The 53,057-nt window shown below is 61.5% G+C and carries 66 protein-coding genes (2 of these 66 running past the window's edge); 31 read left to right on the forward strand and 35 right to left on the reverse strand.

The features are described 5' to 3' along the window. The 10 genes from urtD to ABXS05_RS25770 form a co-directional block, all read left to right on the forward strand. A protein-coding gene (gene urtD / locus ABXS05_RS25725; protein ID WP_367625820.1) for an urea ABC transporter ATP-binding protein UrtD crosses the window boundary here: on the forward strand, window positions 1-240 show its final stretch. The gene continues 558 nt to the left of window position 1, outside the view; the window shows 240 of its 798 coding nt (coding positions 559-798); the start codon falls outside the window, past its left edge; its stop codon occupies window positions 238-240. Continuing rightward, window positions 233-928 carry an urea ABC transporter ATP-binding subunit UrtE gene (gene urtE, locus ABXS05_RS25730; protein ID WP_367625821.1) on the forward strand — a complete coding sequence of 232 codons (696 nt, stop codon included), beginning with the start codon at window positions 233-235 and terminating at the stop codon, window positions 926-928. Before urtD ends, urtE begins: the two co-directional genes overlap by 8 nt. Before the next feature lie 48 nt (window positions 929-976). Then, the gene (gene ureE / locus ABXS05_RS25735; RefSeq protein ID WP_367625822.1) at window positions 977-1,429 is read left to right on the forward strand and encodes an urease accessory protein UreE; all 453 of its coding nucleotides are present in this window, start codon (window positions 977-979) and stop codon (window positions 1,427-1,429) included. Continuing rightward, window positions 1,426-2,112, forward strand: a complete 687-nt coding sequence (locus tag ABXS05_RS25740) for an urease accessory protein UreF (protein WP_367625823.1) — start codon at window positions 1,426-1,428, stop codon at window positions 2,110-2,112. The genes ureE and ABXS05_RS25740 overlap by 4 nt, the downstream gene beginning before the upstream one ends. A 25-nt stretch (window positions 2,113-2,137) precedes the next feature. Further along, window positions 2,138-2,833, forward strand: a complete 696-nt coding sequence (locus tag ABXS05_RS25745) for an urease subunit gamma (RefSeq protein WP_367625824.1) — start codon at window positions 2,138-2,140, stop codon at window positions 2,831-2,833. A gap of 13 nt (window positions 2,834-2,846) precedes the next feature. Next, a complete protein-coding gene (ureC, locus tag ABXS05_RS25750; RefSeq protein WP_367625825.1) occupies window positions 2,847-4,559 on the forward strand; it encodes an urease subunit alpha in 1,713 nt (570 codons plus the stop codon). Window positions 4,560-4,563: 4 nt separating this feature from the next. Then, entirely contained in the window at window positions 4,564-5,211 is a 648-nt protein-coding gene (gene ureG, locus ABXS05_RS25755; RefSeq protein WP_367625826.1) for an urease accessory protein UreG, read from the forward strand. Beyond that, entirely contained in the window at window positions 5,208-6,083 is an 876-nt protein-coding gene (locus ABXS05_RS25760; protein ID WP_367625827.1) for an urease accessory protein UreD, read from the forward strand. The genes ureG and ABXS05_RS25760 overlap by 4 nt, the downstream gene beginning before the upstream one ends. 41 nt (window positions 6,084-6,124) lie before the next feature. Next, window positions 6,125-6,727 carry a HupE/UreJ family protein gene (locus ABXS05_RS25765; RefSeq protein WP_367625828.1) on the forward strand — a complete coding sequence of 201 codons (603 nt, stop codon included), beginning with the start codon at window positions 6,125-6,127 and terminating at the stop codon, window positions 6,725-6,727. Between the two features lie 212 nt (window positions 6,728-6,939). Continuing rightward, window positions 6,940-7,530 carry a helix-turn-helix domain-containing protein gene (locus ABXS05_RS25770; RefSeq protein ID WP_367625829.1) on the forward strand — a complete coding sequence of 197 codons (591 nt, stop codon included), beginning with the start codon at window positions 6,940-6,942 and terminating at the stop codon, window positions 7,528-7,530. Here ABXS05_RS25770 and ABXS05_RS25775 read toward each other — a convergent pair whose 3' ends face one another. Further along, window positions 7,531-7,908 carry an SDR family oxidoreductase gene (locus ABXS05_RS25775; RefSeq protein WP_367625830.1) on the reverse strand — a complete coding sequence of 126 codons (378 nt, stop codon included), beginning with the start codon at window positions 7,906-7,908 and terminating at the stop codon, window positions 7,531-7,533. A gap of 700 nt (window positions 7,909-8,608) precedes the next feature. Between ABXS05_RS25775 and ABXS05_RS25780 the strand changes: the two genes are divergently transcribed. Beyond that, a complete protein-coding gene (locus ABXS05_RS25780; protein WP_367625831.1) occupies window positions 8,609-8,959 on the forward strand; it encodes a YidB family protein in 351 nt (116 codons plus the stop codon). A gap of 502 nt (window positions 8,960-9,461) precedes the next feature. On the opposite strand, the gene ABXS05_RS25785 is transcribed toward ABXS05_RS25780, so the two are convergent. After that, window positions 9,462-10,778, reverse strand: a complete 1,317-nt coding sequence (locus ABXS05_RS25785; RefSeq protein ID WP_367625883.1) for an Nramp family divalent metal transporter — start codon at window positions 10,776-10,778, stop codon at window positions 9,462-9,464. A 265-nt stretch (window positions 10,779-11,043) separates the two neighbouring features. Here ABXS05_RS25785 and ABXS05_RS25790 point away from each other — a divergent pair, with 265 nt between their 5' ends. Continuing rightward, window positions 11,044-11,475: a DUF6841 family protein gene (locus ABXS05_RS25790; RefSeq protein WP_367625884.1), complete on the forward strand. Its 432-nt coding sequence runs from the start codon at window positions 11,044-11,046 to the stop codon at window positions 11,473-11,475. A gap of 1,087 nt (window positions 11,476-12,562) precedes the next feature. Here ABXS05_RS25790 and ABXS05_RS25795 read toward each other — a convergent pair. The 5 genes from ABXS05_RS25795 to treY form a co-directional block, all read right to left on the reverse strand. Next, window positions 12,563-12,823, reverse strand: a complete 261-nt coding sequence (locus ABXS05_RS25795; protein ID WP_367625832.1) for a hypothetical protein — start codon at window positions 12,821-12,823, stop codon at window positions 12,563-12,565. Between the two features lie 196 nt (window positions 12,824-13,019). Then, window positions 13,020-13,238 carry a hypothetical protein gene (locus ABXS05_RS25800; protein WP_311939580.1) on the reverse strand — a complete coding sequence of 73 codons (219 nt, stop codon included), beginning with the start codon at window positions 13,236-13,238 and terminating at the stop codon, window positions 13,020-13,022. 379 nt (window positions 13,239-13,617) lie between these two features. Beyond that, window positions 13,618-13,851, reverse strand: a complete 234-nt coding sequence (locus ABXS05_RS25805; protein WP_367625833.1) for a hypothetical protein — start codon at window positions 13,849-13,851, stop codon at window positions 13,618-13,620. 155 nt (window positions 13,852-14,006) lie between these two features. Next, window positions 14,007-15,815 carry a malto-oligosyltrehalose trehalohydrolase gene (gene treZ / locus ABXS05_RS25810; RefSeq protein ID WP_367625834.1) on the reverse strand — a complete coding sequence of 603 codons (1,809 nt, stop codon included), beginning with the start codon at window positions 15,813-15,815 and terminating at the stop codon, window positions 14,007-14,009. Next, entirely contained in the window at window positions 15,812-18,523 is a 2,712-nt protein-coding gene (treY, locus tag ABXS05_RS25815; RefSeq protein WP_367625835.1) for a malto-oligosyltrehalose synthase, read from the reverse strand. Before treY ends, treZ begins: the two co-directional genes overlap by 4 nt. Here treY and ABXS05_RS25820 point away from each other — a divergent pair. After that, window positions 18,522-18,878: a hypothetical protein gene (locus ABXS05_RS25820; protein WP_367625836.1), complete on the forward strand. Its 357-nt coding sequence runs from the start codon at window positions 18,522-18,524 to the stop codon at window positions 18,876-18,878. The two genes, treY and ABXS05_RS25820, sit on opposite strands and share 2 nt — an antisense overlap. 77 nt (window positions 18,879-18,955) lie before the next feature. Further along, window positions 18,956-19,243: a hypothetical protein gene (locus ABXS05_RS25825; RefSeq protein ID WP_311939570.1), complete on the forward strand. Its 288-nt coding sequence runs from the start codon at window positions 18,956-18,958 to the stop codon at window positions 19,241-19,243. Window positions 19,244-20,040: 797 nt separating this feature from the next. Here the strand turns inward: ABXS05_RS25825 and ABXS05_RS25830 are convergent. Further along, on the reverse strand, window positions 20,041-20,286 hold the full coding sequence (locus ABXS05_RS25830) for a DUF982 domain-containing protein (RefSeq protein ID WP_311939568.1): 246 nt from the start codon (window positions 20,284-20,286) through the stop codon (window positions 20,041-20,043). A gap of 188 nt (window positions 20,287-20,474) precedes the next feature. On the opposite strand from ABXS05_RS25830, the gene ABXS05_RS25835 reads away from it, so the two are divergent. Beyond that, window positions 20,475-20,744: a hypothetical protein gene (locus tag ABXS05_RS25835; protein WP_367625837.1), complete on the forward strand. Its 270-nt coding sequence runs from the start codon at window positions 20,475-20,477 to the stop codon at window positions 20,742-20,744. Here the strand turns inward: ABXS05_RS25835 and ABXS05_RS25840 are convergent. The 5 genes from ABXS05_RS25840 to ABXS05_RS25860 all read right to left on the reverse strand — a co-directional run bounded on the left by ABXS05_RS25840 (window position 20,734) and on the right by ABXS05_RS25860 (window position 23,266). After that, window positions 20,734-20,979: a DUF982 domain-containing protein gene (locus tag ABXS05_RS25840; RefSeq protein ID WP_367625838.1), complete on the reverse strand. Its 246-nt coding sequence runs from the start codon at window positions 20,977-20,979 to the stop codon at window positions 20,734-20,736. The two genes, ABXS05_RS25835 and ABXS05_RS25840, sit on opposite strands and share 11 nt — an antisense overlap. Window positions 20,980-21,055: 76 nt before the next feature. Next, window positions 21,056-21,298, reverse strand: a complete 243-nt coding sequence (locus ABXS05_RS25845; RefSeq protein ID WP_311939562.1) for a DUF982 domain-containing protein — start codon at window positions 21,296-21,298, stop codon at window positions 21,056-21,058. 60 nt (window positions 21,299-21,358) lie between these two features. Continuing rightward, a complete protein-coding gene (locus ABXS05_RS25850) occupies window positions 21,359-21,586 on the reverse strand; it encodes a DUF982 domain-containing protein (RefSeq protein ID WP_311939560.1) in 228 nt (75 codons plus the stop codon). 108 nt (window positions 21,587-21,694) lie between these two features. Beyond that, entirely contained in the window at window positions 21,695-22,882 is a 1,188-nt protein-coding gene (locus ABXS05_RS25855) for an ABC transporter transmembrane domain-containing protein (RefSeq protein WP_367625839.1), read from the reverse strand. Window positions 22,883-22,963: 81 nt separating this feature from the next. Beyond that, a complete protein-coding gene (locus ABXS05_RS25860) occupies window positions 22,964-23,266 on the reverse strand; it encodes a YMGG-like glycine zipper-containing protein (RefSeq protein WP_311939556.1) in 303 nt (100 codons plus the stop codon). A gap of 310 nt (window positions 23,267-23,576) precedes the next feature. Here ABXS05_RS25860 and ABXS05_RS25865 point away from each other — a divergent pair, with 310 nt between their 5' ends. Next, window positions 23,577-23,738 carry a DUF1328 domain-containing protein gene (locus ABXS05_RS25865; protein ID WP_311939554.1) on the forward strand — a complete coding sequence of 54 codons (162 nt, stop codon included), beginning with the start codon at window positions 23,577-23,579 and terminating at the stop codon, window positions 23,736-23,738. A gap of 746 nt (window positions 23,739-24,484) precedes the next feature. Beyond that, on the forward strand, window positions 24,485-24,718 hold the full coding sequence (locus tag ABXS05_RS25870; RefSeq protein WP_367625840.1) for a cold-shock protein: 234 nt from the start codon (window positions 24,485-24,487) through the stop codon (window positions 24,716-24,718). A 33-nt stretch (window positions 24,719-24,751) separates the two neighbouring features. On the opposite strand, the gene ABXS05_RS25875 is transcribed toward ABXS05_RS25870, so the two are convergent. The 9 genes from ABXS05_RS25875 to ABXS05_RS25915 form a co-directional block, all read right to left on the reverse strand. Continuing rightward, on the reverse strand, window positions 24,752-25,114 hold the full coding sequence (locus ABXS05_RS25875) for a hypothetical protein (RefSeq protein WP_367625841.1): 363 nt from the start codon (window positions 25,112-25,114) through the stop codon (window positions 24,752-24,754). Between the two features lie 117 nt (window positions 25,115-25,231). Beyond that, window positions 25,232-26,551 (reverse strand): S41 family peptidase, encoded by a 1,320-nt coding sequence (locus tag ABXS05_RS25880; protein WP_367625842.1) that lies wholly within the window; start codon window positions 26,549-26,551, stop codon window positions 25,232-25,234. Between the two features lie 149 nt (window positions 26,552-26,700). Next, window positions 26,701-27,000, reverse strand: coding sequence for a hypothetical protein (locus tag ABXS05_RS25885; RefSeq protein ID WP_311939546.1), 300 nt, complete (start codon window positions 26,998-27,000; stop codon window positions 26,701-26,703). A gap of 289 nt (window positions 27,001-27,289) precedes the next feature. Continuing rightward, window positions 27,290-27,445 carry a hypothetical protein gene (locus tag ABXS05_RS25890; RefSeq protein WP_367625843.1) on the reverse strand — a complete coding sequence of 52 codons (156 nt, stop codon included), beginning with the start codon at window positions 27,443-27,445 and terminating at the stop codon, window positions 27,290-27,292. Window positions 27,446-27,731: 286 nt separating this feature from the next. Then, on the reverse strand, window positions 27,732-27,878 hold the full coding sequence (locus tag ABXS05_RS25895; RefSeq protein WP_311939540.1) for a hypothetical protein: 147 nt from the start codon (window positions 27,876-27,878) through the stop codon (window positions 27,732-27,734). A gap of 120 nt (window positions 27,879-27,998) precedes the next feature. Continuing rightward, window positions 27,999-28,601, reverse strand: coding sequence for a response regulator (locus ABXS05_RS25900; protein ID WP_367625844.1), 603 nt, complete (start codon window positions 28,599-28,601; stop codon window positions 27,999-28,001). Window positions 28,602-28,797: 196 nt separating this feature from the next. Beyond that, window positions 28,798-29,187 (reverse strand): response regulator, encoded by a 390-nt coding sequence (locus tag ABXS05_RS25905; protein WP_311939534.1) that lies wholly within the window; start codon window positions 29,185-29,187, stop codon window positions 28,798-28,800. Between the two features lie 165 nt (window positions 29,188-29,352). After that, complete coding sequence (locus ABXS05_RS25910) at window positions 29,353-29,790, reverse strand: CBS domain-containing protein (protein ID WP_367625845.1); 438 nt, start codon at window positions 29,788-29,790, stop codon at window positions 29,353-29,355. Window positions 29,791-29,825: 35 nt separating this feature from the next. Then, window positions 29,826-30,092, reverse strand: coding sequence for a hypothetical protein (locus ABXS05_RS25915; protein ID WP_367625846.1), 267 nt, complete (start codon window positions 30,090-30,092; stop codon window positions 29,826-29,828). Between the two features lie 257 nt (window positions 30,093-30,349). On the opposite strand from ABXS05_RS25915, the gene ABXS05_RS25920 reads away from it, so the two are divergent. From ABXS05_RS25920 to ABXS05_RS25935, 4 genes are all read left to right on the forward strand, one after another. Further along, entirely contained in the window at window positions 30,350-31,429 is a 1,080-nt protein-coding gene (locus tag ABXS05_RS25920) for an ROK family protein (RefSeq protein ID WP_311939526.1), read from the forward strand. A 498-nt stretch (window positions 31,430-31,927) separates the two neighbouring features. Next, window positions 31,928-33,475 carry a PAS domain S-box protein gene (locus ABXS05_RS25925; protein ID WP_367625847.1) on the forward strand — a complete coding sequence of 516 codons (1,548 nt, stop codon included), beginning with the start codon at window positions 31,928-31,930 and terminating at the stop codon, window positions 33,473-33,475. A gap of 78 nt (window positions 33,476-33,553) precedes the next feature. After that, entirely contained in the window at window positions 33,554-33,814 is a 261-nt protein-coding gene (locus tag ABXS05_RS25930) for a PepSY domain-containing protein (protein ID WP_068290161.1), read from the forward strand. Between the two features lie 129 nt (window positions 33,815-33,943). Then, complete coding sequence (locus ABXS05_RS25935) at window positions 33,944-34,801, forward strand: alpha/beta fold hydrolase (protein ID WP_367625848.1); 858 nt, start codon at window positions 33,944-33,946, stop codon at window positions 34,799-34,801. On the opposite strand, the gene ABXS05_RS25940 is transcribed toward ABXS05_RS25935, so the two are convergent. The 5 genes from ABXS05_RS25940 to ABXS05_RS25960 all read right to left on the reverse strand — a co-directional run bounded on the left by ABXS05_RS25940 (window position 34,783) and on the right by ABXS05_RS25960 (window position 37,506). Beyond that, on the reverse strand, window positions 34,783-35,748 hold the full coding sequence (locus tag ABXS05_RS25940) for a DUF6328 family protein (RefSeq protein WP_367625849.1): 966 nt from the start codon (window positions 35,746-35,748) through the stop codon (window positions 34,783-34,785). The two genes, ABXS05_RS25935 and ABXS05_RS25940, sit on opposite strands and share 19 nt — an antisense overlap. Window positions 35,749-35,776: 28 nt before the next feature. Continuing rightward, window positions 35,777-36,055, reverse strand: a complete 279-nt coding sequence (locus ABXS05_RS25945) for a hypothetical protein (protein WP_367625850.1) — start codon at window positions 36,053-36,055, stop codon at window positions 35,777-35,779. A 240-nt stretch (window positions 36,056-36,295) separates the two neighbouring features. Then, window positions 36,296-36,967, reverse strand: coding sequence for a UdgX family uracil-DNA binding protein (locus ABXS05_RS25950; RefSeq protein WP_367625851.1), 672 nt, complete (start codon window positions 36,965-36,967; stop codon window positions 36,296-36,298). Next, window positions 36,964-37,161, reverse strand: coding sequence for a hypothetical protein (locus ABXS05_RS25955; protein WP_367625852.1), 198 nt, complete (start codon window positions 37,159-37,161; stop codon window positions 36,964-36,966). The genes ABXS05_RS25950 and ABXS05_RS25955 overlap by 4 nt, the downstream gene beginning before the upstream one ends. A 30-nt stretch (window positions 37,162-37,191) precedes the next feature. Continuing rightward, window positions 37,192-37,506 (reverse strand): plasmid stabilization protein, encoded by a 315-nt coding sequence (locus ABXS05_RS25960; protein ID WP_367625853.1) that lies wholly within the window; start codon window positions 37,504-37,506, stop codon window positions 37,192-37,194. Between the two features lie 171 nt (window positions 37,507-37,677). Here ABXS05_RS25960 and ABXS05_RS25965 point away from each other — a divergent pair, with 171 nt between their 5' ends. Continuing rightward, the gene (locus ABXS05_RS25965) at window positions 37,678-38,241 is read left to right on the forward strand and encodes a type 1 glutamine amidotransferase domain-containing protein (protein ID WP_367625854.1); all 564 of its coding nucleotides are present in this window, start codon (window positions 37,678-37,680) and stop codon (window positions 38,239-38,241) included. On the opposite strand, the gene ABXS05_RS25970 is transcribed toward ABXS05_RS25965, so the two are convergent. Both ABXS05_RS25970 and ABXS05_RS25975 read right to left on the reverse strand, forming a co-directional pair. After that, window positions 38,242-39,243 carry a DNA topoisomerase IB gene (locus ABXS05_RS25970; RefSeq protein ID WP_367625855.1) on the reverse strand — a complete coding sequence of 334 codons (1,002 nt, stop codon included), beginning with the start codon at window positions 39,241-39,243 and terminating at the stop codon, window positions 38,242-38,244. It lies immediately after the preceding gene. Window positions 39,244-39,652: 409 nt separating this feature from the next. Further along, window positions 39,653-39,808: a DUF3309 family protein gene (locus tag ABXS05_RS25975; protein ID WP_367625856.1), complete on the reverse strand. Its 156-nt coding sequence runs from the start codon at window positions 39,806-39,808 to the stop codon at window positions 39,653-39,655. 242 nt (window positions 39,809-40,050) lie between these two features. On the opposite strand from ABXS05_RS25975, the gene ABXS05_RS25980 reads away from it, so the two are divergent. Together ABXS05_RS25980 and ABXS05_RS25985 are read left to right on the forward strand one after the other, a co-directional pair. Continuing rightward, window positions 40,051-40,326, forward strand: a complete 276-nt coding sequence (locus tag ABXS05_RS25980) for a hypothetical protein (RefSeq protein ID WP_367625857.1) — start codon at window positions 40,051-40,053, stop codon at window positions 40,324-40,326. A gap of 63 nt (window positions 40,327-40,389) precedes the next feature. Continuing rightward, window positions 40,390-40,596: a CsbD family protein gene (locus ABXS05_RS25985; RefSeq protein WP_311939491.1), complete on the forward strand. Its 207-nt coding sequence runs from the start codon at window positions 40,390-40,392 to the stop codon at window positions 40,594-40,596. 89 nt (window positions 40,597-40,685) lie between these two features. Here the strand turns inward: ABXS05_RS25985 and ABXS05_RS25990 are convergent, their stop codons facing one another. Further along, window positions 40,686-40,892, reverse strand: a complete 207-nt coding sequence (locus tag ABXS05_RS25990; protein ID WP_367625858.1) for a hypothetical protein — start codon at window positions 40,890-40,892, stop codon at window positions 40,686-40,688. A gap of 40 nt (window positions 40,893-40,932) precedes the next feature. After that, window positions 40,933-41,829, reverse strand: a complete 897-nt coding sequence (locus ABXS05_RS25995; RefSeq protein ID WP_367625859.1) for a DUF72 domain-containing protein — start codon at window positions 41,827-41,829, stop codon at window positions 40,933-40,935. Between the two features lie 199 nt (window positions 41,830-42,028). Here ABXS05_RS25995 and ABXS05_RS26000 point away from each other — a divergent pair, with 199 nt between their 5' ends. Further along, window positions 42,029-42,532, forward strand: coding sequence for a sigma-70 family RNA polymerase sigma factor (locus ABXS05_RS26000; protein WP_311939484.1), 504 nt, complete (start codon window positions 42,029-42,031; stop codon window positions 42,530-42,532). 81 nt (window positions 42,533-42,613) lie between these two features. On the opposite strand, the gene ABXS05_RS26005 is transcribed toward ABXS05_RS26000, so the two are convergent. Next, window positions 42,614-42,859, reverse strand: coding sequence for a DUF982 domain-containing protein (locus ABXS05_RS26005; RefSeq protein WP_367625860.1), 246 nt, complete (start codon window positions 42,857-42,859; stop codon window positions 42,614-42,616). Window positions 42,860-42,977: 118 nt separating this feature from the next. Here ABXS05_RS26005 and ABXS05_RS26010 point away from each other — a divergent pair, with 118 nt between their 5' ends. The 3 genes from ABXS05_RS26010 to ligD all read left to right on the forward strand — a co-directional run bounded on the left by ABXS05_RS26010 (window position 42,978) and on the right by ligD (window position 46,750). Further along, complete coding sequence (locus tag ABXS05_RS26010; protein ID WP_311939479.1) at window positions 42,978-43,169, forward strand: hypothetical protein; 192 nt, start codon at window positions 42,978-42,980, stop codon at window positions 43,167-43,169. A gap of 157 nt (window positions 43,170-43,326) precedes the next feature. Then, window positions 43,327-44,211 (forward strand): non-homologous end joining protein Ku, encoded by an 885-nt coding sequence (ku, locus tag ABXS05_RS26015; RefSeq protein WP_367625861.1) that lies wholly within the window; start codon window positions 43,327-43,329, stop codon window positions 44,209-44,211. A 1-nt stretch (window position 44,212) separates the two neighbouring features. Further along, on the forward strand, window positions 44,213-46,750 hold the full coding sequence (gene ligD, locus ABXS05_RS26020) for a DNA ligase D (protein WP_367625862.1): 2,538 nt from the start codon (window positions 44,213-44,215) through the stop codon (window positions 46,748-46,750). A gap of 26 nt (window positions 46,751-46,776) precedes the next feature. Here ligD and ku (ABXS05_RS26025) read toward each other — a convergent pair whose 3' ends face one another. Together ku (ABXS05_RS26025) and ABXS05_RS26030 are read right to left on the reverse strand one after the other, a co-directional pair. After that, window positions 46,777-47,568: a non-homologous end joining protein Ku gene (ku, locus tag ABXS05_RS26025; protein ID WP_367625863.1), complete on the reverse strand. Its 792-nt coding sequence runs from the start codon at window positions 47,566-47,568 to the stop codon at window positions 46,777-46,779. Window positions 47,569-47,649: 81 nt separating this feature from the next. Beyond that, window positions 47,650-48,021: an avidin/streptavidin family protein gene (locus tag ABXS05_RS26030; RefSeq protein WP_367625864.1), complete on the reverse strand. Its 372-nt coding sequence runs from the start codon at window positions 48,019-48,021 to the stop codon at window positions 47,650-47,652. A 131-nt stretch (window positions 48,022-48,152) separates the two neighbouring features. Here ABXS05_RS26030 and ABXS05_RS26035 point away from each other — a divergent pair, with 131 nt between their 5' ends. The 3 genes from ABXS05_RS26035 (at window position 48,153) to ABXS05_RS26045 (ending at window position 52,355) form a co-directional block, all read left to right on the forward strand. Then, on the forward strand, window positions 48,153-48,521 hold the full coding sequence (locus ABXS05_RS26035; protein ID WP_367625865.1) for a DUF2171 domain-containing protein: 369 nt from the start codon (window positions 48,153-48,155) through the stop codon (window positions 48,519-48,521). A 267-nt stretch (window positions 48,522-48,788) separates the two neighbouring features. After that, complete coding sequence (locus ABXS05_RS26040) at window positions 48,789-49,451, forward strand: hypothetical protein (protein WP_367625866.1); 663 nt, start codon at window positions 48,789-48,791, stop codon at window positions 49,449-49,451. A gap of 618 nt (window positions 49,452-50,069) precedes the next feature. Then, on the forward strand, window positions 50,070-52,355 hold the full coding sequence (locus ABXS05_RS26045) for a hypothetical protein (RefSeq protein WP_367625867.1): 2,286 nt from the start codon (window positions 50,070-50,072) through the stop codon (window positions 52,353-52,355). Window positions 52,356-52,479: 124 nt separating this feature from the next. Here ABXS05_RS26045 and ABXS05_RS26050 read toward each other — a convergent pair whose 3' ends face one another. Next, window positions 52,480-53,057 carry the 3' portion of an SDR family oxidoreductase gene (locus ABXS05_RS26050; protein ID WP_068290123.1) on the reverse strand. 151 nt of this gene lie beyond the right edge of the window, so the window shows 578 of its 729 coding nt (coding positions 152-729); the start codon falls outside the window, past its right edge — the gene reads right to left on this strand; it ends in the stop codon at window positions 52,480-52,482.

The following is a 53,057-nucleotide window of genomic DNA, read 5'->3' on the forward strand; positions in this document are numbered from 1 at the left end:
CCAGCCGCCGGAATGACGGCTGCCGAAACCGACAAGACCGCCGAGCTCCTGCTGGCGCTGGCCGGTGAACACACCGTGCTCGTCATCGAGCATGACATGGCGTTCGTGCGCAGGATCTGCCGCACCATAACCGTTCTCCACCAAGGTTCGGTCCTGGCGGAGGGAACGGCGGATGACATCGAGAAGAACCCCGCTGTCATCGAAGCCTATCTCGGTTCTGCGACGCTCAGCCATGCTTAAGATCAGCCATGTCAATGCCTTCTATGGTACCAGCCATATCATCCACGACCTCGATCTGGAGATACGCAAGGGCGAGACGTTCTGCGTCCTGGGACGCAATGGCGTGGGCAAGACCACATTGCTGCGCAGCCTTCTCGGCATCGGGGTGCGCACCACGGGGAGCATCGAATTCCAGGGCCACGAGATCGACAGGGCCCTGACCCATGATCGCGCCCGGCGTGGCATCGGCTATGTGCCCCAGGGGCGGGAAATCGTTCCGGGCATGAGCGTGCTCGACAACATCCTGCTTGGCTGCAATGCGCGCACCGATCGCAAGACCGACGTGCCACCGCTTGTCTGGAGCCTCTTTCCATTCCTGAAGGACCACCTTGGACGGCGGGGAACGAACCTCTCGGGCGGCCAGCAGCAGCAATTGGCCATCGCCCGCGCTCTCGCCACCGATCCAAGCCTCCTCATCCTGGATGAGCCCACCGAAGGCATCCAGCCCAACATCGTCGAGGATATCGAGCGGGCAATCATCGCGCTCAACCGTGATCACGGCCTCACGATCATCCTGGTCGAACAGAAGATCCGCTTTGCTCGAACAGCGGCACACCGCTTCGCCATTCTCGAAAAGGGGCGCGTCGCGGCGGCCGGACCGACCAGCGAACTCACTCACGAACTCGTCCACCGGCATATGAGCCTGTAGCGCGCTGCGAGGACAGGCGCCGCAACCAGACAATGGGAGGAACCCAGCATGCTTCGCATCGAGAGCCTTGTCGGGGCCAGCACCGATCCCGGCCTGCATGAGCATCTTCACCATCTCGAACATCACGGTGATCTGGAGGTGGTCAAGATCGCTGTCGGGGATCTCGATCGTCGCCGCCTGCTCGCCCGGACCGAACGTGGCGAAGAGCTCGCCATCACGCTTCCGCGCAACCAGAAGCTGTTCGACGGGGCGGTGCTGCTCATGGAGGCCAGCAGGGCCATCGTCGTCAAAGCCGGCGAACAGCGCTGGCTCAGGCTTTCACCGCGTGGGGCCGAGGAAGCGCTGGAGCTGGGCTATCATGCCGGCAATCTGCATTGGCGCGTGCGTTTCGAGGGCAAGGACCTGCTGGTCTCGCTGGATGGCCCGGCCGCCGACTATATTGCGCGCATAGACCCGCTGGTCAGGAGCGGAGCTGTTCTGGCGGCCGAAGAGCACCAATGAGCACGCTCGATCCGAGCCCTTTGCTGGTGGCGCTGCAGCATGCCGACAGCCAGTTTCCATCCGGAGGCTTTGCGTTCTCCCAGGGGCTGGAAGCGTCAGCGCTCCTGAAGGAGACGCTGGGTGGCTGGGACCTTGCCGATTTCATCCTCACGCAGCTCGGCCATCGCTGGGCCGGGGCCGATCGCGTCGCCTTGATCAGGGCTCATCGCTGCGGAAGCGAACTGGCAGGGGTGGCGGAGCTGGACCGCGAGGTCGAAGCGTCGACCTTCGTGGATGGTCTCAGGGCCGGCTCGCGCCGGAACGGCATGGCGCTGCTGACGACCCACGCCCGCATCGGTACGCCCAAAGCGTCGGATTACCGGGCATTGGTGCGTGAGGGCTCCGCCTGCGGACATCTGGCCGTCATGCAGGGCCTGCTTTGGCGGTCGGTCGGGCTCGATGAAACCGCGGCTGCCTCGATCGGCGGCTATCAGGCCGCCGCATCGCTGGCTACCGCCGCGATCAGACTGGGTCTGATCGGTGCCATCGAAGCGCAGGCCATCCTCACCGTGGCCCTGCCGGTCATTGCCGGAATTTGTCGCGAGCCGGTGGCCGACGACGAACCGATCCGCTCGTTCAATCCGCTGACTGAAATCGCCGTCTCTTTTCATCGCGGCGGCGGTCAGCGGCTGTTTTCCAATTAGCCCGGTCAAAGAGGGAAGCACATTCATGCTGCTGACGCCCACTGAATTGGAACGCCTGACCATCTTCACTGCAGCCGAGCTGGCCCGCAAAAGACGTGCCAAGGGCCTGAAGCTCAATTACCCCGAAGCCGTGGCACTGATTTCCGACGAGATCCTCGAAGGGGCACGCGAGGGACGCTCCGTGGCGGAAATGATGGCGTTGGGATCGCAGATTCTCACGCAGGACGACGTCATGTCCGGTGTCGCCGCCATGCTTCCCATGTTGCAGGTGGAGGCGACATTCAAGGACGGCACCAAGCTGGTCACGGTTCACGATCCCTTGCGTCCTGCCCCCGACGGCCCTCACGACAGTTTCGAGCCGGGAGAGATCGTCAGCGAGGAAGGCGAAATCGAACTCAATGCCGGCAGGGAGAAACGGGCTGTTCGGGTGGTCAATACCGGCGACCGTCCCGTGCAGATCGGCTCCCACTACCATTTCTTCGAGGTCAACCGGGCTCTGGAGTTCGACCGCGCCGCCGCCTTCGGCATGCGCCTCGATATCGCCGCCGGTACGGCGGTGCGGTTCGAGCCGGGGCAGGAGAGAGAAGTGGAGCTCACCACATTCGGCGGGCAGCAGATGCTTTCGGGACTGAATGCGTTGTCGGACGGCTCGGCCCGGGATCCCAACGCCAAGGCAGCGGCCCTCGAGCGTGCTCGTGCCGCCGGTTTTCGTGGCGCTTGAAAGGAGAAGACAGATGGCATCGCTCTCCCGGCGCGACTATGCCGCGATGTATGGACCAACCACGGGTGACGGCTTCCGGCTCGGCGACACCTCGCTCATCGCGGTGGTCGAGAAGGACTACGCGACCTATGGCGACGAATGTCTTCACGGCGGCGGAAAGACACTGCGTGATGGCGCGGGCCTAGCCGCGGGCGTGACCAGCGCCGAAGGGGCACTGGACTTTCTCTTGTGCAACGTCACGGTGATCGATGCCGTGCTCGGGATCGTCAAGGGCGATCTTGGCATCAAGGACGGGCGTATTGTCGGCATTGGCAAGGCCGGCAATCCAGCGATCATGGACAATGTCGACCCTCGCCTGATCGTCTCGGCGGCGACGACGGTGCGTGATTGCGAGGGCCTCATTGCCACTGCCGGTGCGTTGGATGTCCATGTCCACTTCGACAGCGCCCAGCTTTGCGAGCACGCGATCGCCTCGGGCATCACCACGATGCTGGGCGGTTCGCTTGGGCCCATCACCGTCGGCATCGATTGCGGCGGCGCTTTCAATGTCGGCAAGATGCTGCAGGCCGCCGAGCAATGGCCGATCAATTTCGGTTTCCTCGGGCGAGGCAACTCGCACAAGCCAGCCTCGCTGGTCGAACAGATCGAAACGGGCTGCCTCGGCCTCAAATTGCATGAGGACTGGGGCACGATGCCCGCTTCCATCGACACCTGCCTGTCGGTTGCCGACGATATGGACTTTCCAGTCCAGATTCACACCGACACGCTGAACGAGTCCGGTTTCCTGGAAGATACGCTGGCGGCCATCAAGGAACGCACCATCCACATGTACCACACCGAAGGTGCGGGAGGCGGTCATGCGCCCGACATCATCCGTGTTGCCGGCGTGCCATGGTGCCTGCCGTCCTCCACCAATCCCACCAATCCCTATACCATCAATACCTTCGACGAACATCTCGATATGACGATGGTGTGCCATCACCTCAACCCCTCCATACCCGAAGACGTGGCCTTTGCCGAAAGCCGCATCCGGGCGCAGACCATCGCCGCCGAAGACGTCCTGCACGATATCGGCGCGATCTCGATGCTGGGGTCGGACAGCCAGGGCATGGGCCGCATCAACGAGGTCATCTGCAGGACCTGGCAGCTCGCCGACAAGATGAAGCAGCAAAGAGGGCGCCTGCCTGAGGAGAAGACGCGTCTTGGCGACAATGAGCGGATCAAACGCTATGTCGCGAAATACACCATCAATGCGGCACGCACCTTCGGCATTGCCGACCATGTCGGCTCGCTCGAGGACGGCAAGATCGCGGATATCGTGATTTGGCGCCCGGCCTTCTTTGGCATCAAGCCCGAACTGGTCATCAAGGGCGGTTTCATAGCCTGGGGCGCGATGGGGGACAGCGCAGCCTCGCTGATGACCTGCGAACCCCTCTTGTTGCGTCCGCAATGGGGAGCGTTCGGGCGGGCCAGGCAGGCGCTGTCGGCCTGCTTCGTCAATCCGGCCGCCATCGACCGAGGGCTGGCCTCCACGCTCGATTTGAAGAAGGCGCTGCTGCCCTCCCGGGGATCGAGGGGGCTATCCAAGAAGGACATGCTCCATAACGACGTCTGCCCCCAGATACGCGTCGATCCCCAGACCTTCGACGTCTTTGTCGATGGCGAGCTTGCCACATGTGAGCCGGCGCGGGAGCTGCCGCTGGCACAACGCTATATGCTGAGGTGACGCCATGGACGCGACGTATCTGTTGAAGGATCGGCCATCGACCCGCGTGGGCGCTGCCAGGGTTGGCATTGGCGGGCCGGTCGGTTCGGGCAAGACGGCGCTCATCGAACGACTGATCCCGGCTTTTGCGGCACGAGGTGTCTCGCTGGCGGTCGTCACCAACGATCTCGTGACGGCGGAAGATGCCGAGCGTCTGCGGCGTTCCGGCCTGATCGATCCGGCGAGGGTTGCGGCTGTCGAGGCTGGCGCCTGTCCCCATACCGTCATTCGGGAAGATCCCACCCTCAACATCGCCGCTGCCGACGAGTTGGAGCAGCGTTTTCCCGATGCCGAACTGATCCTGATCGAGAGCGGCGGCGACAATCTGGCCTCCACCTTCTCGCTCGACCTCGTCGATTGGTGGATGTTCGTCATCGATGTGGCAGGAGGCGACGACATTCCCCGCAAGAATGGCCCGGGCGTGCTCAAATGCGATCTACTTGTCATCAACAAGAGCGATCTGGCGCCCCATGTCGGCGTCGATCTCGACCGCATGACAAGCGAGGCCGGCGCGGCCCGCCACGGTCGTCCGCTGGTGCTGACCAATTGCCGCAAGGCCGAGGGCATCGGCGCAATCGTGGACCGCATCCTGGCTGACGTGTTGTTCCGATGACGCAGCATTGGCAGCCACCATCGTCACCTGGTGATCCGGCCGTGCACATCATGGCCGAACATCGGGGCCGTTTCGAATTGGACTTCATCCGGCATGGTGCGCGAACGACGCTCGCGCGCCAGTTCGTCTCCTACCCGTTTCATCTGACGCGGCCTTTCCGGCTGGATCCGGCCATTCCTTCCTTGCTTACGCTCTATCAGCAATCGTCATCCGGAGGTCTCTATCGAGGGGAACGGCTCTCATGCCGATTTCGAGTGGGGGCGGGCGCTGCCGCCCACATAACGACCCAGGCCGCCACGATCGTTCATGATTGCCAGGGCCGGCCCGCTCAACAGAGGACTGTCATCGAGGTCGAGGGCGGGGCTTTTCTGGCCTATGCGCCCGACCCGCTCGTGCTCTTTCCAGGTGCGTCCTTTGCTGCCAGCCTGGAGGCGCGCCTGGCGGATGACGCGGTCATGTTCCTTTGCGATGCATTCACCACGCATGATCCCCGGGCTGAAGGACGCCGCTTCGACCAGCTCAGTTCGGATGTCGTGATCCGCAATTCGAGCGGGAGGCTGGTCGTCCGCGATAGTTTCCGGCTCGGCGGCGATGCGCTGTGCAGCCAAACTTCACCGATGGGGCGCTGGCAGGTCATGGCGAGCTATCTCGTCCTCGCTCCTCCTGCCCGTCTTCCTTCCCAGGCTGACCTGCAGTGCTCGCAGGTCGAGGGCCGTTCCATCATTGGTGTGAGCGTCCTCCCCAACGCGGTCGGCTTGGGCATTCGCTGTCTTGCTGCAGATGCGATCGCGGCTCGCAAAGCCACCGATCGGCTGTTCTCGCTGTGTTGCCAAGCCGCGTTCGGCCATTCGCCCATGCCCCGGAGAAAATGAGATCTCGGGGGCCTCTGACTGATTTCGAAAGGAGATAGCCCATGAAATCCCGCTGCACCGTTCCATTGCTTGCTGCGATCCTTGTCGGCGCCATGACAGCCGCTGCCAATGCTCATACGGGCATCGGCGATACCAGCGGGCTCGCGCATGGTTTCCTTCACCCCGTCGGTGGACCGGACCATATCCTTGCCATGGTCGCCGTCGGATTGTTTGCTGCCCAGTTGGGCGGGCGGGCGATCTGGCTCGTCCCGTTGAGCTTTGTGGTCGTCATGGCTTTCGGCGGCGTACTGGGACTGGCCGGCGTAACGCTGCCGTTTGTCGAACTGGGCATCGGCCTTTCCGTGCTCGTGCTGGGCGCCGCCGTTGCCTTTCGGTTGCGCGCGGCCGTACCTGTGGCAATGGCTCTCGTCGGGTTTTTCGCGATCTTCCATGGCTATGCGCATGGCGCCGAGATGCCAGAGAATATCGGCGGCTTCACCTATGGCGTGGGCTTCATGCTCGGAACCGCCATGCTGCATGCCATCGGCGTGGGAGCCGGCCTGGCAATCGGCAGATCGCGAAACGGCCGCGGAGAACTTCTCGTCCGTTCGGCCGGAGCCGTTATTGCGATTACCGGTGCGGCTTTCCTCGGGGGGCTTGCCTGAAAGGCCGGCGCGGACATCCTGCTCCAACGGCAGGGCAAAGGCATGCGCTCGTGGCGATCTTTCCGCGAGGGCACAAGCGGGCATCATCGATGGAGAGCAGGTCAGCCGGACTACGTCGGCGTTCGAGCCGGCGTCTCCTTCCCTGCTGGAGCGCATGCATCGGCTTAAGGCGGCACAATGCCATTGAGCAATTTGGCGGTGGGAGGGCGCGATTGTCGGTAAGAAGAAAGAAGGAACGCCTTCCGGTCGCGATCGGTCGAGAGCTACGGGTCTGCAGGGAGCGTGAAGGGATCTCTGCCGTCGATCTTGCACGCGCGGCTCAAATTTCAGGTGGTACCCTGTCGAAGATTGAACGAGGCACCATCACCGCCTCCCTGACGATCATACAGTCCTTGGCAAGAATTCTGGGCGTTTCATTGTCTACGCTGATAAAACGAACAGAGAGGCGTCGTAAAGTTATCTTTGTCAGGCAAGCCGATGTGATTGGATCGAGTGTATTCCCTGTCCAGAGAGGTGTCTATAACTTAGATCTTGGCTCTGTCGATTCTTATAACGATCTTCTTAACACCAACCCCTCTTTGGTGGTGATTTATGATAATGAATATTCGAACATATCATCCCAAGGAAAGGGGTATGTTTTGATTTTCATGCTGGAAGGTGAGATGATATATCGCCATGGCTTGAATAGTCATAAATTGGAAACAGGAGATAGCCTGTTTTTTGATGCTGAGAATTGGCATGGGCTTGCCAAAGCTGTCAAAACACCTCTCAAGTTTCTACAGTTTAATGCCTGCTTCAAATAATTAGTATTGTATAAGGGGTTGGTTCATCCGACTGTCGTTGTCACTCGTGCCCACTGCACTATTGCTACACCACGCTGAATTTCGCCGTGAAACGGAAGTTGGGTGCCCTCCAGGCGAGCCCGTCTGATGCGGCAGCTTCTTGGTGCGGCCTCCGTCCATCACAAAAACATGCCCGGTCGCAAATCGCCTCTCATTGGAGGCAAGCGATACCGCGAGATTGCCGATGTCGCGCGGCTCTCCCAGCCGGCCTGCCGGATACATGACCAGGAGTTCGCGTCGGATTCGCGACCTGCCGGCTATGCTTTCCAGATAGATCTCGCTGGGCCCCGAATTGTTCCAGTCCGTTGGGATTGCATTGCAACGGATACCGTTCCGCAACGTTCCGGTCTTGGCGCCAAGCTGGAACCAGGCATGTTCGGGCCGGCTGTCGCCGCCTATGGGGGATGATTTACGAATTCTCGTTCAAGCAATGACTTGGCGGGGTTTGCTTTTGGCGCTTCATTCTCGTGTGAATAGAAGCAGGCGTTTGCGATCGCAGGTTCAAATCAAAGGTGCCATAGCCCGCAACCAGTTACGATGTCTTTTGAGCCAGAAATACCCGGTCGCCTCATCGCGAGACTGACGTGATCTTGGGCTTGAACTGCCTGGAGCAGTCCATCCCGCCCTGGGATAGCTTCCCTCGCCAGCGCATCAGGGCTATCTCGACCCCGGGTCGACTGTCCGGTGAAACGGGGGAGGGCACACGGAGGGCTTCGGCCCGGTTTGGGGTGGCCCGGCCGCGAGGATCAGTCGGCGGCATGCGGCCGGGCCTGCCGGCCATGTCGTTGCGGGACAGCCGGCGGCTCCCCCGAGTGGTCAGGAGCGCTTGAAGGCTAAATCGGCAGCGTCCCGGAACGAAGCGGGATGTTGTTAAGAGTTGTTTCCGGCGTCCGCGGCCAACGGAGCCTGGCCGATCGTTCAATGAAAGGGCGACCGGGCCTTGCATCATAATGTTACCTAGCGTTACCCTGTGGGGCGGGGGCTGTTTACGAGTTGCTAGCCTATGCAGGCAAGCCAGCTATCATTTCTGGAGGATGTCATGGGATTGCTCGACAACATTCTTGGTGCATTGCAAGGGCAGACTGGAAGCTCGATTTCCGATTTGGTGTCACAGCACTTGCCCGATCTCCTCGGGCAACACGGTATTGATGGCCTGCAGGGGCTGACGACCCAGTTGTCGCAAAGCGGACTGGGCGAAGCAGTTTCGTCGTGGATCGGCAACGGAGAAAATCAGGCGGTCACGGCCGACCAGATTTCCCAGGCCCTGGGTTCGCCTATGGTCACCTCGCTGGCGGAGAAGTTCGGCGTTGATCCGGCCCAGGCGAGCCAGTTCCTCGCCGACCATCTGCCGCAGATCATCTCGACATTCCACGGCAATCAAACGGCCTGAAGGAGCCCGGCCGCTCGATCGAATGGAGAGGCGGCCGGGCCTCGCCAACAGACTGTGAATACTGCTGGCGATTGCTTCCGCCGGGCGCGATGGAAGCAAGGAAGAGGGTAGGTCGGCCGGGTCACGGGATGAAGCTTGATCTTGTTAAATGTTGTTTCGTCAACCTGGCGATCGAGGCGAAGTAGGATAGGGGCATGGCGCCCCGCGTGTCCTCCTCCTGCTTGAGCGCCCGGCCGATTTCGCAACTACGGGTCCCGTTGCCGGTGTCGATCGGGGGCGGGCCTTACTGCGATCTTCGCCGGGACATGTTGCCTCGCTGTTGTCGGTGTTTTGATCGGCCGGAACTCAGCGCCCGGTGTGGGGCAGGTGCTGCCTGTTGGATTGCCGCGGCGTTTGTCGATGCAACGATGGCCGCCGATGCTACGAACGGGGCCGTTGTCGGTGCGGGAGATGGAAGTGCAATAGGCTCCCTGGCCGAGGCAGCGGCTTTTCGTCGATACGGCTAGTTCAAGACGGCAGACGCGCCCATCCCTACGGCGCATAGCGCCATGACACCCGTGGAGAGCCAGCCCAGGCCAAGCAGCCAGCCGCCGATCACCTGCTCGCCCATGATTCTTTTGTCGGTCGACATCAGCATCATGATGACCATGATCGGCACAGCGACGACGCCATTCACCACAGCGCTCCAGAAAAGGGCCTGGATCGGATTGACGGGGGCGAAATTCAAGGCCACGCCGAGCATGGTTGCGATCGCTATCGTGGCATAGAAGGCCTTGGCGTCCTTGGGCTTGCGGGCCAGTCCGGTGGGCCAGCGCAGCGCTTCTCCGAGCCCGTAAGCGGCCGATCCGGCCAGCACCGGCACGGCCAGGAGCCCTGTTCCCACGATGCCGATGACAAACAAAAGCTCGGCAAATTTGCCTGCAACGGGCTCCAGCGCTTCAGCCGCCTGCGCTGAACTGCCAATGTCGGTGATGTGGTGCACATTGAGCGTCGCGGCCGCCGTGACCATGATGGACAGCGCAATGAAGTTGGAAATGCCCATGCCGGCGAGCGTATCCAGTTCAATCCTTTGATCGGCCTCCTTGGCTTGTTCCGGACTATCCTTCAAAGGGTGGCGCTTGGGCTTTTCCTTGAGGTCCTCCACTTCCTGCGAGGCCTGCCAAAAGAAGAGATACGGGCTGATGGTGGTGCCAAAGATTGCGACAATTGCCATGAGATAGTCGGAGGAAAACTCGATATGCGGCGTAAAGAATCCCGTCGCCAGAGCCGCCCAGTCGATCTTTACGATGAAAAGCGTCGCGACATAGCTCAGCAAGGCCAGGCTGAGCCATTTGAGAATGCGAACGTATTTCTTGTATTGCAGGAATACCTGTGCGATTGCGCATCCGGCTCCGAAAAGCACGACATAGACCAGGGCCGGGCCGCCGATGATGAGTTTGACGGCGTCGCCCATTGCGCCGATATCGGCCCCGATATTGATGATGTTGGCGATCACCAGCAGGCAGACGCCCGTATAGACCAGCCAATTGGGATAATATCTGCGCAGGTTGCCGGCTATGCCTCGTCCCGTGGTTCGTCCGAGACGGGCGCTGATCATCTGGATGGCGCTCATGAGGGGGTAGGAAAACAACAGGGTCCAGCTCGCGCCATAGGCATATTGCGCACCCACCTGGGAATAAGTCGCAATTCCGCTGGGATCGTCGTCCGAAGCGCCGGTGATTAAGCCCGGGCCGAGAACTTTGAGTATACGTGGCTTGCTTGGCTCGACAGCCGGGCTGCGCTCCGTTCTTGGATCGAGGTCCCCCTCAGTCCCGCTCATTGTTCCGCCTTGCTGCAAGATGTTCTTGTTGTTGCTCTGGCGCCGACATCGAAAGCTGCAAATCAATCTGTGCGCAGGATCGATGTGGCGCCCTCTCGTCTGCTATGCGAGCTTACGAACTCGCTCGGTGGCATTCGGTTCCCGAGGAATGCTCGAACCGCCCGGCGGAATGGCGATAGCGTACGGTGGCGGAATTGTGCTTGGAACGGATGGGAAGCACCGCAGTTCTGGCTGTCCAGTACCGAGTTTCCAGGAGAACGCTATGATGGAGGCGGCTGTAAGGAAGCTATTCGAGCGATACGAGAACTTCTGCAATCAGTCTCTCGGTGGCCATGCGGACATGGACGAGGTCGCCTCACTGTACGCGCCCGAATTTATCGGCGCCGCACCCGCCGGCGTCATGACTGGAAAGAACGACGATCAGTTCAAACAGGCGATCGTGCAGGGATATGCACATTATCGGGCAATCGGGACGACAGAGATGCGCATACGCAATGTCCGCCTTTCCTCCATAGACGAATGTCATTGCCTAGCCCATGTCGCTTGGACCGCCACCTATGCCCAGAAGGGTCGAGGGCACAAAGTGATCGATTTTGATGTCCACTATTTCGTTCAGATACTGGATTCCGAGGCGAAGATATTTGGTTGGGTATCAGGCGACGAGCAGGCACTTCTAAAAGAGCATGGCATCATCTGACGCCAGCCGTGCCTGCAAATGCACGCTTCTCCGATCCGTGTGGCTCCTTCCTGTCCGACTTAGAATATGCCGGCCTCTGAGACAGGGGGCGAACCGAGATCGACAATTAGATCGCCGGGCGCCTTCTCGGCGCCGTCACAAAGGTCGCCAATGCTTATCCTGGTGGCCGTATCAGTTAATTCAGGCGTCGAGGGCATGAAAAAGCATGAGACGACGTAATTTTATATAAAAACTAAGATTATAATAATAAATATTTTGAATTTATAGATAAATTTAGGCTCGTAAACTATAATAATACGAAATTAAATTTAAAAACACATTATAACCTCCACTAAAATAAGAATTTATATGAAGATAATTATTCGAATTATTGTAGTTGGCGCGTGTATGTAGTTCGGATAAATTTAAACTTGCATTCAGATCCCCTTCGTCGTTGATTAGTCGAAGTTTCAGGGAAAGGTATGCAAGTCATGAGGCAGGTCTATATCTTATTGCCGTTAGGGGTAGCATGTGTCTTGGGAGCTTGTGCCGACAATAAACCACTCGAGAAGGGGTTGAGGGTTGGCCCATCCGTTACTCGCCATACGAAAAAAGATCAGTCCGTCACGGTGTACAGCGCGTATCAGGTCGCCAACGATTGCGTCATGTATGACCTGCCACCTTCCGTCAAGATTATCACGCCTCCGCGCAATGGCATTGCCACGGTTGTTCACGTGAAAGACCATCCCGCCTACCCGACGACAAGCCATCTCTACAAATGCAATGCCAGGATGATACCGATGACTGCAGTCACGTATCGGCCGAATCCGGGCTTTACGGGTACCGATAGCCTCGCATTACAGACCAATTTCACCGGATCTCTCAATCCTCCTGACCGGACTGCAGTTGCCGTTGAGGTAGCACCGTAGACCCGGTCACCGGCATTCGCGCCCCCACTCGAGCCCTGCGGTGCTCTTAGCGTGGGGTCGATGATGAACCATATGGCGGGCTGATCGAGCCCGTGGCGCAAGCCGAGATGGCCCGGCAACGCTGCTTTTCGCCGAGCGCAGGGCTTCGCAGCCGGACCGCTTGTTGCGCGGGAGCGGGGCTATCGGAGCAGGATCTGCGACTGCCAAACCCGGGTTTCGATCCGTGCCCGGATCTGCTCGGCCTTGCCATGAACGACCACGAAGTGCTCCCTGTCGAAATACAGGGTCGAGCTGTCGGGCTCATTGCCCTCGATATAGCAGATGCGAGTCACGTTCACTTCGATCGGATGTCGGTCGAAACTCCGTTCGAATGTGCAGAATATCGGGATTTTGGTCTCTGTCTCTTCAGAACGACCCGTCGTCTCCTGCGCTTCGTCCATTCCTACCATCCCACACAAACGCGAGCGCAATGATGGCTCTTCCAGTGCGGAAATCTAGCAATGGCGTTTTCGGGATCAAGACCGCCTGAAATCCCATGGTTAAAAAAATTGCCCGCCGCGCTTGGGGGCAGCGAGCGGGCAAGCAGGGGAAGGGAGCAATGCGGGTTTCCTGCCGGCGGCAATTTGCTCCTTGTTTTCAGGCTGCGACGTCCGCTGGCGGGGTCATCGACGTGCAGGTTTCGATATGCCTGCGGGTGTCCGCGAGGGTGCCCCTGACGACCACGAATTCGTCTCTCCTGAAATACATGGTCGTCGTGCCGTCGTCATTGCCCTCCAGATAGAGGATGAGATTCACGTTCACCTCGATCGGATGGCGGTCGAAGCTGCGTTCGAAAATACAGAAAATCGGTTTCACCGGTCCTGCTCCTTTGGGGTTAGCAGGCCCTGTACTAGGACCGTGGGCATGATGCCCACTGCGTGTCGCTTCTCGCGTTCGCGAGCGCCCTCTACGCCTTCTCCTCTTGGAAAAGAACAGCCCGCTGGCCTGTCAGGCAGCGGGCGAGTTGGGCTGTCTAAAGTCGACAAGGACTCAACCGATGAGCGGCGCGATAGTTCCTCACGTCCGTCTCACCGGTCGTCGCCCTGGCTCGGGCATGCCTGCTGCATCCCCCAAAAGTCCTGCTGCCTTCTGGAGCAGATTTTTAGGCTTTGGTTCCGTTATTGGTCATGCCCTAAAATGGCCGGCGTTGACGGTCGAAGGCGATCCGGGGGACCGATCGGGCCTGCCTGTTGCGCTACTTCTCTGCCTGCAGCGCGGTTCTGCCAGCCTCTGTAATTTCCCAGTAATTGGCCGATGGCCGGGGCTTGATGGCAACGAAGCCCAGGATACGCAGACGCCAAAAGGTCCGATGTGATCGAACGCCGTCGGGCATGTGCCCGATCGGCACGCCACCGGGCGTCATCCTGACTTCGACGCCCGCCTCGAGCGCGGTCAATGCACGGATCTGGGCAGGGGATAGCTTTGCCATCTAAGCAGTGCCGTCCTGGCATATGAGCGCCGATTCAAGCCCTCGGGACGCAGCCTCGCTATGTCTGAGACACGCATTCTACATGAGATCGGGACGATGCGGGAGAAATTGCCTCCTGGCTGCGCTGGTGGGGCTGCCGGCGTCGTCGAGACACATTACGCCGGCGGCCTCTCCGGTGTTTCAAGCGTCCAAATTGCGGTCCAGGCGCCGAGCGTTGCGCCCTCCCGTTGACCTTCTGTCCAGATGGGCTGGCCCTGGATGGCCGTCTCCATCGGTTTCGGCGTGTCGCTGAGATTGAGAACGAGGCGGAGCACCGTTTCGCTGGTGCTGCGCCAATCGACGCAGACGACCCCGTTCTCGTCGACTGTGTACATACCGGCCTGCAGGAAGGTCGGTATGAGCGGTACGATCTTCGTGGCTCGAACCGACAGGATGCGCCGGTACCAATTCAGCATGTCCGCATGCAGGGGCCTCTCCCGTTCCGGCCACAGCAATTTGGCTGAGCGGAAGGTCTGTTCGCTGACGGGATCGGGAATGGCTTCGCGCGCTTGCGGATCGGCATAGTCGGGAAAGCGCGAAAACTCGTTGCGCCGCCCCTCGCGCACCGCATCGGCCAGTTCACCCTCGACGTCGCAGAAGAACGTGAAAGGCGTAGAGGCGGCCCACTCCTCGCCTTGAAACAGCATGGGGATCTGCGGTGCCAGGAGACAGGCCGCCGCGGCGGCCTTCACGGCTCGGAGCGGATGATGGTGGTGGATGCGGTCGCCAAAGGCGCGATTGCCGATCTGGTCGTGATTCTGCAGGAAGGCGACGAAGGCATCCGGCGGCAGATGGGCCGAGGGTTGCCCGCGACGACTGCCGCGATAGGCCATCGTTTCGCCCTGGAAGGCAAAGCCCTGTGCCAAGGCGCGGCCGAGCAATTCGGGCCGATGGGCATAGTCCCCGTAATAGCCTGCGTTTTCGCCGGTCACGGCCACATGCAGGGCGTGATGGACGTCGTCATTCCATTGCGCGGTGAAGGCCGGTGTTCCTTCCGATTGCCGGGCGAGCCATTCGGCGTTGTTTTCCTCATTCTCCAGCACGAGATGGACAGGACGATTGCCGATGAGGGCGCCGACCGCGGCGCGGATCTCGGCAAGGAGATGACGGTCCCCGGCATCGCGTATCTCGTGCACGGCATCGAAACGCAATCCGTCGAGGCGGAACTCTTCCAGCCAATAGAGCACGTTTTCGATGGTGAAGGCCCGGATCTCGGCAGACCCTTCGTCGTCATAGTTGACGGCGGGGCCCCAAGGGGTCTGGTGGCGTTCGGTGAAGACGGGAGCATAGAGCGGCAGATAGTTCCCCTCGGCTCCGTAGTGATTGTAGACGACGTCGAGCAGCACCGAGAGGCCGAGGCCATGCGCTTCGTCGATGAAGGCTTTCAGTTGCTCCGGCCGGCCATAGGCTGCGTCCGGCGCGAAGGGAAGGACGCCGTCATAGCCCCAGTTGCGTTTCCCCGGAAAATCGGCCACCGGCATGAGCTGGATGGTGGTCACCCCCAGTTCACTGAGAGAGTCGAGCCGTTGCGCCGCGCTGGCGAAAGTCCCTTCCGGCGTGAAAGTTCCGATATGAAGCTCGTAAAGCACCGTTTCGTGCCAGGCGCGTCCCTGCCAGTCCGTATTGCGCCAGCGATAGGCCGCCGGGTCGACCAGCTCGCTCGGACCATGGACGTCCTCGGGCTGGAAGCGGCTGGCCGGATCCGGCACGGTCATGCCGTCTTCCAACACGAAGCGATATCGGGCACCAAAGTCGGCGGCCACCGGCAGGCAATGCCAGCCGCCATGGTTGTGCATCGGATATGTCGTCTGTCCCAATTGCAGGCCGACCCGGCATTGCCTGGGCGCCCAAAGGCGAAACAGAACCTTGCCGTCGCGCAGGACGGGGCCGAAGCGCGGTTCGTAGTGGCCTGGCGGCATGATCATGGCTGCGAGTGCCGGATTGCCGGCGGTGTCTGCGGCACCAGCACGGCGGCGGGCAGCTCTGCCAGCAGCATAGCAAGATCGATGCCTTCCTTGCCGGGGGTGATCTGGCGTCCAGAGAGGAGATCGCCATAGACGGGGCAATGATGGGCGAGGGGCAGAAAGCCGTCGATGGCGCCACGACCGGGGAACCGCGCGGCCACGACGACGAGGGCGCAGTCGCCATGCTGTCGCGAGAAGGCGATGACGCGATCGCCTGCCATCTCGATGGGCCGATAGTCTCCTGCGGCAAACAAGGCTTCATGCCGGCGGCGCAACTCGAGCAGCTTGGCGATGGTGGCCAATTTGGCGCTTCCGTCGAGAAGGTTGTCTCGCGCGACCGGCCGAATGTTTCCCAGGCTCTCTCGGCGCCAGACCCAGTCGACCGGGCGGCGATTGTCCGGATCGACCAGGCTGAAATCGTAGGCCTCCGCCCCCTGATAGATATCGGGAACGCCGGGCACGGTGAACTTCAACACGGTCTGCGTGAGACTATTGGCAGCACCGAGTTCGATGACGCGTTTTTCGAAGCCGATGAAATCGGCAAGAAAATCCTGGTTCGCGAAAGCGGCCGCAACATAGTCGTGCAGGGACTTTTCATAAATCTCGTCGGGCGCTGCCCAGTTGGTGTGAACCTTGGCCTCGCGCGCCGATTTGAGCATGGCCAGCTGCAGGCGCTCCTGGAACCGCTCCAACGCCCCGATATCGGTGGAGACGAGCTCCACGGGCCAGGCACCCACGAGCAACTGAAAGAGCAGGAAGATGTCGTTGCCATCAGGCCTGGTCTCGTTCCCGTCGAGCATGGACCGCCAGCGGGCGGTGGCTTCGGTAAAATCCACCGGGATCTCGCTGAGAACGGCAAGGCGTGCCCGGCAGTCCTCGCCACGTTTGGTGTCATGCGTCGACGTCGCGAGCATGGCGCCCGCATGGCGGGCGAGATTGGCGGTATGGAAAGTCTCGACGCTGGCGCCGAGATGGCCGGGGTGGCCGCCAACCTCATTGGCGGCAATGAAGCGGTTGTAGCGGTAGAAGGCGGTATCCTCGACCCCCTTGGCCATGATCGGCCCGGTATATTGCTGGAACCGCATGGCAAAACGCATGACGTCCTGCCGGCTGAAACCGCTGCCGGGCTTTGCAACGGCCTCGCCGCCGAGTAGTGAGAACAGGAAGTCGAACACCGAATGGTCTATGCCACGCCCCGAGCGCCGCGCCTGGGTGAAGGCACTTTCGAGTTCCTGAAGGTCGGCAGCGCTGGCACCCTCCGCATCGACATAGGTCCGATAGACACGAAACCCGGCGACGATTTCCCTGAGTGCACGCTGCAGGACATTGCGGGTAAAATCGGCAGTGCGCGGATTGGAACGCGCGATGCGGGCAGCCTCGCGAGCCAGCCCGTCGAGTTCGCCGGCCATTTCGTCTGCCATGATGGCCAGCTTGCCCTCGCGGCTGATGGCCTTGAAGCTGCGCCGCTCGCCGGTGAAGCGGCGATAAAGCTCATCGAGCTGTGCCTGGCCGCTCGGGTCGATCAGCAGATTGGTAAGGAGGTTGGCGAATTCGTAGCCGGTCGTGCCGTCGGCATGCCAATCCTCCCGCAGTTCCTCGTTTTCTCCGAGGATCTTCTCGACGACCAGGTAGATTGGCCGCGGCGCTTTCTCGCGCAAGCGGCGGCAGTATGTCTTGGGATCCAGCAGGCCATCGATATGGTCGATGCGCAACCCGTCCAGCACACCCTCGGCGATCAACTCGAAGACAAAGCGATGGGCGTGGTCGAACAACTCCTCATGTTCGATGCGCAAGCCGGCAAGATCGCTGATATTGAAGAAGCGGCGGTAGTTGATATCGTCGGCGGCCACACGGAAATGAGCCACGCGCCAATGCTGGTCGGCGATCAGCCGGTCGAGCCGTTTCCAGCTCTCCAGCTCGCCGGCCATGCCGGCGAAACGCCCCAGACGCTCCGCGACGGCCTCCGTCACCGTCGGTTCGGCTGCGACCAAAGCGGCAAGATCGGCCTTGAGTTGTCCGGCCCTGCGCTGTTCATGCGGGTGGAACCCTTCGAGGTGGGAGAAGGCATCGCTCAGTTTTTCGAGCGCGGCATGGTCGCTCCCAAGGACACGGCCATAATGTCCGGGATGGATGGGGAGCTTGTGGGCGCCGTGAGCCCAGATGGCGATCTCCCCGGCCCTGGCATCGAAACATAGCTCGAGGCCACCACCGGCAAGCACTGCGCCGTACTGGTCGCCGAGAACGGGGACCAGGACCTTGCCCCTGAGATGCGAAGGTTCGGGCTGCCAGTCGATGTCGAACCAGCCGGCATAGGCCGACTCCTGGCCCCATTCGAGCACGTCGAGCCAATAGGGATTGTCGGCACCGTTCACGCCCATATGGTTGGGGACGAAATCGAGGATCAGGCCCAGGCCGTTGGCGCGTAGGGCCTGCATCATCAGATCGAAATCTTCCTTGGTGCCGAGGTCGGGATTGAGGGCCGAGTGATCGACGATGTCGTAACCATGGCTGCTGCCCGGCCTCGCTTTCAGGAACGGGGAGGCATAGACGTGGCTCACTCCCAATTGGGCGAGATAGGCGGCTATGGCTTCGACCGCCGCAAAATTGAAGCGGGCGTTCAGCTGCAAACGATAGGTCGCCCGCGGCGGCGGGCAATCGGCTTCTGGCATGGAACTTTCCCGATCGCGTCGTTTCCTGGAACCAGCGGCGAGGCTGAAAGTTTCGCGTGGCATTGCTGCAGATAAATGTCGCAACGGGATCTTTCGTACCGTTCGCGGGTTCGATGCTGGGGAGGGCAGCGCAATGACCTCGATGTTTGATTACGATCCCGAAGAAATCGTCAGTTTCGAAGGCCATGACATCAGCCTGAAGGAAGCCGTGATGCAGTATCGGCAGGCCAGGGCCCACCCAGACCAGTTCACGGATTTTTCGGCTGTTCGGGATCCCGGCAAGACACCTCAGATCTTCGAAGTCGAACACTTCGACGCGTTGATGACGCGACCCGAATTTGAGGGCTCGGCCTGAGCGCAATGCAGCAGCAGCCATACTACCCGCAGCGATATCGCTTGAAGACTTTCGCGGCACCTGAAGGAAGAGCACCCATGGTTTCCGACATTCCCGAGCCTCTTGCGGTGGGGAGCATCGTCACATTCTCCCCCGCCCCTGGCCATAGTCAGCCTGACTTTTACGAGGGTGCTCCGATAACGCTGGTGCCAGGGGTCGGAGAACCACTGATCGGCCGTATTCTCGCCCATACCGCAGAAGAAGTGGCGGTTGCCGCGGCTGGTGCGCAGCTGGTGCTGACCCCTGTCGCGGCGACGTTGGATGAGCATGGCAGTCTCGACTATAAGGGAGCGTGGACGGTTCGATCGACAATGCCGCTAGGCTGAGGCCATCGGCTCCGGAGCCAGTCGTGCTGCTCGGCAATGGGGGGTGCCGACGAGGCGGCCTGGCCAGCGTTCCTCCCAGAGAAAGCTTCGCCGAGCCATGTGTTTCACGCATTTTAGCGGGAACAGTCTTGGTCCGTCATGGTTCGGAAAGGGTGAGGTCGTGGATGCCTTGTGTCGCCCAATGACCGGCCTCGCAGTGTAGAGTCCGGCGGTCCGGTTCCTCGTTGCCGACCTTTCCCCCAGGTCCGAGAGCCGGGCCGTTGCATGAGTAGGGAACAAAGAATCGAGATACCTGTTTGGAAGGTGCGACACGATCGATGCGAAAGCATTCGGCGTATCGTTCGGCTGATGGTGAGATCAGCCGAGGCGGCTCGGCCAATGCCGATCACACCGACCTCGGCGGCCGAGCCGCTCAGACCCGGTGCTTCCATCCGGGTGTTCCCCTCTTGCGAAAAATGCGCAAGGCCTTCTCTGGCTCGCTACCCTCGATGGCGGGCGGGGGGCAGAAGCCATTCGTCGTCTTTGCAATGACGGCGAGCGGGATGGCCGGGTACCAGCGTCGGAGCGCTGTCAGAGTACATGCATCCGATCAGTTCCGCCTTTCCTTCTCTTGGCGGGCTGCGGATAGGGCTCCAGGACAGGTTTATCGTCCGCCTGGGCAGGATAGTCGACCTTTGGCCGTATGATCGGTGTTTCGTCCGGTGAAATCTCTTCGACGCCAGGCCCCTTGTTCCTGGTCCCGCGGAAAGGACCGTCGAGTGGTTTCCGATGCTTCGAAGCGGCCATCCGAACCTCCTTCACGGCATTACGCGTATATCGGCTTCCTTGCAGGCCGCGACGAACGCGGTTCTGGCATTGTCGGGTTCGTCCGTGCCCGCCATGACGTCGAGGCAGATACGGCGAGCGTCGATAAGCCGCGGTCCAGTGACTTGGGGCCAGTCATTGAGCAGAAAATGCGATGCTTCTTCCGTCGAGACGAGAATGCGGTATCGCCCGACATCGGTCTCAAATCGGACCGGTCGACTCCAGGGCAGGGTATCCATAGTGTTCCTCTCGTCCATCAGGCCGGAAACGGGCCGAAGGCTCCGACATATCGTATGAGGTTACGGCATGCTGGCCTTCCGCCAGCGCTCCACGCCAACCGTGGTGAGCTTTTCGGGAAGGATGTCGGCTCGGCTTGCCGTTGTCTTCCCTTCAAAAGCGAAGCGTCATGCTACGCCCGCAGCGTAGCATGAAAGCAAATGATGTCCGAGCTTATTTGGAAGGCATCGTCAGGTGCGCTTTCGGTCATATCTGGTTGGGATCGACCAAAGGGGGCATCTCCGGCGGGTTGGGCACATCCGGCGCGATCGGCGTGTTTCCCGGCGGCGGCGGCACGATGGGCACTTCATTCGGGGGTTTCGGGTTTGGCTCCGGCATGGGCGGAGGGCTTTCCGTCGGCGCTGGAGTCGCGGGCTTCGGTTCTTTCGGATCGGGCATCGTACTCTCCCTCATTGCGTGACATGCATGCCGGATTCTTCACAGGCTTCGATAAAGGCCCTGCGGGCGTGATCGGCGGGGAGCGATCCGGCCAAGGCATCGAGACAAGCGCGTCTGGCAAGCAGATGTTTGTCTCCGCCTTCGGTTGGCCAATGATTCAGCAGGAAGTCAGAGGCTTCCTCGCATGAGACAACCACTCGGAACTGACCTGCGCCGATCTCGAATTTCACGGGGCTGCTCCAGATTTTCATGGCCATGGCACACCTCCTAAACTCAAACGTTGTCGGTGCATGCCGGTTCCTGCAGCCATGGCCTCGGGCTTTTCCTCTCCGATCATCCGATCACATGCATTTCGAGTTGCAGGCAGGCCTCGATGAACACGGCCCGGGCATCTCCGGCCTCCGCTCCTTCAAGGGCCTCCAGGAATCCCTGACGCCCTGCAGCCGGTTCGCCATCGGAATCGATGGGCCAGTGCTTGAGCAGAAAGATGACGGCTTCGTCCGTCGAGCCAACTATGCGGTAATCACCGATATAGGTCTGGAGCTCGACCGGGCGCAGCCAAGCGCGGTTATACATGTCAACCCTCCGGTTAATCGAACTGCGGTGGGGACATTTCGTTCCGATGGAAGGGCGTGATCATGTGAGGATCACCCCGGCTTCCTCCGCGGCGAGCAGGAAAGCCGCCCTGGCGTCTTCGGGATCACGCTTGCCTTCGATCGCCTCGAGACAGACGCGCTTGGCGAAGTCATAGCGCTCGCCGCTGTCGGCGGGCCAGTTGTTGAGCAGATAATCCGCGGCCTCGTTTGCGTCGCCGATGGTGATGCCGTCGATATTGATCGGCTGGGTGAACATTGAAGATGTCATCTCCTACCTCCTTGCGAGAAACACGAGGGGAGGGCGATGGTTCCGGCGCGGGCCGTCGAATGGCCCGTTGGCCAGGAAGGCCGGTCCCATCATTCGGATGCGCGGCCATCACTCCCGCGGTGGCGAAAGAGAGCTTGGCCGCTCGCGACCGTCTGCCTTCGTACCGGCATTGCGCAAGGCACTGGAAACCAGGTGATAGCGGGCCTGGATCACCCGATAATCGCGATACCAGTTCACCAGATCGCTCCAGGGATCGTTGATCTTTGCGAGCCCGGCGACGAAGGCGACGACGGTTCCGATCTCCGTCCGGCCCTGAACGACGAAATAGCCGCCAATTCCCAGGATGACCGCCGTCCCCAGAGAGTTGAGCCAGTTCATCGTGAAGCTGAGCACGAATTTGAGCCTGAAGATGCTCATGTTCAGGCGGAATACCTGGTCGACGCGTCTCGATTGAGAATGATTGGTCGTCTCGTCGCGTTGCAGCGTGTCGACCAGCATCACGCTGATCTTGCGCAGCACCCAGATGCGAGCCCCCACTCGGCGGTTAATCGCCCCCTGCATCAGCGGCACCAGGAAACACTGCGGCAGAAACACGAGGACGCCGACGAGGGCCATCAACGGCTGGAGATAGATGAGATAGCCGAACACCGACAGCAAGATGCCGATCTGGAGGATCGGGTCGGAAAGGCTCGCGCCGACAAAGCCGCCGATCGGATCGACTTCGGCGACGACCATGGCGATTTCGACGCCGCCGGCCTTACCCGAAGGCAGTTTGGAGTCGGGACGCTGCGCAACATGTGAGATCTCGTTTCGGAGCCACCGCACGGCCGACTCGCCGATCCAATTGCGATAGAGATTGAGGCCGATCTTGATCAGGCCCTGCAGAAAGGTCAGGGCGGCGAACATCATCGCCAGTATCAGCACGTTATAGACATCTCCGCCCTTCACGGCGGCGTTGACCAGGCGCCGCTGCACCTCGAGCGGCACCGTATCCGCAACGAACAGCAAAATGGCGCATAGGCCGATCCAGATCTGGTGCCGGCCCGAGACCCAAATGATGAATCCGACCAGGGTCGGTGGCATTTGAGCATTCGGGGAGGTATGCGGGCTCTCATGCGGGCCGGCCTGTGCCGTAACTCGCCTGCAGATCAATGCCAAGAATCGTCGAAGCAATGCTTTGCGACCCAGACTGTTGCATCTTTCAACGTTACCGGAATGCGCGCTGTCGATCGGCATCAAGGCCAGACGATCTGCCGGCGCGCACCCAGGAAATGGCTGGTAATCGAGACCTTCCAATCCCGGTCGGAGGAAGGAGCACGGCGCGCGGTGGCTGCACGCGTCGCGGTCCGGAGCTGGGAACAGCTCCGGACCACAGCATCAGTAATAGGCGGTGCATACACGGTTGCCATACTCATCATATCCGATCCGTGCGCATGACCGGCCGCTGCTGGGCGGTGTCGTCGCGGCACCTACGGCAGCCCCTCCGACGGCACCGATGGCGCCGCCAATGAGCGCACCGCGGCCGGGATGCCGGTTCGAGACGGCAGCACCCACAGCTGCGCCACCGACGCCGCCGATAACCGCGCCGCCGGCGGCGCGATCACCCGGATTGTCGCTCGCGCAGGCTGCGACGGAGATGGCCATGCCGGCCGCCGCAAATATTCTAAGCAAATCAGCCATGATCGTTATCCCTGGTTGCAACAATGCAAAAACTGCGCAGCCGGGGGATCGTTCCGCTTTCGAATTTGCGAGGTCTCCGCGTCCAGAGAATGTCAGGCATGGTTCCTGATCGAGACGAGCAGGCAAATCGGAGCGCCCTACTAGGGGTGGAGAGTATTTCCGAGCTGAAATACTCGGATACACAGCCCCTGCCAGCATTCGATCGGTTGAACCCAAGTCAGCTGTCAGGATTGGTGCAGTCTCGGTGGCGGGGGCGGGAACAAAGGCCGGCCGTCGAGGTTCGATAGCGCCACATCAAGGAGGTGCTACCATGCTTCACTGGATCCTCATTCTGTTGATCGTTGCTGCCGCAGCCAGCTTGTTGGGTATGCCCGCGCTTGCGGGAGCGGCCGCGACGGGAGCCCGGGTCTTGATCGGGATCGCCCTGATCGTATTCCTGCTGGTGCTGTTGGGTGTCCTCACCGTTGCCTAGGCCCGACATGGTCCATGGGCGTCGGCAGGATCAACGGGGGGAGGGCGAGGGGTTCGCCCTCGCCGTTACGGGCGATGATCGCACTGCCGATGCCGACGAGGCAGCGAAGGTTCTGCTCAGGCGGCGGTCCGGTCGATTTGAGCGTAGTGGGCGTGAACGAGCGAGGAGGCGGCGCATCTGGCCATCGGGCACTGCCGGAGGATCAGGCCGGCGCGATTGGCTTCCGGTCTGTCGTCCAGCCTCAGTGCCGCTTGAAATACTGGATCTCGCGTTCGTGCTTTTGGGCAGCTTCCTTCGATTGAAACGTGCCGAGATTGCGCCTTTTGCCCGTCTTGGGATCCACCTTTCGCGAATAGATGCGATACTCTCCTGATTTCAATTTTCGGATCATCGTTCGAATTCTCCCTCATATCGAAGATTTCGATTCATCGGCCGATCCCAGGCGCGGATACCGAGCCACATGGACGATGGCCGAACGGCCCGACCCCGGGGATCTCGGGTCGATCTGTAGGGGCCGAGCCGCCACGACCAACGCTTGCGTCGGTCGAACGAAGCCTGGAACGCCTGGCGTTCCGTGCTTCGCATCTTCCCAACCTGGTTTGGGCCGGATCGTTCCATGCGGTGCTTCCCCGGCATCGCTCGTTTGTCCACCGATCGATCGACCGTCCATCCACGTGCAAATCGGAACGAATGCCTTCGGCTTGCGTTCGAATTCGATGTGGCGTTCTGCCATGGAGGGATTGGAAATGATCACCGGCAGCCTGAAATGGTTCAATTACGACAAGGGCTATGGCTTCATCGCGCCCGATGACGGCAGCATCGACGCTTTCGTGCATATCAGGGAGCTCGAACGCAACGGCATCAGTACGGTGCGCGAGGGCCAAAGAATGGGCTATGAGCTGGTGGTCGATGCCAAGACCGGCAAGTCGAAGGCGGGCAATCTCAAGATCCTGCCGTCCGAGGGAGCCGCAGGATCTTGAGGGCACCTTGCCAGGGGAAGGGGCCGAGGCGGTTTACGAGGCGATGACCAGCGTTACCTCGTCCGTGTCATCGAACGTCATCGCGATCACCGAGGACGGCGCCGAGCCATAATCTTCGAGTGCGGCTTGCAGGCGGGGCGTATCGGCGATGACCTGTCTCAAATGTTGCAGTTCGCTCGGGCCTGTTTCGGCGATCTGCTGATTGGCCGCGATACGCTGCGGAATCGAGAGTTCGTCGAGAGTTGAGACCGTGACGGCCCTGATTTTCCCGGGAGCACGCTCGATAACGCCGTCATTGGGTGTGTCCGCCGGATTGGTGGCGGGTTGGGCCAGGCCGGTGGCAATGCCCGAAGCCAGGACGATCGTGGCGAATGTTGCGGACGTGAGCTTGTACATGATGTCTCCTTTCCGCTCTGTGGTCAGGGATCATCACGGACAAGCCTCGCACGGAAAGGGTTCGATCGTTTGCCGCTCGAATGGCAATTTTGTGGGATCGACACCTGTCCCGAATGCTCAGCGGCGTGCCGCTCCGCCGGCTGGAAAGGATGGGTTCTTGCGAACGCCATGAAGCAATTCGACCGCGGCATTGAGCTGCATGTCGTCCTTCTCGTTGTCAGGGACATAGGCAGACGAGCCGCCCTGCTCGGTGTCGCCTTGGCTGTCGAGATGTCCCTTGAGGCCGGCTTCACCGCCGGCGGCATCCTGCTGGTTCAGATTGGCTGGGATGGCCTGCTTCACCACGATTTCCGGATCGATGCCCTTGGCCTGGATCGATCGGCCCGACGGCGTGTAGTAGCGGGCAGTCGTCAGCACCAGGGCGCCGTTGTCGCCAAGCGGAAAGACGGTCTGAACCGATCCCTTGCCGAAGGAACGCGTGCCCAGAATCGTCGCACGGCGATGGTCCTGCCACGCGCCTGCTACGATCTCGGCGGCGGAGGCCGAGCCTCCATTGACGAGCACGATGATCGGCTTGGTATGAACGAGGCCGCCTCCCGTGGCGCTATAACGCAGAGAATCGTCGGGCCCACGTCCGCGCGTGGAGACGATTTCGCCCCGCCCGATCAGGGCACCCGCCACCTCGACGGCCTGGCTGAGCAGGCCGCCAGGATTGTTGCGCAGGTCGATGACGAAACCGGCAAGGTTCCGGCCTCCCTTGTCCGCCCCGGCTTCCATCATGGCCTTGAGGAAGTCGTCGAACGTATTCCCACTGAATTGGGCAATACGGATATAGGCGATATCGCCGCCGATCTTCCTGGTCCGCACGGAAGACAGCTTGATGGTATCGCGGACAAGCTTGACGTCCACAGGCTGTGCATCGTCCCCACGCCGCACCGTGAGCGTGACCGTGCTGTTCTCCGGCCCGCGCATCTTCTGGCTGGCCTGCTGCAGGGGCATGCCCTGCGTGGACTTGCCGTCGATGGCCGTGATCATGTCGCCGGAAAGAAGGCCAGCCTTTGCGGCGGGCGTATCGTCGATGGCGGAAACGACCTTGAGCCGATCACCCTCCATGGTGACCTCGAGGCCAACTCCCGAAAATGCTCCGGAAGTCTGGGCCTGCATGTCCTGGAAACCGGCGGCATCGACATAGCGCGAGTGCGGATCGAGGCCGGAGACCATGCCGCTGATGGCACCGGCGACGAGCTTGGCGTCGTCGGGCTCGGTCACATAGCTCGCGCGCACCTGCTCATAGACGTCACCAAAGCGATTGAGCTCGCGATAGGCATCGCTGGCGGAGGCGTTGGCGTGGCCGAGCAGGTCGGAATGCGTGACGGCGAATGCGGTTGCCGCGCCCATTGCGATGCCGCTCAGTAACAGGGAAACTTTGCCATACATTGCATACCTCTTCCCGGAGATGCGAAGGCTACGCCTCGCAAGTAAGCGAGTGTAAACAGCGGTGCGGATGATGTCGGCCTGCTACGCCGGCCTATTGCGAAATCCGCGCCGCGCCTATCCCGCCGGCTCGCGGCCGGGACGCTTGGGCGTCAGGCTGCCTTGCTCAGCATGACCACGGTATCGGTCTTTTGCGGTACCTGCGGCACCAGGCTGGAATGATATTCGTCGCACCAATGGGCCAGCCTTACCAACCGGGCCACTTCCATCTTCTGGGCGCTGTCCTTATCCGATGCCATCGGCTCGACAATGTTGAGCCCCTCGTCGTCGACAAAGAACGTATGCTCCCCGAACAACCGGGCGAACTGGCTGTATACGGGATGGTTTTCGGCGACGGGTTCAGCCCTGATCTGATTCAGTGTTTGTGTGACGTGCGTGGGCGACAGCTTCATTGGAAGAACTCCCATCTGTAGCCACCGTAAAGGCGACCAATCGGATGTCTGCCGACGACCTGGGAAAGTCAAAACGCCGTTGCCACCCCATCGGGGCCAAATCCCATTCCCTGGGCCGGGCTCACAAGCTGTCCAATTATCCTGCCATATCAATCCGACCACATTCTGGCTGCTGGAAGGCCATTGCATGAAGGGGGCTCGTCGGACGATTCTAGCCAAGCGATAGACAGGATGATCGAGGCTTGAACTCCGCGTTTCATGAGGAGAGGAGAGCGAGCGCACTTCCTGGTCAGTCTGCCTTCTTGGCGTCCCTCAGGGCCTTTTGGAGCTTGAAGGCAAGTTCGAGCAGACGCTGTGGAATGGGTTCGCGCTCGACTCGGGCCAGAATGCGCGCCACTTCCTTGTCTGCGGATCTGGCCTTGTCGCTTTTCTGATCGTTGTCCACTGAACTGCTCGTCTCGCCGTTGGTCGGGGGCAACTTGCACGAGCCAGGGAAGATCAAGACGCAGTTTCCTCGCTCGCCTGCCGACAGACTAGGAGGTTTGTGCCGGGAAGTCACTTGCAAAGGTCCTGTCGCATGTGTTGCCCACGCATGCGGCGGGGGCGGGGAATTGCTATGGCCTTGCTAACCATCCTTGCACGACAATGTTCCAGGAGAAGCGGTGTTCCAGGGGAGCAGTCCGCATCGAGGGCAGACGGAAGACCAGCGCTGAGGCGCCTGGCACCGCGGCTCAGTCGGACGGCCCTTTGATTTTTACGCCCTGGTTTCCGATGGTAATCTGCACAGTATTCTTATTCTGCTCATGGTAGATATAGGCACCAATGCCGGCTACCGCGACGATTGCGACAATCAGCAATAAGACGATGTTGCGGCTCATATCTTCTTCCGATGCAATTGACCATGAAACATCAACGCGTCGTCGTCCGCTCCGGTTCCGCCGTGTTCGCGGCCGGCGGGCTCGGATGGAAAAATAGCAGAAGAAACTCGGGCGCACCGTTCAGTCGAGCAGCTGATGGCCGACGGCCCTGAAGGTCCTGTCCATGAGGTCGCAAAGCCATGGCAGCGTATCGCGGTCCGGCGGCTTGCGGTCTGCCAGATCGATGGCGGCGAGCAGCGTTTGCTCGACCAGTCGGTCGGCAGCGGCCCTGCCGTCAAGATAGTGGCGGGCCCTCAGCCTGAGTTCGGGGAGAAGCCCGGCGATGTCAGCGCTCGGGTCCCCGTCAATGCCGTTGATTTCGTCCTGCGTCCTGCGGCGCGCCACGAACAGGGTTTCAAGCAGGGCGTGACGGCCACCCGACTTGCGAACATTGTCGACATGCCTGAGATGGGTGGGAATGACGTCTTCGTCGTAGCTGCTGAAGAAGACGAAAGGGATGCCCAGGGCGAGCAGGCGGTCTGCGATCGGAAAGACCATCTTGCCATTGATGTTGACGTCGAGAATGGCTGCATTGGCTGAACTCACATGACATTGCGCAGCCTCGATCGTCGATGCCGGTCCGAGGATTACCGCCCCCCTCTCTTCGAAATAGTCAGCCAGATCGCCTGCGAGCAATATCTCGTCCTCGACGATCAGGAGACGCATGCCCTGGAGTTGCTGCATGGATCGTCACTCGTTTTGAGCCGGTTCGCTCGAATGCGGATGCTGTATCTTCCGTCCCGGTGAATCTTCGCGCTGGAACGGGCTATCACTCCGCTTTCATCTCACCCGGTGCTTCTGTGTAACGATGCAAACTTGCACATGTTCCCTGCAGCAATTGGGACGGTTTGCGATGTCTGGGTGGCGATAGGGCGGATCGCTACTCCTTGGTCAGGCGCACAAGGGTTTCAAGCAGGATCTGATGCAGAACGGGTTTGACCAGAACCGGCGCGTCGGGAACCTTCTGCCGCAAGGTCTCGGGAAGCACTTTGCCCGTGCAGAAGGCGATGGGAATGCTACGCACCGCGAGCAGGTCGACGACAGGCTCGCTCGTGTCCTTGCCGAGGCTGATATCCAGAACAGCCGCTGTGATGGGTTGCTGGCTGGCGGTCTCCAATGCGGAGGCCAGGGTCAGGCAAGGGCCGGCAACCCGGGCTCCGGCTGATATCAGCATGTCTTCGATGTCGAGAGCGATGATGATTTCGTCGTCGGCGACCAGGATCGTTTGGCCCTGGAGAATGGCGTCGGCGGGAATCTCGGTTCTGGTCATGGCACTTTCCTTCCGCGTGGCCAGCAGGGATTCGCTCAGGTTCCTGTGCCCCGACGAAGAAGACAATTCGAAAGTGGTGCAGCGGCCTGGACGGAGCGCGTGTGGGGATCTCCTGATGCGCCGCCGGCTCGGGAAAGCCGACGGCAGGGAGGCGAGAAGGAAAATCTAGAACGTCGCCTGGCTGTGCTCGCCACCTGGCCGGGCAATTTCGCCGAGGGCGACTCCTGCCTTGTCGGGCGCTTTGGAGCGGGCGAGATCGCTCAGCGAGACGATGCCGACCAGACGCTTGTCGCGATTGACAACGGGGAGTCTGCGGACCTGGATCTCACCCAGATTATCAAGAACGTCTTCTATATCCTCGTCATCGAAGCAATATTTGACATCCTCTGTCATCACGTCTCGAACCGGCGTATCGGCGCCCCGGCCTGCGGCGACGCCGCGCACGGCGATATCGCGATCCGTGATCATGCCCACCAGCCGGTCTTCGTGAGCAACGGGAATCATGCCGATATCGAGGCCCAGCATGAGCTGGGCCGCCTTCTGGATCGTCTCGTCCGGCGTGGCGACACAAACTTCAGTCGTCATGGCCTGCCTGATATTCATCACATCCTCCTTTTGCCTTTGAGCGCCTGACGGCGTCACTTCGCCTTGCCGAGCGGGCTGTCGAATTCGGCACGCTGAAGCGCAGGTTCGGATCCGCTCGCCAGGGCTTCGGTATCTTCGGGGCCTTCGGGGAATTGCACGGATATGGTGACGTCCCGGCGTTCCTTGAGATCCAGGGAGGCCGCGGCGACCGCGGTTTCGAAAGCCGCTTCCGGAAGCTCATATCCGCCGCCGAGCTTGCCATCATGCTCGATGACCCAGCCATCGGCACTGCCAGTGATGCGATAGGATGCTTGAGGCATCGTCGGTCTCCCTGTCGGATCGGTTGCAAACAGGCGAACCGCGGGCCCAACGCGCCGGTTTCCAAGGCTTATGGCTCGTTTCGATGCCTGTTCGTCTACCGAACGACCCCCGCCGAGGAGGGTTCCACCAGGCATGGGCCATTTTTGCGGACGGCTGAAATGCCGGCGGGTCTTACAGCAGGGCGTGGTGGGAACCTTCGCGGGCGCGAATGGTTGTCGCCAGCAGCAGGGTTCGGAGGGGATCGACGGGTTCGGGGATGAACGAGCAGGCGGGCTGGCAATTTCTCAATCACGGCGGCGAGGTGCTGCCATCCGTCCGCGTGGATGGCTATAATATCGGCCTGCGCGACAAGGAGGGTTTTGTCGGCGACAGGGCCAATACGGGGGCCTTTCTCGAAAAGCTGGAGGAATTGCGCCTGCTCTACCGCAAGGCTGGCGAGGATCCCCTGGGCGAGGAAGCCACCGAGGAAATCAAGCGCAAGCAAATCGACGAGATGCTGACTGGCGACGATCTGAACAGCGCCGCGCTGGTGCACGGAGCGTTGGAGGAGTTCGCGCGGTCTCTTTCCGGGGTCATCCGCCGCTTCCTGCGAACTGCCTCTTGGCGGCGCACCGAGCGGATCGTCATCGGCGGAGGTTTTCGGGAAAGCCGCGTAGGGCGGCTGGCGATCGCACGGACCCAGGCGCTGCTCAGCGGAGAGGGGGTCTCGGTGGAAGTGGTGCCGATCGCCAATCACCCCGACGAGGCGGGGTTGATCGGCAGCCTGCATTTGCTGCCACCCTATGTGCTGGCCAATCACGACGGCATGCTGGCGGTGGATATCGGTGGACGCAACATCCGCGCCGGGATCGTGCTGAGCCAGGTGGACAAGCAAGCCGATCTCGGCCGGGCCAAAGTGGAAAAACTCGCGATCTGGCGTCATGCCGATGACGAGCCGGCGCGGACGGCGGCGATCGGTCGCCTCGGCGAGATGCTGCAGGACCTGCGCTCGCGCGCCGAGAAGAACAAGATCAGGCTTACCCCGGTGATCGGCGTGGGCTGTCCGGGAGCCATCAGATCCGACGGTTCCATCGCGCGTGGAGGTCAGAATCTTCCGGGTTCCAACTGGGAAGGCGCCAATTTCAACCTGCCGGCGGCCTTGCTCAAATTCGTGCCCAAGATTGGCGGGCAGGCAACCCACATCGTTCTGCATAATGATGCGGTGGTCCAGGGCCTGTCGGAGGTGCCTCGCATGGGCGACGTCAAGCGCTGGGGCATATTGACCATCGGCACGGGGCTGGGCAATGCGCGCTTTACCAACAGGAAGAAGGAAGAGGGCAAGGCCTCGGCGCGGTGATGCTGGCAGGCTGGTGTCTGGTATTGGAACCGAATTGTCGCCGAACCGTTCAGGAAGTCCCTACCTCAACGGAGTGGAGTACGATGCCCGAGAAAAAGACCAGGACGAAGGAGCCTCCGGGACGCCCCAACGACAATGGACGGAACGAAGAGGCGGAGAAGCTTAAACATGGCGAAACGCCGAAGGATCAGACCGGTGCGCCCAAAGGCAGGAACCGCAGCAATGCCGGCGAGACCACGTCGTGAACAGGCCGGACCCGGATAGAAGTCCTCCCTCGCTTCGGTTGTGATATGGATGAACGCAGTCTCGGCCTTTGCCGAAGCGGCCGAAGATCGGGCCGGCCGAGTTTTGGATTGTCTTTATCCGAACGGCTTGGCTATTGTGATCGTGATATTCTCCATGCTTCGGGCGCGCGGCGCATTTCATCTGCCGCTTGGTCTGGGAGCGGATATCAGGCAATAGGTCCGGGTCTTTGAAGCAATCAGGGCTGTGTCGGCGTTGAAAACCAAGAAGGAGCCGAGCGGTAGGCCGGCGCTCGTCTCCGGCGTGACGGATCCGGAGCAGGATGAACAGGCGCCGCTCGCGCATCCGATGCGCCAGCAAAATGCGCTGTTCCACTTCACCGATCTTCTTTATCGCGCGCGCACTCTCGATCAGATCTACGACGTGGCCCTGGACGTCATCCACGACATGCTGGGCTGCACGCGGGCAGCGATCCTGCGGTTCGATGGCAAGGGTGTTCTGCGCTTTGCGGCCTGGCGGCGACTTACCGAACAATATCGCGCCGGCGCCGAGGGGCATTCGCCATGGCGGCCGGATGACCAGGAACCGGCGGCGATCTATATGGGTGATATCGGCCAGGCCGATCTGCCGCCCGACCTTGCAACCCTGATCCGGCACGAGGGCATCGGCGCACTCGCCTTCATTCCGATCATGGTCAGCCACGGCGTGGCCGGCGAGTTCGTGCTCTGTTACGACACGCCCCGTCCTTTCACCGATGAGGAGCGTGAAACGATATTGATCGTCGCCCGCCAGCTGGGCTTTGCGATCGAGCGGCAGCACAGCGACCAGACTGCCCGCCGCCTCGCGGCGCTGGTGGAATCTTCCGGCGATGCCATCATCTCCAAGAATCTCGAGGGGATCATCACCAGCTGGAATGCCGGGGCCGAGCAGCTTTTCGGCTATACTGCCTCCGAGGCGATCGGCCGATCCGTAATGATGCTGATCCCGCCCGACCGGCATAATGAGGAACCGGCTATATTGGCGCGGATCCGGGCGGGTGAACGGATCGACCATTACGAGACCATCCGCCGGCGCAAGGATGGCAGCCTTGTCGATATCTCGCTGAGTGTCTCTCCGATCAAGGATGCCGAGGGCGTGACCATCGGGGCTTCCAAGATCGCGCGCGACATCACCGAGCGGCGCCGGGCCCACGAGCAGCAGCAGCTCCTGCTGCATGAGATGAACCACCGGGTGAAGAACCTGTTTGCCCTTGCCACCAGCATCGTCAATCTGAGTGTGGCTTCCGCCGAGACGCCGGCGATGCTTGCCTCGATCGTCGCCGATCGATTGGGGGCGCTATCGAGGGCACATGCCCTGACCCTGGCTTCCGGAACGGCCGATACCGGCTTCAGGAAAACGGCGACGCTGCACGCGCTGATCGAAGCGATCCTGGCTCCCTATGTGGAAGGGGCGCAGGGAGAGCGCAGGCGGTTCACGATTGAAGGCCTCGATATCGAGCTCGCTGAGAATGTGGTGACGCCCGTTGCGCTTCTCCTGCATGAGTTCGCAACGAACGCTGCCAAATATGGCTGCTTTTCGACGTCGACAGGCCGATTGACGATCGAATGCCGGCGGCGGGACGGCGATGCCGTGATCATCTGGCGTGAGATCGGCGGGCCAGAGGTGCAGCCATCGGACGCGGAAGGTTTCGGCAGCCGTCTCGTGCGGCTCGCCGCGAGCCAATTCGGCGGATTTTCACGCCAATGGCGTCCGGAAGGGCTTGTCATCGAACTGAGAATGGATCTGAGTCGCGTCGCTGCCTGATCCCGGCTATGGCCTCTTTGGGAACCTAAAGCCTTCTGTTGGGTTCTTGTTGCGCATTCGGAACATGAGGGATGCGCAATGGGAAGAATAGTCGGGGCCCTTGCCGGCCTTCTGCTGCTCGCTGGCGTGGCCAGCGCCCAGACGACCAGCACCGCTCTACCTCCGCAGGGCAGCCTGAAATTGTCGCAGATCATCGCCAAGGTCGAAGCCCGCGATGGCTTTGCCTATATCTCGGAGATCGAATGGAGCCAGAGTGGCTATTATGAGGTCACCTATATGACCACCGACAAGGCCAAGGTCGAACTGCATCTCGATCCGATGTCCGGCGCCACGCGATAGGATAGATGCGCCGGCGAAGCCACGGTTGAGGACCTGTGCTTGACCCACCCGGGCGGGTGCCACCGTCCGCGATTTCCCGCTTGGGGAATTGCTCGGCACGAGAGCCTCACCAACGAGGACATTGGCGCGATGGAAGAGCGGATCATCGATGGCGACGGCGTGAGGATCCGGACGCAGGCTTTCGGCAATCTCGACGATCCCCCGATCCTCCTGATCGCGGGTGCATTCGCCTCGATGGTCTGGTGGCCGGAAGACTTCGTGGAATTGCTTTCCTCTGGCGGGCGCTATGTCATCCGCTACGACAGCCGGGATACCGGTGCGTCCACGGCCTACGCGCCCGGAACGGCTAAGTATACGCTTGGAGATATGGCCAAGGACGCCATGGCCGTGCTCAGCGGTTACAACCTCCAGGCAGGTCATCTGGTCGGCATGTCGATGGGAGGCGTCATCGCGCAATTGGCGGCCCTCATCCGGCCGCATCGGGTCAAGACGTTGACTGTCGTCAGCTCCACGCCGCTCGGCGTCGAGTGGTTGCCGCCGCCTCGCGAGGATTACAGGCAGCACATGGCCATGCTCCACCATCTCGATTGGAACGACAAAAACCAGGTGGCTGATTTTCTGGTCCGCGATGCCGAAGCGGTTGCCGGCAGGCGCCACCCGCACGATGCCGATGCGGCCCGGCAGCTGATCGACAGGGATCTGGCCCTCTCGCCGTCCTTTTCCAGCCTGCGGAATCATTTGGCGGTGGCGGCGCCATCGCCTGTTCAGGCCAAGGCCGCCGATATCCAGGTTCCCACCTTGATCCTGCATGGCACGGCCGACCCGGTATTTCCGATCGCGCATGCCGACGCCATGGCGGCGGCCGTGAAGGGCGCCCGCCTGGTCGCCATCGAGGACGGTGGGCACGACCTGCATCCCAATGACTGGCCGCAGATCGCACGGGAAATCCTGCTCCACACCTGCGTCATTCACATCGGAAGGTTGTGAGAGCCAGGTCCAACCCGCGGGCCTTGGTCGCGTGCCTGGATACCCTCTGGTTGCGCCTTGTCCAGCTGCCTGTGGCGATGCCAGAGAGGCAGGACATACCACAGTCCCAGCAGCAACATGGCCGAGAGGCCGGCAAGCAGGTTGGCGAGCCCGCCGCTCAGGGTGATCTTCTGCACGACGACATGGATGTCCGCGCAGAGGCCGAGAGCGAGAAGGACGGTCGCGGCCAGGACGAGCCGGCTCGCCATCGCATGAAACCCTTCGGTGTCCTGCCCCTGGTAGCCCAGCCGGTGATAGGCCGCCGGCGCGATCAGTAGGACGGTGGAGAGCGCCACCAGGCCAAGCGCCAAGCCGTGCACGAGCTTGGCGGATGGCGGGAGATGCTCAAAGCCGTCGGTCAGGATGATGGCCAGCTGAAAACCCAGCAGCGCCTGCGCACCGGGCAGGACCACGCGCGCCTCCGTGAGGACGTGCTCCACCTTGGTACCGATAGGGGTCTCCTTGGCGATCGGCATGGCTTGTTCTCGCTGTTGCCGGTGGTGAAGGAGCGGCAGGCCGTACCAGAAGCCCAATGCAAGGGTGGTTCCAGCCGCCGCCGCCATCACGGCGGCCGTGAAGCCGGCGACGCGGTTTCCGGCGATGTAGAGGTCCAGCCCCAGCGCCACCGCGAAGGGCAGCAGGGTCGCAGCCATAGCCCATTTGACTGTCCCTTCAACACTCGGGGCTGCATGTCCCCGGTGGACGATGCGGTGGTGTGCACTGGGACAGACGAGCAGGCCCAGAACCAGCACCATGATGCAGAGCACGACGATCTCGATGGTCTTTTCACCGGGGGTGAGATGCTCGAAGGCGTTCTGGAAAGGAGCCTGCAATTGAAAGCCGAGCAGGATCTGAGCCCCGAGCATCAGCGTGCGGGATTCGTCGAGAGCAGCCTTGACCTTGCCCATCTGTTCCTCGTAGCCCCGGCGAGCAGGCTCAGCCGGTGGCAATCGCCAGAGTGAGAAGGCAAAAGGCCAGCACTGCGGCTCCGGGTTTCCAATCCAGGCCGGGGACCGCAGCCCCGATCACGGCGGCCAGGATCGACAGCCCCAGTTCGAGGCAGGCCAGAACCCACAAATGGGCCACTCCCCCCAAGGCAAGCGCGACAAGATGGGAGAGCAGCAGGAAGATAACGATCAGTGTCAGGCGTATGAAGCCGTCATAAGCCTGGCGATGCTCGGCGAAGTCGAGGGATTTTCTCTCCGGTTGTATCATTTGAACCTCCGTCATCGATGACTGAAGCCGGGGCGATGCCCTCACTTGCGACGGATCGCGATCCCGGACGCAAGGCCTGGCTGGACGCAAGGCTCCATCGGGTGAGGGCAGGGGCCCGCAGCCCACGACGTCGGCTGCCAGCCGCATTCCTAAGCCGGCTACGGCAGACTTGTTCCCCTTCACAATGCGAGATGGTCTTGAGGCAAGGCAGGTCTGGCCGGTCCGGCTTCGCGTCGATAGCTATTTCCCGAGGACCGTGTGGATCTTGCGCAGATCCTCGATGAAGGCGGAGCGCGCGCGTTCGGCGGCACCCGAGTCCGGGATACGCAGCAGATAGCTGGGATGAACGGTTACGAGAACCTGGAGCCCGTCCGGGCCGGGCAGAACCTGGCCGCGCTGCTTCATCACGCCGACGGCGCGCCCGAGCAGGGCCTGGACGGCCGTTGCTCCCAGGGCTACCACCAAGCGGGGCTTGAGGATTTTCAGTTCCCTGTCGAGCCACCATTTGCAGGCCTGCACCTCGCCGGCATTAGGCCTTTCGTGGATCCGGCGCTTGCCGCGGCGTTCGAATTTGAAATGCTTGACCGCGTTGGTGACATAGCACTCGTCGCGGTCCAATTCCGCTTCCTGGAGACATCGATCCAGCAATCGGCCGGCCGGCCCGACAAAGGGGCGCCCCTGCAGATCCTCCTGATCGCCCGGCTGCTCACCGACCAGAGCCAGGCGGGCGTGCTCGCTGCCTTCTCCCGTCACGACCTGGGTGGCGTGCTCGTAAAGATCACAGCGCCGGCAGCCGCCCGCCAGTCGCCGGATATCGGCGAGCGTGGCGATCTCCTCGCGATCCGAAGCCGAGGTTTCCGCCTCGGTCGGAGGATGGGTGTCGGCACCCGTTCGAGCTTGCCGGGCCGTCATCGCTCCGGGCCGTCCGATCGGCGCGGAGGAGGTCCTTTGTCCGGTGGGCGCTTGATGCCGCCGCCGGGCTTGCTGTGGGCTTGCCTTTCCTCCGGATCGGTCGGCGGTTTCACCTTGTCGAACCGATATTCTTCCCGCTCGGTGGTGTAGGGCTGGTCGCGCTCCCTGTCCGTCCGTTTTGGCTGCCGGGCCATGATATCCTCCCTCATGCTGCAGACATCGCCTCAGGCATTGTGGGCTTCGTGGCGTTTGCGCGTGGCGGCTGCCTTCTTGGCCGAAGCGGAGCGCGCGGCTGCTGGGCGCGAGGCGGAAGCCTTACCACCGAGCTTGCCGCCCTTGTGGGATGCCGGATGGCTCGTGGATTTGCCACGTCCGGAACCGCCGCTTTTCTTGCCGCCGCCATCGTCCTTGTTGACGGTGGCCCAGGCGCGCCTTTCGGCCTCTTTCTCGGATACGCCACGTGCCTCATAGCCTTCGGCGATATGATCGGCCTTGCGTTCCTGCTTGTCGGTGTATTTCGACTTGTCTCCACGGGGCATGACGGGCCTCCTTTGTGCTGGCCTTCCTAACCGGCACGGCCGCCCCAGGTTCCCGCGCCTCCTCGGCGTGACGGCCGCCATGGCGGCTTGCCGTCGATGCGAGGGAAGGAGGAACCGGTACCGGCATCGGGGGTTCGAAGAGCATGACAAGCCCGCCGACAGGAGGTTTCCATGCCCGATATCAGGCACGCCAGGATACTCATGATCGCCACGCACGGCTTCGAACAATCGGAACTGATCGAACCGCGCAATCAGCTGCGCAGCATCGGGGCCGAGGTCGACCTTGCTACGCCCGACGGCCTGCCCATCCGTGGGTGGAACAGGACCGACTGGGGGGAAACGATCGAAGCGGATCTCAAGATAGGAGAGGCCCGGCCGGATGACTATGATGCTCTCGTCCTGCCCGGCGGCGTGATGAACCCGGACAAGCTCAGGACGGATGATGCGACCATCGAGACCGTCCGCAATTTCATCGACACCGGCAAGGTCGTCGGCGCCATTTGCCATGCCCCCTGGCTTCTGGTCCAGGCCGATGCCATTCGGGGACGCGACGTGACGTCCTATCAATCCATCCGAAGGGATGTCGAAAATGCCGGCGGCCAATGGATCGATCGGGCCGTCGTCGCCGACAACGGCATCGTCACAAGTCGGGGACCGCAGGACATTCCGGCCTTCGTAGCGAAGATCGTCGAGGAAATCCGAGAAGGCCCGCACAAGCGGGCGCGGGGGATCTGATCAGACCGTCTGCTCCTTCGCTGCCAGAAGACCCAGCGCCGCCTCGGCGCGGCGGCGATGGCTGCTCGAGCGGGCCTTCATGAAGGCTGTGTGCAGCCGGCCCGTCTTGAAGGAGTCGATGATCAGCGCCGGCACATAGCTCTTGCGGACGACGGCCGGCGTGTTGACGAGGTGATACGAAACCTGCCGCATGACGGCAGCAATCTGGCGTTTCCGGCCGGCCATGCTGCGGGCCGGAGTCAGGGCGGCCAGTTCCTGGACGGCCCATTTGCTGGCGCCCAGCAGGCGCAGATCCTTAGCCGTGACGTCGATGCCGGAAATGCTGCGCAGATAGGCATTGATGTCGTCAGCCTCGATCGCATGGCGGGCGCCTTCCGCATCCACGAACTGGAACAGCCTGGGACCGGACAGGGTGCGCAAGCGGGCGAGAGCACGGGCGAGGGCGGCATCCTCCGCCCTGCGACGGATGGGCTTGCCGCCCTTGCCGCGGAAACGCAGTTCCACCCGGCTTGCCGTGATGGTGACGTGCCGCTTGAGCAGGGTGGCGGCGCCATGGCTGCCATTGTCCCGCGCATAGGCTGCGCCGCCGACCCGGATATGCGTGCTGTCGATCAGGGCGACGGCACAGGCGATCGCCTTGTTCCGGTCCAGCTTCGGGGAGGCAAGGTCACGGCGGATGGCGGCCCGGATCCTGGGAAGCGTCCGCACGAGCTTCATCATGTTCAGGGTTTTGCGGTTTTCTCGCCTGCGTTCCCATTCGGGATGATAGCGATATTGCAGCCGGCCGGCTTCGTCCCGGCCGATCGCCTGGATATGGGCCCGTTCGTCCGATGCAATGCGCACCTGCGCATAGGCCGGCGGAATGGCCAGGGCGCGAAACCGTGCCAGGGCTGCTTTGTCGGTGATGCGATGACCCGCCGCGTCGACATATGAAAATCCGCGCCCGCAACGGCGCCGGCGCAGATCGAGTTGGTCGGGCGAGACGATCTTCAATCGTGGCATGGGTTCCTCCCCGCAGCAGGGCAACGGCAGAAAAACAAACGGGTTCCGAAGGTTGGGAACGGATCAAACCACCTGCCGCGCCGGGAACCCCTGCGGGCATCGAAGGTTCGGAGAGGAACGTCGCGCCATGGCGCGGCTCAGATCGTAAGGCCCGGAGGAGCGATTCCATGAGGTCCAAACAGGACGGAACCGGCATGGCCCCCTATGCAGCCGAATCCCGGCGTGAAATCCGCACCCTTGGCCCCGGCGGACGGGGAAATGCCGAGGGGTTGGCGGATTCCATCCGGCGTGGCGTCACGCCGGCGCGGGCGGCCGAGGCTGCCGACAGATCGGCTTCCAGACCGGGGGATGCAGAAGAAGGCGGCATGAGACGCAAGCGGGCGCCGCCCTCTTCCCGCCCTCGATAGCTTCATAATCGGCCGAGCAGGACGAGCAGAAGCACAATGACGACGACAAGGCCGAGGCCGCCGCTGGGCCAATATCCCCAGCCGGCGGAATAAGGCCAGGTTGGCAGCGCGCCAAGCAAAGCAAGTATAAGTATAACGAGGAGAATTGTGTATAGCATGGAAATCTCCTTTCTATTGGTGTCATGTAACTCGTGTGTACCGAAATCGGTTCCATGAATTTGTTGGTTACTGATATCTTTCTGAATTTTTGATCGAAAATATTGGAGAATCTCGGCCGCTTCTGGTGAGGGTTGGCGAATGCCGGCAACTGACAGCTGGCAAGGCTTGCCCTAGGTCGATCTTGCCCTAGGTCGATATCGGCTCAGCTCAGCCAGTGATTTTCCTATTTGAGGAGGATGTCATGTCCGGTCTTCGTCTTCTGGCGTCGCTTGCAGCTGCGTTCACCATCGCCAAGTTGCTGGACGAAAATCGCCGCTTGCGGGCGGAACCGGGGGCCCGCATTGCTCGGGAACTGACCCTAGATGAGAAAGCCAGGCGCGGATTGGGTGGGGAGCGCCATGCCGGAACCGAGGCGATGCGCTATCCTCCCCGGCATTGGGATGAGGTTGATGAGGCGGCGGATGAATCCTTTCCCGCCAGCGACCCTCCAGCCTTCAATGCCCGCAGCACGACATAGCCGGGCGACAGAACATTTCGGCTCCTGGAGAGTTTGGGGGCCGTCTCGAAACAGGAGGACGACATGGACTGGAACCGCGTGGAAGGAAACTGGAAGCAGCTCAAGGGGCAGGTGAAGGAGCAGTGGGGCAAGCTTACCGACGATGATCTGGATGTCATCGCCGGTCGGCGCGAGCAGCTCGAAGGCAAGCTCCAGGAGCGTTATGGGCTCACCAAGGACAGGGTTCGCTCAGAGATCGACTCCTGGTACGCCAGCCAGAAGTGGCAGTAGAACCATCGCCCCGGCTCACCTTCATGTGAGCCGGGGCGTTCCATGTCCCGGGGCGGGGGGGAAGGCCGGCGCCATGCGTAGAGAACGCATCAATCCACGACAAAGACGAAGCGCGTCCGCCCCCGTCGATCCCGACACCACCAATAGCCGCGCAGCGTATCGTAGCCATGCTCGCCTTCGAAAGCCTCGATTTCCCTGCTGGCACGTCCGCGGGCTTCCTGAAGCGTTGCATAGCTTTTTTCATGCACGATCCGTTCGTTCGAGCCGGGGCCCAGTTGTACGATATGAAATGTCATGACCTGTTCCTTTCGGGTGGACACGGCCTGGCTGGAGGCCTCAAGCCGCGGAAGTGAGGCGCCTGACCGGCTGCCCCAGCCGCTCCATCAAGCCCTGGGCGTCATGGGGTGCCTGCAACTTGTCGGTATTGTCGAAGAAGACGAAGACATCGCGCCGTCTTGATATGTCCCTGGCCGGCCCGATGAACCGGCTTTCGACTGGCTTCCTGCCCTGGGCCCATGCCTTGGCCCGCTTTGCCCAGAGATCGATCGCCTTGGCGCCGTAGGCACTGCGATAGAGTTCCTTCGATCCGTGCAGCCGGCAATAGGTGAAGTCCGACGTAGCGTCCATGACGAGCGGCCAATCAACACTGTCGGCGCAGACCAGCGCCACGTCGGCCTCGCGCAACAGGGCGATGAAATCGCCGACGAGGAAGCTTTGATGCCTGATTTCGAGAGCGTGCCGCATCGGCTGTTCGCCGGCGGTCTTCAGCCAGGGTTCGGTGCGAAGTTTGTCGTCATGCTGCCTGGCGATACGCAAGGCAGAGGTGGTGTTCCGGGGTAGCCGTCTCAGGAAGTCAGCGAGCAGATCCGCATCGAACCGGAAATTGGGCGGCAATTGCCACAGGATCGGCCCCAGCTTGTGCCCCAGCCGCAAGACCCCGGACGCGAAGAAGTTGGCGAGCGGCGCCGAACTATCGCGCAGTCGCTTGACATGGGTGATGAAGCGGGGACCCTTGACGGCGAAGGTGAAATCCTCGGGGGTCTGGTCGAACCATTGCCCGAAGGTTGCCGGGCTCTGCAGACGATAGAAGGTACTGTTGACCTCGATCGTCCGGAACATGGTGCTGGCGTAGGCAAGTTCGTCTCTGTGCGGCAGTCCTTCCGGATAGAAGTCGCCGCGCCAGGGCGGGTAGACCCAGCCCGATATGCCGATGCGAATATCTGCGTGACGCATGCAGCCTCCATTGATGGACACAGCTGGTGTCGACCAAACCTGCATTGGCCCATGCTGTTCCAGACTGCCGACGAAGAGGGGAGATTCATCACGAAGTTCGACCCGGCGACGGAACAACCACCGTTATCTTCGCGTTGATCCAGGACATCCCATCATTTCAGCCGTCAAACGAAGGGGATTTCCTTTGCAGGATAATCACGTGACCGAGAATGCTGAGCGGGCCGACATCGTAAAGCTGATCCCAGCCTTGCGGGCCTTTGCGCGCACCTTCTGTCAGGAACCCGCCGATGCCGACGATCTGGTCCAGGAAACACTTCTCAAGGCTCTTGCCAATATCGACCAGTTCGAACCGGGTACCCGTTTGAAGTCCTGGCTCTTCACGATCATGCGCAACAGCTATTGCACGAAGGCCAAGAAGCGGAGCCGCGAAGTGCTGCGTGGTGACGACACGCTGTTCGACAGTGCGGCGGTGCCGGGCGAACAGGAATGGAATGTCAGGATCGGCGAGGTCGGCCGGGCGTTCCAGAGCCTGCCCGACAAATACAAGGAGATCATCGCCCTGATCGTGGTTCTGGGGGAATCCTACGAAAGCGCGGCCGGGATCTGCGGCTGTGCCGTAGGCACGGTCAAGAGCAGGCTCAACCGGGCGAGGGCCCGCCTGAGCTGTGAAATGGGCGAGGATGACTACAGGCAGGCGAGCTAGCGGCGCCTGCCACGATATTGCTTGCCGAGCGGGGGCGCTGTTCCTGACGAGAGGCGAGGAGGCCGCGAATGAGGCCTCCCCTCAAGGCACGACGTCGATTTCGGCTTCCTTGCAAGCCTCGAGGAAGGCGGCCCTTGCATCGTCGGGGCCTCCGATGCCTGCCAGAACATCCAGGCAGGTACGCTGTGCTTCGATGAACTTCGGCCCGATATCGGCAGGCCAGTCGTTCTGCAGATAGTAGGAGGCCTCTTCAGTCGACGTCAGGATTCTGACCGCTCCTCCCTCGGTTCCAAACTGAACCGGGCGGCTCCAGGGCTGGGTGTCCATATCATATCTCCTGCTCAACAACCCGAGCGGGATCGGATGGTTCCGGCATGGCCGGAACAGGAACGTATCGCCAGGAAAGAAGTTGGGAGCGCAGGGAGATCGAAAGAAGGAGGCTGACATGACCCCCACGGTCGAAAAGGACAATGTCCAGCCGGCACCGCCCGATGGGCGGGAAACGCAGAACATCACGACCGATACCGTCCGGCAGGGGCCTGCGGGATGGCGGGTTCTCTACGTCCTGATCCTGGGAATGGGCGGTGCGGCACTGGCCTGTTTCGTTGCCTACATGATCTGGACATATGTCCGATAGGCAGGTCCCTTGGCTTGTCGCAGGGGTTGCCTTTGGCGATGATGCCGACATCGATGGCCTGCCGGAACAATAGCGCCGACGCCCGGTTTGAGAAACGGTCGCGGGCACCGGCTCAGAGCTTCTCGCGACGTTCAGCGTCGAGCCCGGAGGCGGATCCATGGCACCACGAGCGAATTGGAAGGGGTTCTTGAAAATCGCCGAGGTCACGTGTCCGGTTGCGCTCTATACGGCCGCATCGGCTTCCGATCGCATCGTGTTCCACACGCTCAACCGTGCAACCGGCCATCGCGTCCATCGCATCTTCATCGATGGCGAGACCGGCAAGACCGTGCCCCGGGAGGAACAGGTCAAGGGCTATGAGACCGCGCCTGGGGACTATGTCGTGCTGGAGCCCGAGGAAGTCGCCTCGGCCGTCCCGGAAAGCGACAAGACGCTCGCCGTCGAGGCCTTCATCCGATGCCGGGAGATCGATGATGTCTATTTCGACAATCCCTATTATCTTGCGCCCGCCAATAGCGAGGCTGCGGAAGTCTATGCCGTGATCCACGACGGCATGAGGGACAGCCAGGTCGCGGCGCTGGCCCGAACCGTGTTGTTTCGGCGGGTTCGGACGGTGTTGATCCGGGCGCAGGGACCAGGCCTGACCGCGACCACGCTCAATTTCGACTATGAGGTGCGTGCGGCCGAAGAGGTCTTCGACGAGGTGCCGGACCTCGCCATCAAAGGCGAGATGCTGGATCTGGCCGAGCATATCATCCGAACCAAGTCCGGCCGGTTCGATCCATCGAAATTCGAGGATCGCTATGAAGAGGCTCTCGCCGACCTGGTCAAGGCCAAGATCGAGGGAAAACCGGTTCCGATCCGCAAGGAGCCCGTGCGCGAGAAGGTGGTCGATCTGATGGCCGTGTTGCGGGAGAGCGCCGGGCTGGCTGGAGGTAAAGCGGCGCAGCGCTCCTCGCCGCCGGCCAAGGCTGTACGCAAGACAGCCGCGCGCAAGACGCGTGCGGGCAAGATCCGTACCGCCCGGCGCAAGGCGAGCTGACATGAGTGCACTCGAACCCTATCACCAGAAACGCGATTTCAAGGTCACGCCCGAGCCGAAGGGGCGCGCCGGACGTAGGCGCGGCAACAGCTTCGTGATCCAGAAGCACGATGCCAGGCGGCTGCATTATGATTTCCGGCTCGAAATGGACGGCGTGCTCAAGAGCTGGGCGGTAACCCGGGGTCCCAGCCTTGACCCCGGCGAAAAGCGCCTTGCCGTGCATGTCGAGGACCATCCGCTCGACTATGGAGATTTCGAGGGAACCATCCCCAAGGGGGAATATGGCGGCGGCACGGTGATCGTCTGGGATCGCGGGACCTGGCAGCCGATCGGGGATGCGCATCGGGGCTATGACAAGGGGCATCTCGAATTCGAGCTGAAGGGCGAGAAACTTGCCGGCCGCTGGCATCTGATCCGCATGCGCGGCAGGCCGCGCGAAAAGCGCGAGAACTGGCTGTTGATCAAGGGCGATGACGAGGCCGCTCGCCCGCCGGACGCTCCCGACATCCTCGAGGAGCGGCCGGAATCGGTAAAGACGGGCCGCCAGGTTGCAGAGGTCGCTGGCGAAGAGCCGGGCTGGTCGTCGAGGACCGGCAGGATCGCGCCCAAACGCAGGCGAGCTCAGCCATTGGAGGAGCGACAGGAGCCTGGCGCCGTCTCCGATCCAGCTTCGATCAAGGGTGCCAGGAAGGCGCCGATGCCGGATTTCGTCGAGCCGACGCTCGCGACGCTGGTCGCCAAGGCGCCGGCAGGTTCCGATTGGATCCACGAGATCAAATTCGATGGCTACCGCCTCCAGGCGCGCATCGAGGCAAAGCGAGTGAAGCTGCTGACCCGCAGCGGGCTCGATTGGACCGAAAGGTTCGGCGAGCCGGTACGGGCGGCGTTGCAGGCCTTGCCGGCAAGCTCGGCACTCCTCGACGGCGAGCTGGTGGTCGAGGCGGGTACGGGCGCTTCGGATTTTTCCACCCTTCAGGCGGATCTGAGCGAAGGCCGTTCCGACCGCTTTGTCTATTACGGCTTCGATCTCCTCTATCTCGACGGCTATGATCTCAGGGCCCTGCCGCTCGTCTGGCGCAAGGCGCTCCTGCAGCAATTGCTGGCTCAGTCCGCAAAGGAACTCCGCTTTTCCGATCATTTCGAGGAAAGCGGTGCCATGGTCCTGCGCCATGCCTGCCGGCTGAGCCTCGAAGGCGTCGTCTCCAAGCTTCGCTCCGCCCCCTACCAGTCTGGGCGAGGTCGGAGCTGGGTGAAGTCCAAATGCTCGGCGCGCCAGGAATTCGTGGTCGGCGGCTACGTGCCGTCCACCACGTCCCGAACGGCCATCGGATCGCTCGTCCTTGGCGTCTATCAGGACGACGAGCTGGAGCCGGTCGGCCGCGTCGGCACCGGTTTCACCCGTTCGGTTGCCGAAGACCTGTTCCGGCGGCTGGAGGGCATGCGTATCAAGCAAAGCCCGTTCGGCCGGCCGCTCACGGCCGAGGAAGGCCGGCAGGTACGCTTCACGCGTCCGGACTTGGTGGCCGAGGTGGAATTCCGGGCCTGGACGGCTGATCGTCATCTGCGCCATGCTGCCTTTCGCGGTCTTCGTGAGGACAAGCCGGCGAGGGAGGTCGTCAGGGAGACCAGAAAAAAGGCAGGAACCATGGCTGCAGCACCGCGCCGTACCGTGAAGCTCACCCATCCGGACCGGCTCTATTGGCCCCAGCAAGGCGTGACCAAGGAAGGACTTGCCGATTATTACGCCGAGGTGTGGCGCGTCATGGCGCCCTTCGTCGTCGGCCGGCCGCTTGCCTTGCTGCGCTGCCCCGATGGCATCGAAGGGCCGCGCTTCTTCCAGAAGCATGCCTGGAAGGGGGTGAACGAACATATCCTTCAAGTGAGCGATCCCAAGGACCGGAATGGCGAGCCCCTGATCGCAATCGAAGATCTCGATGGCCTGGTCGGCCTGGTCCAGGCGGCCGTCCTGGAGATCCACCCCTGGGGATCGACGCTCGCCGACTGGGAGCGACCCGACATGATCACCATGGATCTCGATCCGGGTGATGATGTCGCCTGGAGCGAGGTGATCGCGGCGGCCGAACAGGTGAAGGAACGCCTGAAACAAGCCGGGCTTGCCGCCTTCGTGAAGACATCGGGCGGTAAGGGGCTGCATGTGGTCGCTCCCCTGAAGCCGAAAGCCGGCTGGCCGAAGGTCAAGGCCTTTGCCAAGGTCCTTGCCGACGCCATGGCCGCCGACAGTCCGGATCGTTTCGTCTCGACCATCACTAAGGCCAAACGCCATGGCAAGATCCTGATCGATTATCTGCGCAACCAGCGTGGCTCCACGGCGGTTGCGCCCTATTCGACGCGGGCGCGGCCCGGTGCCGCCGTCTCCATGCCGATTGCCTGGGAGGAACTGGCGCCGGCGATAGGCCCTGCCTATTTCACGGTGACGAACACGCCGACTCGGCTATCGGCACTTGCTGCCGATCCCTGGGCGCGTTTCCGCGAGGCGGCCGTGCCACTCGAGGCCCGCGCGGCGCGCAAGGCTGCCTGAGCAGGCGAGCGCCGTACCTGCTGGAATCAGCGCCGCGCCTCGCGCGCCAGGCTCTTGCGCAGGGCATCCATGATACTGACGACCTTGCCGGGCTGCTCGCTCTTGCGCGGGGCCGCCGACCGACGCCGTCCTTTCTTCTTGGCGGCGATAATCTCGAGAAGGCGCTCCTGCACCGGGTCGCGAACCATGTCCCGGTTCCAGTGTTTGGTACGCCCGTCGATCAGTTTTTGCATGAGCTGCATCGTGGGGCGATCAGGGCTGAGATCGCCGAGATCACCGAAATAGGCGCGGGGGTCACGGACCTCGTCGCCGAAACGCAGGGTCCATACGACAATGCCCTTGCCGCGGGGCTCCAGCATCACCGCGCGTTCGCGCCGATACATCACCAGGCGGGCGATGCCGACCGTCTTCGTGGTGGTCATGGCGTCGCGAATGACCGCGAAAGCCTCCTCGCCGACGGGATCGTCGGGCGTGAGATAATGCGGCTTGTCGAGCCAGATCCATTCGATGTCGTCATGCGGGGTGAACAGATCGATGTCGATGGTGCGGGTGCTCTCCAGGGCGACGGCTTCGATCTCGTCCTCCTCGAGCATGACATAATCGTCCTCGCCGCGCTGATAGCCCTTGATCTCGTCCTCCTCGTCGACGCGCTTGCCGGTGACCGCATCGACATATTGGCTGACGATGCGATTGCCGGTTGCCCGGTTGAGCGTATGGAAACGGACCTTCTCGCTTTCCGAGGTCGCCGGTGTCAGCGCCACAGGGCAGGTGACCAGCGAGAGCTTGAGGTAACCTTTCCAGAACGGACGAGAAGCCATGGGGTTTTCTCCTGGAGGCGGGCACTTTCATGCCAGGGCGCCTTTTTTTGCACTCTGTCGCGACCGGTCTTCACCTCGGGTTCATCCGGCCTCCCGAACGAAGGTGTCGGCATTCGTCGTCACCGCATGCGGCCAGGGGCGCTCGGTGATGCGGGCGTCCGGATCGAGCCGGCCGGCGGAGATGACGTGCCAGACCGTGTGGAGGCGGTCGTCCCGCAACAATCCGCTATAGGAACACAAAAGGTCCCCGCCAGCGGTCGACGCCGTAAAGGCAAAGCTGATGCACTGTCCCAGATGAATGCCGCAGACCGCGATTTCGGTGCCGTAGAAACCGCTATCGAGGAGTGCCGTCTTGAAAGTACCGATGATCCGGCCTTCTGCATCTTCGGTCACGGTGAGGATCGAGCCATACTGATTTTTCCATTTGCCTATCCAGCCCATGCCATCCTCCATATTGGCCCTTCCGCCGCTGCCGGCGCAGTCCCGCGGGGAGAGGGGGAGTCGTGGCGGCGGGATGGCGTGCGTTCGGGACGCATGCGAAAAACCTCTTCTGAAGGAGAACGAGCCTGGACAAGGATTGTTTCATGCTGCGGCCCGGCAGCCGGCGGAAGCCAGTTGGTCTGGGTTTCGACGGGCCAGTCGATGTCGCCTCTGCGCGATGCTCGAGGAACTTCGCATCTGCCTGGTGGTTAGGTGCTCGTTTTCAACGCGAGCGGCACCCCATGATGGATATCCGAGAAAATATGGAAGTCGTCGATGCCAATGACCAACATGTCGGTATCGTCGAAAAAGTGGAAGGCACCCGGATCAAGTTGAGCAGCCATGACATGCTGGATCCCCGGAAGCCCTTTCTCGACATGTCTCAAGTCTCCACCGTCGAGGGCAACAAGGTGAAGTTGCGGCAGAAAGTATCGGCTGTTTCGACGCGAGCTTTCCTGTCTTCCGAAGGATAGGCGCTCCAAGCACCGATGACATCGAGTGAAGCCCTTTTGCTTTCAGCGAGCCATGGGAAGTCGCTAGGACTTCCCATGGCATTTCAGTGCCCCTGCCGGGGCATGATGATGCGGTTTCTCCTCGTCGCGGCGGAGATGTTCTCAATTCTTCGTCTGCGACGTATCATTCGGGGGTGAATCAGGTGCGGTGCTTGGACTTGAAACCGCCCTGGCGGAAACATAGGAGCCGGTTGATGCCGAGCATGCGAATGTCACAGGGCGCTTGACATGGGCATGACGCCTCGCCCGCGAACCACTGGCTTGCGGCAATTCCTCGAGCTTGAGCAGCAGCGCGAATGGATAAAGGGCAAGATCGATTTACCGGACATAGCCGATCGCTCGGAGTCCCTGGAGCATCGGTTCAAATATGCCGCTCGATTTGCAAAGCTGCTTTGCCGTCCCCAGGCAAAGGAAGTGCTGGAGATTCTAAAGCTATACGGCCCAAACTGTATTCCGATCCTGCGCCAGACCGAGCGTTACTACTGGTCGGTTTCCTGTCTGCCGTCGACCTCCGATAAACCGCTGATACGCGTCAATGCGAGCTGGATGGAGCTTTTTACACTCTATGCCCAGGGTGAGGATGTCCGCGCCAGGTTCATCGTGTATCTTTCGGATTTCACCAAAGATCGTTCCGCCACGCCGAGCCAGGTCGACGAGCCCTTTCTCGAGCAAAGCGTCGCGGCGCCGGAGGACGTCAGTTATTTCTTCCCGCGCGGTGCGGACATGTTCGGCATCAATGTGCGCGGCTCCGTCTCGGTACGCCAGTTCCTCGCGAACGGCCGCATCTTGCGTGCCATTCGGACCTTCAACCTGACGCATATGAACCGAGGTCGGAACGCCTACCAGGCGAGCCATTGCTACAGCGTGGCGGACTACATGCTGGCAGATTGAGAGGCTGTCAAAGGCGTGCCGGCCCGGCGAACGCCGCAACGCCGCATTTCGAGAAGTCGAGGTGACAACGAAAGCATGTTTACGCTTGACCATCTTGCCTGAACGGTGATGGCCGGTTTGCACCCTCATGTCGGTCGGGACGATCGGAATAGCTGTCATCCTGACAGCAGACATATCAGAACATGGGTCGATGAGCGGGGGAAGTGTCTGCAGACCTGGCTCCGCTTCTTGGATGTGTCGGGCATCGGTATCGAGCTTGCCGTCCCTGTCCTTGCCTATGGGATCTTGCGGAAAAATCTGGGGTACGATCCCAGTTTTCGCGTCATTTCACCGATTGAAGAACTTATTATCTTTAGTAATTTGCAACGGTAAATCTGAATTTCGATGCAATCATACCCCTTTGGGTAATAGTCATCTGAAGATTTATTGGGGATGTTGTTGTTCATCCACCGCGACGCAGCGTGTGGAATTTGTCAGCGGTCGGCACAACCATGCCCGGTCCTGACCTTCCAATAATCAGTCGACAGCCGCCGGGGGCATTGAGGTGACTCCGTTGGACGGTGCGGTGCGGCAAATTTTCGCCCACTCAACCTCCCTCCCGGCCATAAGGAGCAAGAAATGGGCTACGTTCCTGTGACAGTCGGCGACCAGGTCGAGGTCTCCGGCGGCAATATTCCGGTCGGGACCACCCTGACCGCAGGTCAATGGGTCATCAGCACAGCCAATACCTATCTGCTGACCATGCAGACGGACGGCAATCTCGTGCTGTACCAGGTGATCGGCACACCTCCCGAGAGTGGCGGGAGCTTTACCGGCTTCGCGCTGTGGTGGACCGGCACCGATGCCAATGGCGGCAAGACCTTTTCCGTCCAGACGGACGGCAACCTGGTCGTCTATGACGGCAACGGGTCCCCCGTCTGGTCTTCCGGCACGGTCGGCCAGCCGGCGGCCAATTTGACCGTGCAGAATGACGGCAACCTGGTGCTCTACTCCGCCCAGCTCGCGGTGCTATGGGCAACCTATACGAATGACAGCCAGGTCTGGCCCAAGTCGAACTGGAGCTACATCCAGTACAGCCTGTCCGAGCAAGGGCAGGCGCCCCTGGTCCTCACCGCAGGCAGCGGCGGCCTGACGCTCACCCCGCCGCAGACGGCAGCGCCTTCGCAGATGTGGCAGCTCACCCCGGACGGCCGCTTGCTCAGCGGCCTGCTGGGAGGCCAGGTGCTGACCTTGCAGACAGCCGGCGACGGCACGGCCAGCCTGGCCCTCGCCATCCAGACCATGCCCCCGGCGGGTGCGCAGATCTGGGTCCTCAGCAGCGCGCTGGAGGCCGTGGCCATCACCGCCTTGGATGCGGCTCTGGCCCTCGGTGTCGCCAGCGACGGCATCTCCGTGCAACCGCAATCGCTCACCGGTGCGCAGGCGCAGCAATGGTTCGTGATGCCGGCCAATCCACTACAGGCGATCATCGCGCTGCCCCCGGCAAACCCGTCCTTTCCGGTTTTCACGACGGAGCAGCAACAAGTCTATGCCGAGATCAACCAGCGGCTGAACCTCGCGCCTTCGACCTTGCGCGAGCAGTACACCAATTTGAATGCTGCCATCGGCAGCTATCAAACCAGCGTACTCGGGATGAAATTCGACTCCTTCCAGCCTGACGTCTGGAAGCCCGTCGTCGAGCAGCTCAATCGTGAGATGACCGCCGTCATTGTCGTGCACAACCTGTTCAACAATTATAGCACCTTCCACAACGCCCTCTTCGCGGACCAGAGCGACCTGCTGTCCGAACTCATTGCCCTGGCCGGTTTCGAGACAGGGGACGATCAGACCACGGGGGTCTGGGGCGTCATCATCAACATCCTCTCCTCGATCGTGTACACCGTACTTTCGGCGGACCCGGCGACCGCGGTGGCGGCCAATATCATCCAAAGCGCGGTGAATGTTGCCGTGGCCGCGAGCGATGTCAGTACGCAAAGCATTACCGCAAGTCCGTTCCAGGTCACTGCCGCCCAACTTGCGGGCCAGCTCAGCGATTCCCTTGAGGCCCTTCTGACGACCGTCGGGGATATGGCAACGACGATCCTCACCGATTGGACCAAGCTCCAGGCGGCAGCCAAATTGGGCATATCGTTTGCCCCCAATGGGCTGGCGTGGCCGCCTCTCACCACCGCGGAACTCGTCAAGCAGGCCAAGCCGAGCTACGTCGCCTCGGTGATGCAGATGCTGTTGCAGGCCAAATTCCGCATCTATCAATACTCAACCAGCAATGGGAGCGGATCGGGCTTTGCCGGCCAATATGGCGATGCTCCGAGCTACGGCAAATACGCATCGTCCCAGCCCGATGGAAGCAGTGTTTGCTATTGGATTGCCGACGCGAACGACTATGGCACCTATCCGTCCAGCCAGGCCATGGATGTCATCTGGGGCGCAGGCGTTCCGCAAAATGACTTCTTCGCCGGCAATAATGGCTGGGGGCTACCTAAGGCCGTCTATGAACCGGCCGGTGCTCCTCCTTTCGACATTCTGGCGGTCGCGATCACCAATCTCACGCCCAACATGCTGACGATCGTGGCGGACTGCACGGAAGGCTCGCTGCTCTCGCCGGCCAACACCGTACTGGCGCCTTACAGTACCGTGTTGCTGCTGGGACAGTGCCTTAGCAATATCAAGGGGCAGGCGATCACCTTCACGCTCTATGACCCGTCCGCCGGCCCGACCGCAGACGATCTGATCGCCCAGTTTTCGACGCATCAGCATCCTGGCGGGATCGTTGTCGGCGACGTCTGGGCCGATGGCCAGATCGAGGCTGGCAACTACACCCTGACCTCGCCGGTCTGCTACACGGGTTCCATCGGCCAGGGTTATTCCGGTTCCGTGCAGATTGCGGTGGCCCGGACCTGCTGACGGCACCATCCGGCAGAGCCGGTGGTGGAATTCGATGAGTGCGGGGGCAGTGTCACGTTGGCAAGACTTTGACGTGGCAACAGCGTGGCTGGCCCTCGCGCTCATTTGTACGATCTCTTCCAGCCTATCTGCAGGTGTAGCCGCCGTCGATGGGAAGCGAGACGCCGGTGATCATCGATGCCGCATCGCTCAGCAGGAACACGATGGGGGCGGCAATCTCATCCTCCGTCGCCCAACGCCCCAGCGGCATGTTCTTCAGGAAGGGCTCGGCGACGTGGGGCTGGCTCCAATGTCCCGATGATATCGGCGTCATGACCACGGTCGGGTTCACGCTGTTGACGCGAATATTGTATTTGCCGAGCTCGAGCGCCGAGACACGTGTGATGTTGTCGAGCGCTGCTTTGGATGAGCCATAGGAGATGTGACCGTCGAGAGCCACCAGGGCCGCCTGGCTGGAAACGTTGACGATCGCGCCGCCTTTGCCGAGCCGAACCATCGACTGGGTGGCATATTTGGTGACGATCAGGGCCCCACGGGCGTTGATGCTGATCACCTTGTCGAAAATAGCGATATCGGTGTCCATCGGGGTGGCGATCTCCCCGCCGAAGCCGCCGCAATTCACGACGCCCCACAGGTCGAGCCCTTCCAGCGCGTTTCGGATCTCCTCTTCGGATGCAAGATCGAACGCCAGGGTGCGGCAGC

This window comes from Labrys neptuniae, assembly GCF_040797145.1.
GTDB classification, from domain to species: Bacteria; Pseudomonadota; Alphaproteobacteria; order Rhizobiales; family Labraceae; genus Labrys; species Labrys neptuniae.

Coding starts and splice junctions, on each gene's coding strand:
- urtE (WP_367625821.1), top strand. CDS start 233: ATGCTTAAGATCAGCCATGTCAATGCCTTCTATGGTACCAGCCATATC.
- ureE (WP_367625822.1), top strand. CDS start 977: ATGCTTCGCATCGAGAGCCTTGTCGGGGCCAGCACCGATCCCGGCCTG.
- ABXS05_RS25740 (WP_367625823.1), top strand. CDS start 1,426: ATGAGCACGCTCGATCCGAGCCCTTTGCTGGTGGCGCTGCAGCATGCC.
- ABXS05_RS25745 (WP_367625824.1), top strand. CDS start 2,138: ATGCTGCTGACGCCCACTGAATTGGAACGCCTGACCATCTTCACTGCA.
- ureC (WP_367625825.1), top strand. CDS start 2,847: ATGGCATCGCTCTCCCGGCGCGACTATGCCGCGATGTATGGACCAACC.
- ureG (WP_367625826.1), top strand. CDS start 4,564: ATGGACGCGACGTATCTGTTGAAGGATCGGCCATCGACCCGCGTGGGC.
- ABXS05_RS25760 (WP_367625827.1), top strand. CDS start 5,208: ATGACGCAGCATTGGCAGCCACCATCGTCACCTGGTGATCCGGCCGTG.
- ABXS05_RS25765 (WP_367625828.1), top strand. CDS start 6,125: ATGAAATCCCGCTGCACCGTTCCATTGCTTGCTGCGATCCTTGTCGGC.
- ABXS05_RS25780 (WP_367625831.1), top strand. CDS start 8,609: ATGGGATTGCTCGACAACATTCTTGGTGCATTGCAAGGGCAGACTGGA.
- ABXS05_RS25785 (WP_367625883.1), bottom strand. CDS start 10,778: ATGAGCGGGACTGAGGGGGACCTCGATCCAAGAACGGAGCGCAGCCCG.
- ABXS05_RS25790 (WP_367625884.1), top strand. CDS start 11,044: ATGGAGGCGGCTGTAAGGAAGCTATTCGAGCGATACGAGAACTTCTGC.
- ABXS05_RS25795 (WP_367625832.1), bottom strand. CDS start 12,823: ATGGACGAAGCGCAGGAGACGACGGGTCGTTCTGAAGAGACAGAGACC.
- ABXS05_RS25805 (WP_367625833.1), bottom strand. CDS start 13,851: ATGGCAAAGCTATCCCCTGCCCAGATCCGTGCATTGACCGCGCTCGAG.
- treZ (WP_367625834.1), bottom strand. CDS start 15,815: ATGATCATGCCGCCAGGCCACTACGAACCGCGCTTCGGCCCCGTCCTG.
- ABXS05_RS25820 (WP_367625836.1), top strand. CDS start 18,522: ATGGAACTTTCCCGATCGCGTCGTTTCCTGGAACCAGCGGCGAGGCTG.
- treY (WP_367625835.1), bottom strand. CDS start 18,523: ATGCCAGAAGCCGATTGCCCGCCGCCGCGGGCGACCTATCGTTTGCAG.
- ABXS05_RS25825 (WP_311939570.1), top strand. CDS start 18,956: ATGGTTTCCGACATTCCCGAGCCTCTTGCGGTGGGGAGCATCGTCACA.
- ABXS05_RS25830 (WP_311939568.1), bottom strand. CDS start 20,286: ATGGATACCCTGCCCTGGAGTCGACCGGTCCGATTTGAGACCGATGTC.
- ABXS05_RS25835 (WP_367625837.1), top strand. CDS start 20,475: ATGAAAGCAAATGATGTCCGAGCTTATTTGGAAGGCATCGTCAGGTGC.
- ABXS05_RS25840 (WP_367625838.1), bottom strand. CDS start 20,979: ATGGCCATGAAAATCTGGAGCAGCCCCGTGAAATTCGAGATCGGCGCA.
- ABXS05_RS25845 (WP_311939562.1), bottom strand. CDS start 21,298: ATGTATAACCGCGCTTGGCTGCGCCCGGTCGAGCTCCAGACCTATATC.
- ABXS05_RS25850 (WP_311939560.1), bottom strand. CDS start 21,586: ATGACATCTTCAATGTTCACCCAGCCGATCAATATCGACGGCATCACC.
- ABXS05_RS25860 (WP_311939556.1), bottom strand. CDS start 23,266: ATGGCTGATTTGCTTAGAATATTTGCGGCGGCCGGCATGGCCATCTCC.
- ABXS05_RS25865 (WP_311939554.1), top strand. CDS start 23,577: ATGCTTCACTGGATCCTCATTCTGTTGATCGTTGCTGCCGCAGCCAGC.
- ABXS05_RS25870 (WP_367625840.1), top strand. CDS start 24,485: ATGATCACCGGCAGCCTGAAATGGTTCAATTACGACAAGGGCTATGGC.
- ABXS05_RS25875 (WP_367625841.1), bottom strand. CDS start 25,114: ATGTACAAGCTCACGTCCGCAACATTCGCCACGATCGTCCTGGCTTCG.
- ABXS05_RS25880 (WP_367625842.1), bottom strand. CDS start 26,551: ATGTATGGCAAAGTTTCCCTGTTACTGAGCGGCATCGCAATGGGCGCG.
- ABXS05_RS25885 (WP_311939546.1), bottom strand. CDS start 27,000: ATGAAGCTGTCGCCCACGCACGTCACACAAACACTGAATCAGATCAGG.
- ABXS05_RS25895 (WP_311939540.1), bottom strand. CDS start 27,878: ATGAGCCGCAACATCGTCTTATTGCTGATTGTCGCAATCGTCGCGGTA.
- ABXS05_RS25900 (WP_367625844.1), bottom strand. CDS start 28,601: ATGCAGCAACTCCAGGGCATGCGTCTCCTGATCGTCGAGGACGAGATA.
- ABXS05_RS25905 (WP_311939534.1), bottom strand. CDS start 29,187: ATGACCAGAACCGAGATTCCCGCCGACGCCATTCTCCAGGGCCAAACG.
- ABXS05_RS25910 (WP_367625845.1), bottom strand. CDS start 29,790: ATGAATATCAGGCAGGCCATGACGACTGAAGTTTGTGTCGCCACGCCG.
- ABXS05_RS25915 (WP_367625846.1), bottom strand. CDS start 30,092: ATGCCTCAAGCATCCTATCGCATCACTGGCAGTGCCGATGGCTGGGTC.
- ABXS05_RS25920 (WP_311939526.1), top strand. CDS start 30,350: ATGAACGAGCAGGCGGGCTGGCAATTTCTCAATCACGGCGGCGAGGTG.
- ABXS05_RS25930 (WP_068290161.1), top strand. CDS start 33,554: ATGGGAAGAATAGTCGGGGCCCTTGCCGGCCTTCTGCTGCTCGCTGGC.
- ABXS05_RS25935 (WP_367625848.1), top strand. CDS start 33,944: ATGGAAGAGCGGATCATCGATGGCGACGGCGTGAGGATCCGGACGCAG.
- ABXS05_RS25940 (WP_367625849.1), bottom strand. CDS start 35,748: ATGGGCAAGGTCAAGGCTGCTCTCGACGAATCCCGCACGCTGATGCTC.
- ABXS05_RS25945 (WP_367625850.1), bottom strand. CDS start 36,055: ATGATACAACCGGAGAGAAAATCCCTCGACTTCGCCGAGCATCGCCAG.
- ABXS05_RS25950 (WP_367625851.1), bottom strand. CDS start 36,967: ATGACGGCCCGGCAAGCTCGAACGGGTGCCGACACCCATCCTCCGACC.
- ABXS05_RS25955 (WP_367625852.1), bottom strand. CDS start 37,161: ATGGCCCGGCAGCCAAAACGGACGGACAGGGAGCGCGACCAGCCCTAC.
- ABXS05_RS25960 (WP_367625853.1), bottom strand. CDS start 37,506: ATGCCCCGTGGAGACAAGTCGAAATACACCGACAAGCAGGAACGCAAG.
- ABXS05_RS25965 (WP_367625854.1), top strand. CDS start 37,678: ATGCCCGATATCAGGCACGCCAGGATACTCATGATCGCCACGCACGGC.
- ABXS05_RS25970 (WP_367625855.1), bottom strand. CDS start 39,243: ATGCCACGATTGAAGATCGTCTCGCCCGACCAACTCGATCTGCGCCGG.
- ABXS05_RS25975 (WP_367625856.1), bottom strand. CDS start 39,808: ATGCTATACACAATTCTCCTCGTTATACTTATACTTGCTTTGCTTGGC.
- ABXS05_RS25980 (WP_367625857.1), top strand. CDS start 40,051: ATGTCCGGTCTTCGTCTTCTGGCGTCGCTTGCAGCTGCGTTCACCATC.
- ABXS05_RS25985 (WP_311939491.1), top strand. CDS start 40,390: ATGGACTGGAACCGCGTGGAAGGAAACTGGAAGCAGCTCAAGGGGCAG.
- ABXS05_RS25990 (WP_367625858.1), bottom strand. CDS start 40,892: ATGACATTTCATATCGTACAACTGGGCCCCGGCTCGAACGAACGGATC.
- ABXS05_RS25995 (WP_367625859.1), bottom strand. CDS start 41,829: ATGCGTCACGCAGATATTCGCATCGGCATATCGGGCTGGGTCTACCCG.
- ABXS05_RS26005 (WP_367625860.1), bottom strand. CDS start 42,859: ATGGACACCCAGCCCTGGAGCCGCCCGGTTCAGTTTGGAACCGAGGGA.
- ABXS05_RS26010 (WP_311939479.1), top strand. CDS start 42,978: ATGACCCCCACGGTCGAAAAGGACAATGTCCAGCCGGCACCGCCCGAT.
- ku (WP_367625861.1), top strand. CDS start 43,327: ATGGCACCACGAGCGAATTGGAAGGGGTTCTTGAAAATCGCCGAGGTC.
- ligD (WP_367625862.1), top strand. CDS start 44,213: ATGAGTGCACTCGAACCCTATCACCAGAAACGCGATTTCAAGGTCACG.
- ku (WP_367625863.1), bottom strand. CDS start 47,568: ATGGCTTCTCGTCCGTTCTGGAAAGGTTACCTCAAGCTCTCGCTGGTC.
- ABXS05_RS26030 (WP_367625864.1), bottom strand. CDS start 48,021: ATGGAGGATGGCATGGGCTGGATAGGCAAATGGAAAAATCAGTATGGC.
- ABXS05_RS26035 (WP_367625865.1), top strand. CDS start 48,153: ATGCTGCGGCCCGGCAGCCGGCGGAAGCCAGTTGGTCTGGGTTTCGAC.
- ABXS05_RS26040 (WP_367625866.1), top strand. CDS start 48,789: ATGGGCATGACGCCTCGCCCGCGAACCACTGGCTTGCGGCAATTCCTC.
- ABXS05_RS26045 (WP_367625867.1), top strand. CDS start 50,070: ATGGGCTACGTTCCTGTGACAGTCGGCGACCAGGTCGAGGTCTCCGGC.